This is a genomic window from Clostridium sp. 'White wine YQ' (assembly GCF_028728205.1).
Taxonomy (GTDB): Bacteria; Bacillota; Clostridia; order Clostridiales; family Clostridiaceae; genus Clostridium_T.
The window spans coordinates 173,015-230,685 of sequence record NZ_JAQYUU010000003.1; the positions used below are offsets into that span (position 1 = coordinate 173,015).

The 57,671-nt window shown below is 30.8% G+C and carries 52 protein-coding genes, 3 pseudogenes and 2 riboswitches (2 of these 57 running past the window's edge); of the genes and pseudogenes, 7 read left to right on the plus strand and 48 right to left on the minus strand.

Annotation, left to right across the window (positions count from 1 at the left end; translation table 11 throughout):
• The 12 genes from PTZ02_RS13060 to PTZ02_RS13115 form a co-directional block, all read right to left on the minus strand.
• On the minus strand, positions 1-294 hold the 5' portion of the coding sequence (locus PTZ02_RS13060; protein WP_274228240.1) for a B12-binding domain-containing radical SAM protein. It extends 1,467 nt beyond the left edge of the window; the window shows 294 of its 1,761 coding nt (coding positions 1-294); its start codon is at positions 292-294; the stop codon falls past the left edge of the window.
• Positions 295-306: 12 nt separating this feature from the next.
• A complete protein-coding gene (locus PTZ02_RS13065) occupies positions 307-1,578 on the minus strand; it encodes an MFS transporter (protein WP_274228241.1) in 1,272 nt (423 codons plus the stop codon).
• Between the two features lie 93 nt (positions 1,579-1,671).
• Positions 1,672-1,815, minus strand: coding sequence for a hypothetical protein (locus tag PTZ02_RS13070; protein ID WP_274228242.1), 144 nt, complete (start codon positions 1,813-1,815; stop codon positions 1,672-1,674).
• A 247-nt stretch (positions 1,816-2,062) separates the two neighbouring features.
• Positions 2,063-3,391 (minus strand): helix-turn-helix domain-containing protein, encoded by a 1,329-nt coding sequence (locus tag PTZ02_RS13075; RefSeq protein ID WP_274228243.1) that lies wholly within the window; start codon positions 3,389-3,391, stop codon positions 2,063-2,065.
• A 141-nt stretch (positions 3,392-3,532) separates the two neighbouring features.
• Positions 3,533-5,728, minus strand: coding sequence for a DNA topoisomerase III (locus PTZ02_RS13080; protein WP_274228244.1), 2,196 nt, complete (start codon positions 5,726-5,728; stop codon positions 3,533-3,535).
• Between the two features lie 183 nt (positions 5,729-5,911).
• The gene (locus PTZ02_RS13085) at positions 5,912-6,649 is read right to left on the minus strand and encodes a hypothetical protein (RefSeq protein ID WP_274228245.1); all 738 of its coding nucleotides are present in this window, start codon (positions 6,647-6,649) and stop codon (positions 5,912-5,914) included.
• A gap of 192 nt (positions 6,650-6,841) precedes the next feature.
• Positions 6,842-10,036: a DEAD/DEAH box helicase gene (locus tag PTZ02_RS13090; RefSeq protein ID WP_274228246.1), complete on the minus strand. Its 3,195-nt coding sequence runs from the start codon at positions 10,034-10,036 to the stop codon at positions 6,842-6,844.
• Between the two features lie 144 nt (positions 10,037-10,180).
• The gene (locus PTZ02_RS13095) at positions 10,181-10,915 is read right to left on the minus strand and encodes a hypothetical protein (protein WP_274228247.1); all 735 of its coding nucleotides are present in this window, start codon (positions 10,913-10,915) and stop codon (positions 10,181-10,183) included.
• A 5-nt stretch (positions 10,916-10,920) separates the two neighbouring features.
• Positions 10,921-11,619, minus strand: a complete 699-nt coding sequence (locus PTZ02_RS13100) for an ABC transporter ATP-binding protein (protein WP_274228248.1) — start codon at positions 11,617-11,619, stop codon at positions 10,921-10,923.
• A 13-nt stretch (positions 11,620-11,632) separates the two neighbouring features.
• Positions 11,633-12,004 (minus strand): GntR family transcriptional regulator, encoded by a 372-nt coding sequence (locus tag PTZ02_RS13105; protein ID WP_274228249.1) that lies wholly within the window; start codon positions 12,002-12,004, stop codon positions 11,633-11,635.
• A gap of 184 nt (positions 12,005-12,188) precedes the next feature.
• Positions 12,189-12,992: a sugar-phosphatase gene (gene yidA / locus PTZ02_RS13110; RefSeq protein ID WP_274228250.1), complete on the minus strand. Its 804-nt coding sequence runs from the start codon at positions 12,990-12,992 to the stop codon at positions 12,189-12,191.
• An 18-nt stretch (positions 12,993-13,010) separates the two neighbouring features.
• The gene (locus PTZ02_RS13115; protein ID WP_274228251.1) at positions 13,011-13,826 is read right to left on the minus strand and encodes a Cof-type HAD-IIB family hydrolase; all 816 of its coding nucleotides are present in this window, start codon (positions 13,824-13,826) and stop codon (positions 13,011-13,013) included.
• Positions 13,827-14,219: 393 nt separating this feature from the next.
• Here PTZ02_RS13115 and PTZ02_RS13120 point away from each other — a divergent pair, with 393 nt between their 5' ends.
• Positions 14,220-15,803 (plus strand): ABC-F family ATP-binding cassette domain-containing protein, encoded by a 1,584-nt coding sequence (locus PTZ02_RS13120; protein ID WP_274228252.1) that lies wholly within the window; start codon positions 14,220-14,222, stop codon positions 15,801-15,803.
• Positions 15,804-16,069: 266 nt separating this feature from the next.
• On the opposite strand, the gene PTZ02_RS13125 is transcribed toward PTZ02_RS13120, so the two are convergent.
• The 11 genes and pseudogenes from PTZ02_RS13125 to PTZ02_RS13170 all read right to left on the minus strand — a co-directional run bounded on the left by PTZ02_RS13125 (position 16,070) and on the right by PTZ02_RS13170 (position 26,724).
• Positions 16,070-16,873, minus strand: a complete 804-nt coding sequence (locus PTZ02_RS13125) for an SDR family oxidoreductase (protein WP_443112621.1) — start codon at positions 16,871-16,873, stop codon at positions 16,070-16,072.
• A 45-nt stretch (positions 16,874-16,918) separates the two neighbouring features.
• On the minus strand, positions 16,919-17,284 hold the full coding sequence (locus PTZ02_RS13130; RefSeq protein ID WP_274228254.1) for a PTS glucitol/sorbitol transporter subunit IIA: 366 nt from the start codon (positions 17,282-17,284) through the stop codon (positions 16,919-16,921).
• A gap of 24 nt (positions 17,285-17,308) precedes the next feature.
• Positions 17,309-17,731: a PTS sorbitol transporter subunit IIB gene (locus PTZ02_RS19705; RefSeq protein ID WP_443112622.1), complete on the minus strand. Its 423-nt coding sequence runs from the start codon at positions 17,729-17,731 to the stop codon at positions 17,309-17,311.
• 39 nt (positions 17,732-17,770) lie between these two features.
• Positions 17,771-18,262 (minus strand): annotated as a pseudogene (locus PTZ02_RS19710) (PTS glucitol/sorbitol transporter subunit IIB); the annotation flags it as partial.
• Positions 18,263-18,287: 25 nt separating this feature from the next.
• Positions 18,288-18,836 (minus strand): PTS glucitol/sorbitol transporter subunit IIC, encoded by a 549-nt coding sequence (srlA, locus tag PTZ02_RS13140; protein WP_274228255.1) that lies wholly within the window; start codon positions 18,834-18,836, stop codon positions 18,288-18,290.
• A 26-nt stretch (positions 18,837-18,862) separates the two neighbouring features.
• Positions 18,863-19,288: a transcriptional regulator GutM gene (locus PTZ02_RS13145; RefSeq protein ID WP_274228256.1), complete on the minus strand. Its 426-nt coding sequence runs from the start codon at positions 19,286-19,288 to the stop codon at positions 18,863-18,865.
• Positions 19,288-21,255, minus strand: coding sequence for a BglG family transcription antiterminator (locus PTZ02_RS13150; protein WP_274228257.1), 1,968 nt, complete (start codon positions 21,253-21,255; stop codon positions 19,288-19,290). The genes PTZ02_RS13145 and PTZ02_RS13150 overlap by 1 nt, the downstream gene beginning before the upstream one ends.
• 239 nt (positions 21,256-21,494) lie before the next feature.
• A complete protein-coding gene (locus PTZ02_RS13155; RefSeq protein ID WP_274228258.1) occupies positions 21,495-22,208 on the minus strand; it encodes a lysophospholipid acyltransferase family protein in 714 nt (237 codons plus the stop codon).
• Positions 22,209-22,325: 117 nt separating this feature from the next.
• Positions 22,326-24,503, minus strand: coding sequence for an ABC transporter ATP-binding protein (locus tag PTZ02_RS13160; protein ID WP_274228259.1), 2,178 nt, complete (start codon positions 24,501-24,503; stop codon positions 22,326-22,328).
• The gene (locus PTZ02_RS13165; RefSeq protein WP_274228260.1) at positions 24,500-26,227 is read right to left on the minus strand and encodes an ABC transporter ATP-binding protein; all 1,728 of its coding nucleotides are present in this window, start codon (positions 26,225-26,227) and stop codon (positions 24,500-24,502) included. The genes PTZ02_RS13160 and PTZ02_RS13165 overlap by 4 nt, the downstream gene beginning before the upstream one ends.
• 29 nt (positions 26,228-26,256) lie before the next feature.
• Positions 26,257-26,724: a MarR family winged helix-turn-helix transcriptional regulator gene (locus tag PTZ02_RS13170; protein ID WP_274228261.1), complete on the minus strand. Its 468-nt coding sequence runs from the start codon at positions 26,722-26,724 to the stop codon at positions 26,257-26,259.
• Between the two features lie 418 nt (positions 26,725-27,142).
• Between PTZ02_RS13170 and PTZ02_RS13175 the strand changes: the two genes are divergently transcribed.
• Together PTZ02_RS13175 and proC are read left to right on the plus strand one after the other, a co-directional pair.
• The gene (locus PTZ02_RS13175) at positions 27,143-27,913 is read left to right on the plus strand and encodes a DODA-type extradiol aromatic ring-opening family dioxygenase (protein WP_274228262.1); all 771 of its coding nucleotides are present in this window, start codon (positions 27,143-27,145) and stop codon (positions 27,911-27,913) included.
• An 85-nt stretch (positions 27,914-27,998) separates the two neighbouring features.
• Positions 27,999-28,814: a pyrroline-5-carboxylate reductase gene (gene proC / locus PTZ02_RS13180; protein ID WP_274228263.1), complete on the plus strand. Its 816-nt coding sequence runs from the start codon at positions 27,999-28,001 to the stop codon at positions 28,812-28,814.
• A gap of 151 nt (positions 28,815-28,965) precedes the next feature.
• Here proC and PTZ02_RS13185 read toward each other — a convergent pair whose 3' ends face one another.
• The 8 genes and pseudogenes from PTZ02_RS13185 to PTZ02_RS13220 all read right to left on the minus strand — a co-directional run bounded on the left by PTZ02_RS13185 (position 28,966) and on the right by PTZ02_RS13220 (position 35,721).
• Complete coding sequence (locus PTZ02_RS13185) at positions 28,966-29,925, minus strand: IS1/IS1595 family N-terminal zinc-binding domain-containing protein (protein WP_274228264.1); 960 nt, start codon at positions 29,923-29,925, stop codon at positions 28,966-28,968.
• Positions 29,926-30,135: 210 nt separating this feature from the next.
• Positions 30,136-30,597 carry a 6,7-dimethyl-8-ribityllumazine synthase gene (gene ribH / locus PTZ02_RS13190; RefSeq protein WP_274228265.1) on the minus strand — a complete coding sequence of 154 codons (462 nt, stop codon included), beginning with the start codon at positions 30,595-30,597 and terminating at the stop codon, positions 30,136-30,138.
• A gap of 21 nt (positions 30,598-30,618) precedes the next feature.
• A pseudogene (gene ribB, locus PTZ02_RS13195) lies at positions 30,619-31,224 on the minus strand (3,4-dihydroxy-2-butanone-4-phosphate synthase); the annotation flags it as partial.
• A gap of 17 nt (positions 31,225-31,241) precedes the next feature.
• Complete coding sequence (locus tag PTZ02_RS13200; protein WP_274228465.1) at positions 31,242-31,895, minus strand: riboflavin synthase; 654 nt, start codon at positions 31,893-31,895, stop codon at positions 31,242-31,244.
• A 17-nt stretch (positions 31,896-31,912) separates the two neighbouring features.
• On the minus strand, positions 31,913-32,995 hold the full coding sequence (ribD, locus tag PTZ02_RS13205) for a bifunctional diaminohydroxyphosphoribosylaminopyrimidine deaminase/5-amino-6-(5-phosphoribosylamino)uracil reductase RibD (protein ID WP_274228266.1): 1,083 nt from the start codon (positions 32,993-32,995) through the stop codon (positions 31,913-31,915).
• A gap of 232 nt (positions 32,996-33,227) precedes the next feature.
• Positions 33,228-33,342, minus strand: a riboswitch (FMN riboswitch).
• A 51-nt stretch (positions 33,343-33,393) separates the two neighbouring features.
• Positions 33,394-34,149 carry a DUF438 domain-containing protein gene (locus PTZ02_RS13210; protein ID WP_274228267.1) on the minus strand — a complete coding sequence of 252 codons (756 nt, stop codon included), beginning with the start codon at positions 34,147-34,149 and terminating at the stop codon, positions 33,394-33,396.
• A gap of 14 nt (positions 34,150-34,163) precedes the next feature.
• Positions 34,164-34,862 carry an iron-sulfur cluster repair di-iron protein gene (gene ric / locus PTZ02_RS13215; RefSeq protein WP_274228268.1) on the minus strand — a complete coding sequence of 233 codons (699 nt, stop codon included), beginning with the start codon at positions 34,860-34,862 and terminating at the stop codon, positions 34,164-34,166.
• Positions 34,863-35,007: 145 nt separating this feature from the next.
• Positions 35,008-35,721 carry a Crp/Fnr family transcriptional regulator gene (locus PTZ02_RS13220; protein ID WP_274228269.1) on the minus strand — a complete coding sequence of 238 codons (714 nt, stop codon included), beginning with the start codon at positions 35,719-35,721 and terminating at the stop codon, positions 35,008-35,010.
• A gap of 88 nt (positions 35,722-35,809) precedes the next feature.
• On the opposite strand from PTZ02_RS13220, the gene PTZ02_RS13225 reads away from it, so the two are divergent.
• Positions 35,810-36,871, plus strand: coding sequence for a lactonase family protein (locus tag PTZ02_RS13225; protein WP_274228270.1), 1,062 nt, complete (start codon positions 35,810-35,812; stop codon positions 36,869-36,871).
• A 130-nt stretch (positions 36,872-37,001) separates the two neighbouring features.
• Positions 37,002-37,529: a nitroreductase family protein gene (locus tag PTZ02_RS13230; RefSeq protein ID WP_274228271.1), complete on the plus strand. Its 528-nt coding sequence runs from the start codon at positions 37,002-37,004 to the stop codon at positions 37,527-37,529.
• Positions 37,530-37,572: 43 nt separating this feature from the next.
• On the opposite strand, the gene PTZ02_RS13235 is transcribed toward PTZ02_RS13230, so the two are convergent.
• The 14 genes and pseudogenes from PTZ02_RS13235 to PTZ02_RS13300 form a co-directional block, all read right to left on the minus strand.
• Complete coding sequence (locus PTZ02_RS13235; protein WP_274228272.1) at positions 37,573-39,150, minus strand: MutS-related protein; 1,578 nt, start codon at positions 39,148-39,150, stop codon at positions 37,573-37,575.
• 73 nt (positions 39,151-39,223) lie between these two features.
• Positions 39,224-39,979: a cobalt-precorrin-6A reductase gene (locus PTZ02_RS13240; RefSeq protein ID WP_274228273.1), complete on the minus strand. Its 756-nt coding sequence runs from the start codon at positions 39,977-39,979 to the stop codon at positions 39,224-39,226.
• A 2-nt stretch (positions 39,980-39,981) separates the two neighbouring features.
• Complete coding sequence (gene cobJ / locus PTZ02_RS13245) at positions 39,982-40,704, minus strand: precorrin-3B C(17)-methyltransferase (RefSeq protein WP_274228274.1); 723 nt, start codon at positions 40,702-40,704, stop codon at positions 39,982-39,984.
• Between the two features lies 1 nt (position 40,705).
• Positions 40,706-41,674 carry a cobalt-precorrin 5A hydrolase gene (cbiG, locus tag PTZ02_RS13250; RefSeq protein WP_274228275.1) on the minus strand — a complete coding sequence of 323 codons (969 nt, stop codon included), beginning with the start codon at positions 41,672-41,674 and terminating at the stop codon, positions 40,706-40,708.
• Between the two features lie 3 nt (positions 41,675-41,677).
• Positions 41,678-42,430, minus strand: a complete 753-nt coding sequence (gene cobM, locus PTZ02_RS13255) for a precorrin-4 C(11)-methyltransferase (RefSeq protein WP_274228276.1) — start codon at positions 42,428-42,430, stop codon at positions 41,678-41,680.
• Positions 42,431-42,441: 11 nt separating this feature from the next.
• Positions 42,442-43,104, minus strand: coding sequence for a cobalt-factor II C(20)-methyltransferase (locus tag PTZ02_RS13260; protein ID WP_274228277.1), 663 nt, complete (start codon positions 43,102-43,104; stop codon positions 42,442-42,444).
• Entirely contained in the window at positions 43,097-43,669 is a 573-nt protein-coding gene (cbiT, locus tag PTZ02_RS13265) for a precorrin-6Y C5,15-methyltransferase (decarboxylating) subunit CbiT (protein ID WP_274228278.1), read from the minus strand. The genes PTZ02_RS13260 and cbiT overlap by 8 nt, the downstream gene beginning before the upstream one ends.
• The gene (cbiE, locus tag PTZ02_RS13270) at positions 43,666-44,268 is read right to left on the minus strand and encodes a precorrin-6y C5,15-methyltransferase (decarboxylating) subunit CbiE (RefSeq protein ID WP_274228279.1); all 603 of its coding nucleotides are present in this window, start codon (positions 44,266-44,268) and stop codon (positions 43,666-43,668) included. The genes cbiT and cbiE overlap by 4 nt, the downstream gene beginning before the upstream one ends.
• Entirely contained in the window at positions 44,261-45,355 is a 1,095-nt protein-coding gene (gene cbiD / locus PTZ02_RS13275) for a cobalt-precorrin-5B (C(1))-methyltransferase CbiD (protein ID WP_274228280.1), read from the minus strand. Before cbiD ends, cbiE begins: the two co-directional genes overlap by 8 nt.
• Positions 45,355-45,981 carry a precorrin-8X methylmutase gene (locus PTZ02_RS13280; RefSeq protein ID WP_274228281.1) on the minus strand — a complete coding sequence of 209 codons (627 nt, stop codon included), beginning with the start codon at positions 45,979-45,981 and terminating at the stop codon, positions 45,355-45,357. The genes cbiD and PTZ02_RS13280 overlap by 1 nt, the downstream gene beginning before the upstream one ends.
• A complete protein-coding gene (locus tag PTZ02_RS13285) occupies positions 45,968-47,299 on the minus strand; it encodes a cobyrinate a,c-diamide synthase (protein WP_274228282.1) in 1,332 nt (443 codons plus the stop codon). The genes PTZ02_RS13280 and PTZ02_RS13285 overlap by 14 nt, the downstream gene beginning before the upstream one ends.
• Positions 47,300-47,405: 106 nt before the next feature.
• The gene (locus PTZ02_RS13290; RefSeq protein ID WP_274228283.1) at positions 47,406-48,227 is read right to left on the minus strand and encodes a sirohydrochlorin cobaltochelatase; all 822 of its coding nucleotides are present in this window, start codon (positions 48,225-48,227) and stop codon (positions 47,406-47,408) included.
• A gap of 350 nt (positions 48,228-48,577) precedes the next feature.
• Positions 48,578-48,760, minus strand: a riboswitch (cobalamin riboswitch).
• A 101-nt stretch (positions 48,761-48,861) separates the two neighbouring features.
• Positions 48,862-49,908, minus strand: coding sequence for an amidase domain-containing protein (locus PTZ02_RS13295; protein ID WP_443112623.1), 1,047 nt, complete (start codon positions 49,906-49,908; stop codon positions 48,862-48,864).
• Positions 49,894-50,799, minus strand: a pseudogene (locus tag PTZ02_RS13300) (M15 family metallopeptidase); the annotation flags it as partial. The pseudogene PTZ02_RS13300 and the gene PTZ02_RS13295, both read right to left, overlap by 15 nt.
• 328 nt (positions 50,800-51,127) lie before the next feature.
• On the opposite strand from PTZ02_RS13300, the gene PTZ02_RS13305 reads away from it, so the two are divergent.
• On the plus strand, positions 51,128-52,309 hold the full coding sequence (locus PTZ02_RS13305) for a M20 metallopeptidase family protein (RefSeq protein ID WP_274228284.1): 1,182 nt from the start codon (positions 51,128-51,130) through the stop codon (positions 52,307-52,309).
• Positions 52,310-52,400: 91 nt separating this feature from the next.
• Here the strand turns inward: PTZ02_RS13305 and PTZ02_RS13310 are convergent, their stop codons facing one another.
• Together PTZ02_RS13310 and PTZ02_RS13315 are read right to left on the minus strand one after the other, a co-directional pair.
• Positions 52,401-53,048, minus strand: a complete 648-nt coding sequence (locus tag PTZ02_RS13310; protein WP_274228285.1) for a DUF5105 domain-containing protein — start codon at positions 53,046-53,048, stop codon at positions 52,401-52,403.
• 162 nt (positions 53,049-53,210) lie between these two features.
• Positions 53,211-53,858, minus strand: coding sequence for a DUF5105 domain-containing protein (locus PTZ02_RS13315; RefSeq protein ID WP_274228286.1), 648 nt, complete (start codon positions 53,856-53,858; stop codon positions 53,211-53,213).
• Between the two features lie 192 nt (positions 53,859-54,050).
• Here PTZ02_RS13315 and PTZ02_RS13320 point away from each other — a divergent pair, with 192 nt between their 5' ends.
• Positions 54,051-55,835 (plus strand): GGDEF domain-containing protein, encoded by a 1,785-nt coding sequence (locus tag PTZ02_RS13320; protein ID WP_274228287.1) that lies wholly within the window; start codon positions 54,051-54,053, stop codon positions 55,833-55,835.
• 47 nt (positions 55,836-55,882) lie between these two features.
• On the opposite strand, the gene PTZ02_RS13325 is transcribed toward PTZ02_RS13320, so the two are convergent.
• Positions 55,883-57,671: the 3' portion of an APC family permease gene (locus tag PTZ02_RS13325; protein ID WP_274228288.1), read on the minus strand. It continues 56 nt past the right edge of the window; only the last 1,789 of its 1,845 coding nucleotides appear in the window; the start codon falls outside the window, past its right edge; its stop codon occupies positions 55,883-55,885.

Consider the following 57,671-nt stretch of genomic DNA (forward strand, 5'->3'; position numbering starts at 1 on the left):
AAAATTTTTGAGTTCCTTTGCTATCTCCAAAGTTAAGTAATAAGAACTACACATAGTGTAAAACCCAACTATATCAGGATTAGTCTCAATAATATACTTTAACATTTCGGTAGTATCCTTTTTAAAATCACCACTATTTCTAACTTTTCCTATCGTAATTAGATAATCAAAATCTATTATTTGTACGTTGTATCCGTCTCTTTTTAATATTGTAGCAAGACTAAATAATCCATTTGAAAAATTATTTTTTTTAACCATTTCATTATAAGAATTGATTAATGTAATATTTTTCATATCTTTCCCCTCTTATATTTCATTTAATTTTGTTATTTGACCATTTAAGTATTGTAGGCTGAAAATAACAATTGTTAAACCCCCGAATAGTATGAATATCTCCCCTACCCCAATATAGTTCGAAATCATTCCCACAACACACGATGTTATTGGTATTGCTGATAGTACTATTGCATTAAAAATAGCCGACACCCTAGTTAAATACTCTTTCTGAACCTTCTTATACATTGCAATTTGAATAGGGAAATTAATAAATATTATCCCTAAGCCCATTAAAAATGTTTCGATGCTTAATACTATTTCTATAATGTTTGAATTTAACATTTTATTGAGAACTAATAGACAGTAATTTACTCCTAAAATTACACCACCAGATATAAATATCATTCTTCCACCTAGCTTAGATTTTACTTTGGGAACAAATATAACGCCAATTGTCATCGCTAATATTAGTGGTACATTCATAAATGACATTGCTTCCGGACCCTTTAATAACACTCTTTCTACAAATGGAGCTTGAAGTGCATTATATGGTACAATTAATGCATTTATAAGTGCCCCAAAAACACATATATTTAATACAAGTTTATCCTTTAAGAGATATGAAAATCCTTCTTTCAAATCTCTTTTATATGAACCTCCGGTTAATTTTTCCCGAGCAATTTTTTCTGAGATATTCAGACTAAACATAAGTATTCCACATAGTACGAATGTAATTGCATCGATAATAATTGCTGCTTCTACGTTTAAAGTAGCTATAATTATAGGAGCCACCGCTAATCCTATTAACTCTGCAGCTTTACTACTTGATGCATTTAAAGCTACCCCTTGCTCTAAATTGTCATTTTTCAAAATTAATGGAATAATTGTGGTTGCTGCAGGCCCTCTACATGCTTCAAAGGTTGAATTTAAAAATGTTATTACATACAAGTGCCAAACTTCAATTCTTTGAGTTATAAAGAGAAATGCAATTAGAATTGTACACACCGCACGACCTAAGTCACAGATTGCAACTATGAATTTCTTCGAATAATAGTTTGATATAACCCCTGATGCTACTCCAAAAATAATATTAGGCAATCCATTAAATGCAAATAGCGTTGCTACTAGTACAGTTGATCCAGTAAACTTGTAGACTATCCATGCAAATGCTATTGTATCTATACCGTCACCAAATCTAGATATTGCAGTTCCTAGCATTTGCTTTAAGTAATTTTTATCCTTTATCAGTTCTATATTTATCAAATTCTTTTTATTGTTTTTTATAACTTTTCCCTCTTCCAAAGTTGCTCCTCCTTGCGTATTTTTAGATTTATATTTTCACTTATCTAAAATGTGAAAATTGAATCTCAGAGCTTATTTTTTTATTTGGTACAATTAACGAGGAAATGGATCTATAGACAATCCTTGTGCATTATTAGCTTCCTTAAGTTCATAACTACTGAATGTACTAAATACATTCAATGATGAAATAATTATTAATCCAATAATTAAAAATCTAGTTCTCAATACTTTTTTCATACTCATTTCTCCCTACTAAATCATCTATATTTTTGGTAAAGTTTTTTTCTTTACCTTATTATAACAACCTGTAAAAAAATAGTAAAGATATTTTCTTTACTATTTTAAATAAACCATTTTTCATTTTTACTTATTAATCTAATCTTTACCCTTCTTTTCTATCAAGTTTATTAAATATCGACATTTTTTTATGTAAATAATATTTGTTTACCGCATGTTTCTCTATAATAAAAAACGAGGTGATTAATCACCTCGTTTTTAAACTTAAAACAAATTCAGTTATTTGGTTTATCGTATCAAAATCTTTTATTGAATTATAGTATTTTATAAATTTCAATGTTAATATACATTCCACATTCAATAAATCTAAAGACATAACTTCTAAAAATTGATTTTTTAATTCATCAATTTCCTCAGCTATTTCCATATTAATATAAACTTCTAATAGTTCCTCAAAAGAATTTAATAATATCTGATCATTTTTAGATACCCTACTATATTTTATGCCTTTATCAAGATATTTTATAGCTATATTGTCATCTCCAGCCCTTCTCGCCGCTATTCCAATATCATAATATATATACTCTGAATAAGGTCTATGGGATAACTCCTCATATCTTTTCATCAACCCTAATGATTTATTCAAATACATTTTTATATTTTTTCTATCATTAATATTTATATAGGTTTCTAGCAAATTACATAACGTAACCATTTGAAACTCCAAAGCATTTAAATCTAATAGATCTAGTAATTGTTTATATTTTTTTATAGCTTCATTAAATTTATTAAGCTCTCTAAGGCAATTACCATGTATAGTCATGCACTCAAATTTCCGCTTAACACTTTTGTTTATTTCATCCGAAAAGTTCTTTTCTAACACGGAGAGCTCACTTAACACCTTTTCACGGTTGTTCATATTTTTATAGCTCAACAAGTTGTTAAACATAATATTATAAGCTAATTCTTTTGATATACTATCTTTATTAGCAATTGCTAAATTATTGTTGTAAATACTTTCATCATATCTTTTTAATCTTATACAACAATTACTTAATGTTAAAAGCAACCTACAATATTCTTCTTTCGAAAGCAAGCTATAGCTATTTTCATATGCTTTTATATAGTAAGTATATGCTGCTTCATAATCATTACTTTCATAATATTTATCTCCTAACAGCTTATATAAAGAATATTTTTTGAACTTGTCATTAAACCGTATTAGCAAGTCCTCCATTTTTAAGATATGTTGTTCATAATTTTCTTTTATGAAATCACTTTCCTCGTTTGTAATCTTTAAAATAAACTCCTGAAAAACAAGTTCCAATTGTTTTTCTACTGTATCCTCGAAAAAATCCGGCAACACATTAAAATCAATTTTTTTATTCTTACAAATATGATTAATATTTTCCGAAAGTATTTTTGCTGTTGGTTCCGTTATACTCGCCTTATCATTTTCCATCATACTAATCAGATTACGCGTAATCTGATTGCCAGCCAATTCATGCTGCTTTATCCCGAGTTTTTCTCTTAACTCTTTTAACTTCATTCCCGGTGTTACTATTTCAAGATTCATTATCTAAGCACCTCTTTATATTGGTAAATTAAAACCCCTTAAGTAAAAGATTATCATTTACCTTTGTTATATTCAATATAATTTTTCATAAATTATTATAAAAGCCAGTAATGTATGTTCACATTACTGGCTTCTAGAATTTTATTTTTCCTTATTAAACAATGCCATTAAGTCTCCAAATGGATTATTAACTACTTCCTCTGCTTCTTTTTTCATTTTCTTCATATAATTTTGAACATCTCTTTTACTATTCTTATGTTCTTTATTATCAAATCTCTTATTAAATACAGATGCTTTTTCTCTAAAGTTACAAGTAGCACTTGCACATACATATATTTGTCCTTCACCCTGTCCCCTAAGTTCTAATCTCTTATGACATTCTGGGCATCTAGCATTAGTAAATTTACTTACATTTTCTCTATGTCCACACTCTCTGTCTTGGCAAACATTCATAACTCCATGCTTACCTTTAACTTCAAGCATGTACTTGCCACACTCAGGACACTTCTTTCCAGTAAGATTGTCATGTCTAAATTTATCACTGCTGCCTTTTACATCTTGAACTAATTCAGCTGCATACTTTCTCATTCTATCTATAAAATCATTAGGATTTTTCTTACCTTTACTTATTAGCTCTAACTCCATTTCCCATTCTGCAGTTAATAATGGAGATTTTAGTTCTGCAGGAACTAGTTCTATAAGCTGCTTACCTTTTGATGTTGGTATTATCTCCTTACCATTCTTCTCTATATAGAACATATTATATAACTTTTCTATAATATCAGCTCTAGTTGCAACAGTACCTATTCCACCAGTTTCACCCAAGGTTTTAGCATGTGCCTTATCTATAGCTACATACTTTTGTGGCTTCTCCATTGCTGATAGTAATGTACCTTCATTAAATCTTGCTGGAGGTTTAGTTTGTTGTTTTTTACTTTCTACTGATAGAATATTTATTTTGTCACCCTTCTTTAAGCTAGGTAATTCTTGGCTATCTCTCTCATCTTCATCCTCTGATAAATCATCAGCTCTATCATATACTTTTTTCCAACCTTTAGATTTTATAACATTTCCTTTTGCGACAAAAGTTTCTCCATTTATATCAGAAACTATTGTTGTTTGAATATACTCATAAGGTGGAAGCATTACAGCTAAGAATCTTTTTACTACTAGCTCATAAATATGTCTTTCTTCACTACTTAAAAGACCTATATTAACTTTTTCCTCTGTTGGAATTATTGCATGGTGATCACTAACCTTGCTATCATCAACAAAGCCTTTATGTGCATTTATCTTTCCTTTTAATATCTCTGTTGCTAATGCTCTATAATTTCCTATGGATATAGCCTTTAATCTATCCGGAAGCGTTGCTACTATATCGCTAGAAATATATCTTGAATCAGTTCTTGGATAAGTTAATATCTTATAGTTTTCATATAATCTTTGCATTATTGATAGAGTTTGCTTTGCTGAATATCCATATATTCTATTTCCATCCCTTTGAAGCTCTGTTAAATCATAAAGAGCTGGTGCGAATTGTTTCTTGGCACTTTCAGTAACATCTACGACATTAGCTTCTTTACCTTTTGTTGCTGCAAGGATTTTATTTACTCTATCTAAATCGAAGATATTGCTGTTATTATTTTTGTCCCTATAGCTTAATGCAAATCCCTTAGCCTTTGCATTAATTACATAATAATCCTTTGGTTTAAAATTCTTTATTTCTTCTTCACGATTTACTATCATTGCAAGGGTTGCTGATTGAACCCTTCCTGCTGTAAGCTGCGCATTATGTTTACAAGTAAGTGCTCTAGTTACATTTAACCCTACAACCCAGTCAGCCTCCGATCTACACTGTGCTGCCTTATATAAATTATCATATTGAGATGATGGTTTAAGATTTCTAAAACCATCTAATATAGCTTTATCTGTCTGAGATGAAATCCAAAGTCTCTTAGTTGGTTTATTTACCCTTGCCTTTTCAATAATCCATCTAGCAACTAGTTCTCCTTCTCTTCCTGCATCTGTAGCTATAACAATCTCACTTACATCTTTTCTATTTAACTGTTCTTTTACAGCATTAAATTGCTTTCCACTTTGCTTTATAACTACAAGTTTTAAATGTTTTGGAAGCATTGGTAAATCCTCTAACTTCCAAGCCTTATATTTATCATCATAAGCTTCTGGATCTGCTAATGTTACCAAATGCCCTAATGCCCAGGTTACTATATATTTATCTCCTTCTATAAATCCATTGCCTTTTCTACTACATTTTAAAACTCTGGCAAGTTCTCTTCCCACAGAAGGTTTTTCTGCTAAAACTAATATTTTACTCATATATTATTTCCTTTCACTTATCGTCTCTTTAAATAAGAGATTTTTAAAAACTCATTTTATTATACACTAAATAAATAAAAGAAATCTTCTTATATTGCTATAAATATAAGAAGAGTCTTAAAAATACTATATAATTAAATATTACTTAAATTCTAATATACAACCTTAATTTAATACTATATACTACTGCACTGGAATTTCCATTTTTGATATTGTATATCCTATATTCATTGTTCCTCCTGCCTTATCAAAAAATACTCCTACATGCTCTGAGAAAAAACCATTTGTTCTGTACTTTCCCCCTAGGGGACCTTGCTCTTCGGCTTTTATTGTGTCATTCACCCATTTATCTAAGTCATTCTTCTTAAAGTCATACTTTCCATCATACATTGCTAATATCATATCTTTTAGCATCTGATATTCTTCTAATTTAAATACTCTATCTATAGGAACTGTCACCAATATTTCAAGTTCCAATCCACCCTTTTTAGTCTCTGGACTTGTTCCCATATTGAAATTAATATTTTCATATTTATTCTGTGCGCCATCATTTATTTCTATTTTATTAGTCATAACCATATCAATTTCTCCAAAAGATGCATCTCTTTTATCTGGATGAAACTCGGCACTTGTATCCATGTTACTTGATACATTATATTTTGCAAATACCTGTTTAAATTTATCAATATGATCTCTTCCAAATTTATATAAATCTTCTTTAGTTTTTATTATTTCTGAAATATTTTGTCTGTCTAATTGTTTCTGTGATGTCCTTTGTCCTTGTCCATCAGCTGCATTCTCTACTTTTGCCGATGTGTCCTCTGTCTTTGTTTTATCATCACCTTTACTCTTATTTGAGCATCCTGCAATCCCTAGCATTAATATTCCCGCTATTATACCAGCCATTATTCTTTTACTCATTTTTACCCCTCTACCTTTATAGAATCTCTATACTCATTTTACCTTCAGCGCCCATAACTGTCAAAAATTATATTATTTCTAATATATTGTTATATACTTCTTGTTTTCTTAAGGATTATTCCTATAATTTACACAAAAATGGAGTATTGAATATATATTCAATACTCCATTTTTAGTCTTCATATTAAATGACTAACCAAACAGTTTCAATAATTCTTCTTCTTTTAATCCTTTTAATATTTCTCCAGAATCTAATCCATTTTCTAAAACCATGTTAATTAGTTCTTTCTTACTTTCTTGTAATTTTATAATCTTTTCTTCTACAGATCCTTTTGCTATAAGCTTTATTACTTCTACTACATTTTTTTGTCCAAATCTATGAGCTCTATCTGTAGCTTGATCTTCTACAGCAGGATTCCACCATGGATCGAAATGTATAACCACATCTGCTCCAGTTAGGTTAAGACCAGTTCCCCCTGCCTTTAGAGATATTAAAAAAACTTTAGTTTCATCCACGTTAAATGAATTAACCATTTTAATTCTATCCTGAGCCTTTGTAGCTCCATCCAAATAAAAATGTTCTATTTCATTTAATTTCATCAATTCACTTATCCTCTTTAGCATGGTTGTAAATTGTGAAAAAACTAGAACCTTATGTCCTTCCTCTATACTTTGATTAAGGATTTCTAAAAACGCCCCCAGCTTTCCGCTTTGCTCATTGTAGTTATCCACAACTAATGCAGGATCTAGGGATAACTGCCTTAATTTTGTAAGATAGGCCAACACTTTAATATTAACTCCTGATTTGCTAAGTTCTTCTCTAATTCTTTCCTTAGCATAATCTGCATAAGCTTTATATATTTTTTCTTGTTTTCTTTCCATATCTATTAAAATATTTTTTTCTATTTTATCAGGTAATTCTTGTATTACATCCCTTTTTAACCTTCTTAAAATAAATGGCTTTATAAATAAAGATAGGTTATTTATGCCCTCTTCCTGCTTTTCAAATATTCTCTTAAATTTCTTTTCGCCATATAAATATCCAGGCATTAAGAAATCAAATATTGACCATAACTCAACCAAAGAATTCTCTAATGGTGTACCAGTTAATGCAAACCGTCTTTTTGCATTTAAGCTTTTAACTGTTTCTGCATTTTGTGATGAGGAATTTTTAATATTCTGTGCCTCATCAATTATTAAATAATCTAGAGAAACTTTTTTATATAATTCTTCATCTCTTTTTAATACTCCATATGAAGTTATTAAAACATCTAATTTATCTAAGTTATTGATTGTTTTATTTCTTTGAGTTTGAGTTCCTGCCATAACTTCCACCTTTAAGGATGGTGCAAATTTATTAAATTCTTCTAACCAGTTATAAACTAAAGAAGTTGGTGCTACAATAAGTGTCTTTTTACCTTTATTAGACAATATAAAAGTAATCGCCTGAAGTGTCTTTCCAAGCCCCATCTCATCTCCTAATATACCACCAAAGCCTAGATAGTCTAAGGATTTCATCCAACTATACCCCATTTTTTGATACTCCCTTAATTCTCCTCTTAACTCTTTAGGAACATCAACTTTAAAGTTTTCTAATGAGTGAATTCTTTTCTTCATTTCATCTATGCATTCTAAGCCATTTATAAATGTCGCTCTCTCTTCATTAGCTAAGGACTCAATTACCAATGCCTTGTTTTTAGGTATATTTATTTCATTTTCTATTTCCTCTCCTGAAGTTACACTCTCAATAAACCTATGAAGCTTTTTTAACTCTTCGTTATCCAAATCAATAAAAGCTCCTCCTTTTATCTTATGATATTTTTTATTCCTATTTATTGAGTATATGATTTCTCTCGCATCCTCTGGAGAAAGCTCATCTATGTCATATTGAAAAGTAAAATAATCTCTTTCTTCTCTCATCAACGCATTTATCTTAATTTCTTTTACTACTTTTTCTTTTTTAACTCTATCTGAATAATATATATTTCCTAATGTTATAAGCTTCTGAACTCCATCTCTTAAAAAATAGAACTCCGCTGCTTCCCCACCTTTAAGCACAAATTTCCTTGCACCTATAGCAAAATTAAGCTTCTCTATTACCTCTAAAATTTCTTTTTCTTTATCTAATTCCCTTGTTATAAATTTATCACCAAAATCCTCTGGCTCATCTAATGGATTTATCATTTCTTCACCATATCTGAAGAGTACTTCTAAGGTTATATCTTTTTCTCTATCTAAATAAAAATCCACCTTAAGAGGCTCATTTATAAAACTCTCTCTCATATTTCTGTCTAAACTTATATCTGAAGTTACGCGTTCTATTATGGGAAGTAAATTACCTAATACTTGATTTTTAAACTTACTATTAATAACTTTCTCTTTCCCTAATTTCTCATATATACTTCCATACACTTCTACTTGTTCTTCTGATGGCAAATAAACCTTGGATCCATTTAAAAATACATCCTTTGTTTTATTTAATGAGATATATCCTTCTTCTTGTGTAAGAAATATATGATTTCCTTCTTCTCTTATACTATAGCTAATAGGTAAGTTTTCTTTTACAATTTTCACTTCTCCTATATCTTCAAATCCTATCTTAAGAAATATCTTATGATTTCCCATAATGGATAGGGTTTCCCTAAGCTTATCTATAGGTAGAGTCATCGCCTTACCTTTTATTATACTTTTATTATATAAAGAGAAGCTTCCTCTTAAAAAATCCTCCATAGCCATTTGAGTAATTAAATATTTTATAAGATTCTTATCTTCCTTACTAAAAGTATGCTTATTTCCCTGGAAAACAAATTCTTTACCAAATTCTACTGTTCCTTTATTTCTAAATGCCTCTAGAAATTCTCTTAGCCCTTTTACAACATACAACTTATTATTGCCTATTTTAAAATGTATGTTAAAGTACCATCCTTCAATTTCTACATATGTTTCAAGAGTTATTTTTTGCTTATATAGACCTTGCCTCTGCATCTTAAAGAAATCCATCAGCATCTTTTCTTCGTCTTCTACTCTTTTTGAACTATTGATTTCTGAAGTCCTTATGTTTTCTTGATCTTGATTTAATAGATATAGCAGCAAGGCATTTATATGTTTGCATCTATAATTTACTCTTCTTACTGAATTCTTTTCATAATCTGCACAACTACAATAAGTTTGCTCAAGTTCAGCATTTTTTTCACTTATTATCACCGAACTATAATAAGTATTAATAAGATCTTGGGATAACACATCGCCTTTTATTATGTAAAGTCCTTCATTTTGTTTGTACTCTCCGCTTAATATACAACCTTGATTATAAACATTTTTAGCTTTTGAAATATCTATATCTGAACATCTATCTAACACTTCATAAAGTGCACTTTTTATATTCATTATTACAACTCCTAAAGTAATTTCTAACAAGTGTTTTAACTATAAAACATATTATAATTATAGCCCATTTTTATAGAAGAATAAAATAAAGTACGCTAAAACCTATAAATGTCCTAACGCACCTTATTTTGTGAAATATTAATCTTAAACTATATCCAATTTATTCTCTAGTACTTTAGATATTTTAAAGAATACTAATACACCTAAGAGGCATTGTATTAAAATTATTGGAATATTTATTGTAACATAGAACATTTTATTTATAAGAAACATCATTGTTCCAGCTGGCCAAAAATTATGTGGATATATATAATTAATAAATAAGAATATTAACACTCCTACTAAACTTCCTATTACACCGAGTCCAGATGCTATAACATAATTACTAATTCTACTTCTTACAAATGTTGTAACAAACAAGATAATGAGATAAATTGCTACCGTATTTAAAAACAACAAAAAGATATTAAAAGTATCTACTACTCTTACATAAACAATCATTGTATCAACTTGTGAAGATAAAAACATGGTTATTACTCCCATAATACCAAAAAAAGCTTGAATTAGTATAAATCCAGTTATATGCGAAAGAAAAAATTTCTTTCCTGATATATTAGTTAAAAACATCAGCTTTCCTCTTGAACTAGTTAATTGCATTTGTAGTATTACTACACCAGCTATTAAATTAATATATAATAATAACTTTGTAAAATCACTAATTGGATTAAAAGCATATTCAAATCCTACTCTAAGTGGGTTAAACACTGGAATTACTCCATGATAAAACATTCCAATCAAACTTACTACTATAAATAAAAAGATCTCAAGTATATAAAATAACTTCAATTCTTTATATCCAAATTTCAATATATTTCTCATATCTCTTACCTCTTATAAATTTCCCTATAAATTTCTTCAAGAGAACTATTTCTTTCCTCTCTTAAAATTTCTGAATCTCCTTTTAAAAATATCTTTCGATCCTTAACAAACGCTACTTCATCAAATATCCTTTCAAGTTCTGCTACAAGATGTGTTGTTACTATCATAGAAGATTCTTCATTTAAATTATTTATTATAATATCAGTAACCTCTTCTCTATCTAAGGGGTCTATGCCAGATAAAGGCTCATCTAGTATAAAAAGCTTTGCATTTCTACTTAGTGCCAGAATAATAGCAAATTTTTCATATGTTCCCTTAGATAATGACTTTATTTTTTGAGCCCTATCTATTTTAAATCTATCCAATAGGCTATTTGCCTTTTCTTCATCAAAATCTCCAAAAAACTCTTTATAGAATTCAATTCCATCCTTGACCTTCATCCACCAACTAAATATATTTTTGTCTTGTAGCATAGAAACCCTACCCTTAGTCTCTACTCCTGCTACTTTTCCATCTATATATATTTCCCCTTCAGTTGGTTTCAAAAAACTTTGTATTAAATTAAGGAGTGTAGTTTTCCCACTACCATTTGGACCTAATATTCCTAATACCTTCCCCTTTTCTAATGTAAATTCAACTCCATCAAGTATAATTTTTCGACCAAAAGATTTCTTAACATTCTTAACCTCTAATAAAATCTCCACTGATTACTCCCCCTTAATATCTAGTATTAATAAAATCTATTACCTCAGTTTTGGTAAACCCTAATTCCTTCATGCTTTTTATAAAAGTATCTAATACCTCATGTGCACTTTCTTGTTCTAACTTTTTTAATATATTTACGTCTTCCGTAATATATTTTCCGAGTCCTCTTTGAGTGTATATTATTCCTTCTGTTTCAAGCTCTGAATAAACTCTTTGAATTGTATTAGGATTTACTTTAAGCTTGCTGGCTAACTCTCTTACAGACTCTAATCTATCGCCTTTTTTTAATTCTCCAGATAACACTCTTCTCTTTATATAATTCATTATTTGAAGATATATGGGTTCTTTATTATTAAGCTCAAAATCTATTTTAAACACCTCCATCGTAGGTTTACTAGTGTACTATTTAAATAGTACAGTCCAGCGACAATAAAATCAATCCTTAATATGTTTCATATTTTAAATTCAGCAGAGGTTTTCTTCATATTGCTACCCTTTTCTAAATATTACTAGTTATTCCAAGTATAAATATAGCTCAGAACATCACCATAATATTCTGAGCCTAAAATTAAAGCATAAATTTTTCTATTACATGAGCTACGCCATCCTCTTCATTTGTTGGAGCTATATACTTAGCTATTTCTTTTATTCCTTCTGTAGCATTTCCCATCGCTACTCCTAACCCTGCATATTCAATCATATGCTTGTCATTTTCTGCATCTCCAACGCAAATTACTTCATTTCTAGAAAGTCCTAAATAGTTAGCTAATGCCTCTATCCCCACACCCTTATTACTTTCTTTGTTCAAAAACTCTAGAAAAATATCTTCACTTCTTAATATTGTATATTTCTCATAAAATTCTGTTGGAATAAGAGATATTCCTTTAGTTAATATATCTGGTTCATCTATCATCATGAACTTAATGTATTCATCCTCATCTTCAACTAATCTAAAATCCATCACCTTTAAATCAAACTTATTTCTTAAAGCTTCAATCTCTGAATACTTGCTTATCTTAGGAGTTATCATGCCATATTTTTTTGAAAATCCATGAATATTTACCCCTATATCTTTACTCAACTTATATAAAATATCACCATCTCTAGCTTTTAAACAATGTGACATTATCACTTCTTTTGTTTTTGTATTTTGCACCAGTGAACCATTATAACTTAAAACATAATCCTCTTCAGATATTAAATCCAATGGTTCAAGATATTGATACAATCCCTCTATAGGTCTTCCAGACGCTAGTACTACCTTTATACCCTTTTCCTTAGCCTTTCTTATTGCATTTTTTGTTTTATCTGATATAGTTTTATCCTCTCTTAATAGAGTTCCATCCATATCAATAGCTATCAACTTGTACATAAACTTCTCCTTTAACTTTTACTGTTTATCTGATAATATAAATCTTTCAATTACATGTGCAACTCCATCTTCTTCATTTGTTGGAGCTATATAATCAGCTATTCTCTTAACATCATGAGAAGCATTTCCCATTGCGACTCCAAGTCCAGCAAATTCTATCATATGCATATCATTTTCAGCATCTCCAACTGAAATTATTTCTTCTCTTGTAATACCTAAATGATTTGCTAAATATTCTAATCCTTTGCCTTTATTACTATCTTTATTTAAAAATTCTAAAAATGATTTATCACTTTTTAAAACTGTATACTCTTCATATATGTTTTCAGGAATTAACTCAATACCTCTTGATAAGATTTCCGCATCTTCTGTCATTATTATCTTTGTAATTTCATCCTCTTCTTTTATTTCATAAAAGTCCATTTCAACTAAAGGTTTATTTATTTCATCACATTGTATTTGAATATATAAGTTATTTTTTGGTGCAACCAATCCATGATGTTTAGAAAATCCGTTAATATCTACCCCCATATCTAAGCTAAGCTTGTACAAAATATGTGCATCCTTTCCTGTTAATAGATTACTTACTATTTTTTCTTTAGTCCCAGTATTTTGTACTATCGCACCGTTATAACTTAAAACGAAATCTTCCTCTGATATTAAATCTAGTTCTTCTAAATAACTATTTATGGCTTCCATAGGTCTTCCAGATGCTAGAACTACTTTAATCCCACATTTTTTTGCCAGTCTTACTGCATTTTTTGTTCTGTCTGATATCGTTGTGTCATTTCTAAGAATTGTTCCATCCATATCTAAAGCTATCAACTTATACATTATTAAAGCCCTCCAGTATCATACTTTCTAGCTTTATTATTGCATACGCCACATACTCTACCAATAGATTTTCATATTTTGAAAATCTTTTATTTTTTATAAACTCATTTATTTATTATATATAATCCTTAATAAAATTTTTAACCATATACTTCACAATTAAATTTATCAACACTTTTCTTTAACAGATTGTATGGATTTAAAAACTTTCTATTTCCAAATAACCCTTTCACTTCATATCTATTTCCCTAATAGTTTCATTTATTTCTAAGCTTAACATTTTCATTCTAAGCTTTACCTGAAGTAGTGCTCCACTAATTTCTTCCCTAATAATAAAACTTATGTTACAATATTGAGGATAGTGTAAATTTATAAAAAAAGGAATGAGAAATATTGATTAATGTAACTAACGTAAGCTTAAGATATGGTGACAAAAAACTATTTGAAGATGTAAATATTAAATTCACTCCTGGTAACTGTTATGGAGTTATAGGGGCAAATGGTGCTGGTAAAAGTACATTTTTAAAGATTCTTTCTGGAGAAGTTCAACCAAATACAGGTGAAATTTCTATTCCAAAAGATATTAGAATGTCTGTACTTAAACAAGACCACTACCAGTATGATAATTATTCTGTTCTTGAAACAGTAATAATGGGAAATGAAAGACTATATGAAATAATGAAAGAAAAAGATGAAATATATGCAAAACCTGATTTCACTGATGAAGATGGTATTAAAGCTTCTGAGCTTGAAGGGGAATTTGCTGAACTTAATGGATGGGAAGCTGAATCTGACGCTTCATCCTTACTACAAGGTTTAGGCGTTCCTACAGAACTTCATGATAAGCAAGTTTCAGAATTATCTGGTGGAGAAAAAGTTAAAGTATTATTGGCTCAAGCTTTGTTTGGAAACCCTGGTATACTAATCCTTGACGAGCCTACTAACCATCTTGATATTAAATCTGTGAACTGGTTAGAAGAGTTTTTAATAAACTTCGAAGGAACTGTTATAGTCGTATCCCATGATAGACACTTCTTAAACAAAGTGTGTACAAACATGGCTGACGTTGACTTTGGTAAAATCAAATTATATGTTGGTAACTACGATTTCTGGTATGAATCAAGCCAACTTGCTTTACAAATGGCTAAAGACCAGAACAAGAAAAAAGAAGAAAAAATTAAAGATCTTCAAGACTTTATTGCTAGATTTAGTGCCAATGCTTCTAAATCAAAACAAGCAACTTCACGTAAAAAGTTATTAGATAAAATTACTTTAGACGATATCCAGCCTTCTAGCAGAAGATATCCTTTTGTTGGTTTCAAACCTGAAAGAGAAGTTGGTAATGATATTTTAAGAGCTGAAGGAATTACAAAAACAATTGATGGGGTTAAAGTTCTTGATAATGTTAGCTTCATAGTTAACAAAGAGGATAAAATCGCTTTTGTTGGAGAAGAAATAGCTATAACAACTCTATTTAAAATAATAATGGGTGAAATGGAACCTGATGCTGGAGAATTCAAATGGGGAGTTACTATTACCAAAGCTTATTTCCCAAAAGACAACTCTGATTTCTTCAACGATGTAGATTTAAATCTTGTAGATTGGCTTAGACAATACTCTGATGAAAAATCAGAAAGTTACTTAAGAGGATTCTTAGGTAGAATGTTATTCTCTGGAGATGAAGCTTTAAAAGAAGCTAAGGTTCTTTCTGGAGGAGAAAAAGTAAGATGTATGTTATCTAAAATGATGTTAACTAATGCTAATGTACTTGTTTTAGATCAACCTACTAACCACTTAGATCTTGAATCAATTACAGCTGTTAATAATGGATTAAGAGACTTTAAGAGCAATGTATTATTTACATCACATGACCATCAATTTATAGATACAATTGCTAATAGAATTATAGATGTTAAAGCTGATGGAACTATCGTTGATAAGCAAATGTCTTATGATGAATATCTTTCACTAAGCTAATAAATATTTAAGTGAAAAGAACAGGAACTTTTTTTATGGTTCCTGTTCTTTTTCTAGTAATTTTATTTAAGTTTTTGATATAATTAAGAGGGGATTGATTTGTTCTAATATTAGTTTGTAGTTATCAGAAATTTGCCAGTTTCTTTGCTAACTTTTTATAATTAATTTCGAACATTTTCTTTTCCCATTTTAAATCATTTTTATTTAAATAATCTAAAATCACTTTATGATCTACCTTTCCTCTAAGAATCATATCTTGTCCAACATTATCCTCTTGATTTCCCTCCTGATATATTAACAGTTGTACCTGTGATATATGCAGCTCTAGCTGATACTAAATAAGTAACTAGATCACCTATATCATCAAGTTTTCCTGCTCTTCCAAGTGGAATTACTTTGCTATAATCAGTGCTTAATTGTTCTGGTTTAACTCCTCTTGTATATGCTAATGCCTCATTATATGTCGGAGATGTAAGCCCTGTTGGTTCGTTAATTCCAGGTGCAACCCCAATTACTCTAATGTTATGTGGCCCGAGCTCTTTTGCCCAAGATCTAGTAAATCCATTTACAGCTCCCTTTGTTGCTGAATAACAGCTTTGTCCTGCAGAGCCTTCCATACCTGCCTCAGATGAAATATTTACTATAGTTCCTTTATCTTTCTTTATCATTTCTTTTACAACTGCTTGAGTACATAAGAATAATCCTTTTTGATTAACTGAAACCATAAAATCAAAATCTTTTTCATTTAATTCATATTCTGGCTTTTCACCTTTAAAATCCACTAATAGCCTTGGTAAGTTAACTCCTGCATTATTTACAAGTGCATCTATTTTGCCGTACTTTTCTACCACAGTCCTAACCATATTATCTACGCTGTTTTTTTGCGTGATATCACACTGCACATTAAATATCCCAGCTTCTCCTGATCCAGTCTCTACATTTAAATCACTAACTATTACTTGAGCTCCTACTTTATTAAGGCAACTTGCAATATGCTTTCCTATTCCCGAAGCTCCTCCAGTAACAATTACTACATTGCCTTTAATACCTAACCATGTTTCTTCATTCATCATAGATAATTCCTCCTTACCTTTCTTATTTCTGCTTATATTTCTTTAAACTCTCACTATTTCAATAATTGTTCCTACTTTCATGGAAGGAATTTCTTTGCTTTCAACAAATAGAGTACCCGCTATTTCAGCTTTATCTTCACCATTAAACTTATAAGTTATATGTCCTAGGTTTCTCATATTTTCATTTACAGCCTCACCTACTGAAGTTATATTAAACATTTTTCCATCAATCTTTAATACATCACCTTTTTTAATGTCTTTATAAAGTACATTTTCATTGTGGATAAAACAATAATCTTTAAGTTCTTCTGGGGCATCTCCTCTAAATGTTATAAACATATTATGTGCTAAAAATTCCTTGGCCTTTTGTCCTATTTCTGTTACAACTGTCTTATACACTAATTCCATATATTTTATTCCTTTCTAGTTACATTAAGATGAATATAGACCAAAGCTAGCTAGCCATGCTACTATTACGGTAGGTGCTCCTGTTAAAAATCTTGAATATAGTACTGAAGGAACCCCAACTTGTACCGTCTCCGGTTCTGCTTCAGCTAAACCTAATCCTACAGGAATAAAATCAGCTGCACATTGAGCATTTATTGCAAATAAAGCTGGTAATGCTAGATGTGGTGGTACGTTACCTTTTGCTATTTCAACTCCGATTAGAACTCCTATTATTTGAGCTATAACTGCTCCAGGTCCTAAAAATGGTGAAAGTAGTGGAAAAGAACATATAAGAGATAAAACTATTAATCCAAAAATACTTCCTGCAAGTGGAGTAAGTAATTTTGCAAACGCATTTCCTAACCCTGATGCATTAATAATACCTATTAAGGTTGCAACGAAAGCCATAAATGGTAGTATGGTGTGTAAAATTGTATCAATAGTGTCTCTTCCAGCCTGAAAGAATATGGCTGTTATCTTTCCTATTCCTATACCTATTCTTGCAACTAATCCATCGCTTTGCTCACTTATCTTTTTGTCAGTATCATAACTCATTTAAATTGCCTCCCTTTATACTATCTCTATATTTTTTTCCTTAACATCTGAAACATAAATATCTTCTTTTATATACATTGCTAGTGGACCACTTTTACCTGTCGCCATAATATTTACTGTAGGTATTTTCTTTTGAGGATATATTCCACATCTTAAAGTTCCACCACAATTTATTACAACACACGCTATTTCACTGTCCTTAACACCTGTCTTAAATCCATCTACAAGTTCACATCCACTTAGTTCTGCTATTTTAACAGCTTCTTTAGGCTTTGAACCACCAGTTATATAAACTACTTTATTTTTTGCTTCATTAGGCTCTACATATATTGGGCCTCCCCAACCTGCTGAACCTTTAGTTATTTTAAGTTTTTTATACTCCATCTCAATTCTCCTTTCATATACTTAATTAGGCTAAATCTACACTCTCGCTAAGTTGTACCCCTTGTTGTTTTTGAACAAATTTAGTGGTGAAATCTGTAACCCACCCTCTAAAGAAGTTAGTTACCATACCAACTAAAAGATATCTTACAGCCAAGTCTGTGGATGATAGTCCAAGCTTTGTTATCCCATCTGCAATTCCTAGGAATATAAATAATTCTCCTGGATTTATATGAGGGAATAATCCATTCATTGAGTGGCATGAAAATGATGCTGCTGCATAGTAACTAGGTTTATATTTTTCTGGTAAAAATTTTCCTAGAGATAGAGTCATAGGATTAGCGAAAATAAATGTCCCTATTACTGGTAGAACTAAATATCTTGTTATTGGGTTTGCTGCAGATTTTTGTGCTAATCTATCTATCCTTTCTGTTCCAATTAATTTTATAAGAGCATTCATTACTAGTAGTAAGGCAACTAATACTGGAACTATCCCAGTAACAAAGCTTACAAAAGTAGTTCCCCCTGCTCTAAATAGACCCATAAACTTGTCAGCATATTGTGCTAATGTTTGCATTTATAATTCCTCCTTGTTGATAATAATTAATTAAAATTTCCTTCTAAATGTTCTGTAGCTTCCTTTTCATTTATCTCCTCCTTTTTAAATTGATTGAAATTATCTATAGCATTTAAAATTGCTACCCTAGTTAATTTTCTATATTGGCTAATGTCATCTTGCGTTAACTTATTTATTTGTTTTCCTTCAAGTCCATTAAACTGCTTCATTTTAGCTAATACTGATATTCCTTGAATGATTTTGCAAGAGAAAATAGTATCTTCTTCATCTACATTTAATAAGATAATCGTTCCTGCTTGTAGATATCCTCTCTTTCTCCCTATTACCACTCTTCCTTTTCTTCTCATTTCTATATAATTTTCATTAAAGTTTTTAATTTGTATAAATCCTAAAGCAAAATTTAATAACCAGCATATTATTCCTATTAAAATTAATAAAACTACTTCGTTCATTAAAAATTCTCCTTTCTATTTAATTCTAAAAACTCTTTATAATTTCTAACCTTGCATAGTTCCTCTACAAACTTTTTATTTTGACATACTTTTAAAATTTCTTCATAAACCTTTATGACCATATCGGCATCGATATTCTCTTCATCTGGAACAATGAGCATTATTATTATTCTAACTTCATTGCCTCCCCAGAATATTGGTTTCTTTAGTATCCCCATAGAAATCAAGAACTTATCATTTCCATAATTTACAGTGTGAGGCAATCCCACATAGTTATCAAAGGCAGTTGGAGACTTTCTTTCTCTTTCTAATAATCTTTCTTTAAAGCCCTTATCAAGTTTTATAATCTTTGATAGCTTATCAACCATATATTCAATGTTATCTAAATAATTATCTTTATCTAATATAAATAATTGCTCTTCAGGTAAGTTTAAATGGATAAATGGTTTCCTAAGCTCACTATAATCATTTTTATATTTTTTGAAGGTGTATTTTTTCTCTATTTCTTTTATTATTTCTGAATCACTAAAAATCGCATTTAACTTTATCACTATAGGTTCAGCTTCATAGCTTAGGTTTACAGTAGTAAATACAATATCATATTGATTAAGTAATTCTGTAGACATCTCTGAGTCAGAAAATATATCTATCTTTTTTTCATTTCCTAAGAGTTTTCTTAATTTAATTTCTAGAAGTTTTGCTGTCCCGAGTCCAGTACCACATACAAGAGCTATATTCTTTATTGAAAAGTACTTACTGCTTCTTCTTTCAACGTAGCTTCCAAAGTGCAATGCTATATACCCCACTTCATCTTCGATAACCTTTACATCGTAATGATTTTCAATTGTCCTAGCTGCAATCTTTGCTAAGGCATATGGAAATGGATAATATTTTTTTATATCTTCAAGCAAAGGATTATTTATTGGTAGGTTGAACATTATTCTATTTATTGCGAAGTTTAAATGATATTCTAAACTTACTTTCATTTCTTCATCTTCATTTAAATCCAGACCCATTTCCTCATATATCTGATTAAATATACATTCAACCATTTTATTTATGTTCGGATTAATCTTTAGATAATTTTTATCCTCTCTTATTGGGGAATATCTTCCCATTAGTGGTAAGGTTAAGAATATAACTTCATTCTTCGGCATTTCTATATCTAACTCATTTGAAATCATTTCTGCAATCTTTTGTGCCATTATGAAATCATCACTATATACAAGCTTTTTGTGTTTCTCTTCTAATCTCTTAATATACTTCTGTTGCTTTATTCTAATAAATAGAACTATCGCAAAATTAATAATACTGTTTAGTCCTTCATCAGAAATCTTATACTTATTTTCATTAAATAGTTTTTTGAGCTTGGATTTTGTCTTATTGTACTCATCTTTGGATAGTACTTGTCCATTATCAAATCTAATAGCTTCTTCCTTAAATTCTTTATAAAAAAAGTATAAGAAAAATAATCTTTTGTTAATTTCATTACCTTGCAATGATATACCGTCATTTGTCTTTCCCTTTATTTGCAAGTTAAATTTTTTCATTATACTTGATATTTTTTTCATATCGTTTATTAATGTTGTTCTGCTTACATTTAATTCTTCAGCTAAATCATCAGTTTTAAAAGTGTTTTCCTCTCTTAAAAACTTTCTTACTAGATATTCAATGCGATCATTTGGAGTTACCAACCACTTAAAATTAACCTTATTATCTAGATATTTTTGTTGGGTTTCTAAAAATTTTAGCTTATCGTATAACTCAAGCTTATATCCCTTATCTTTATAATTTTCAATTTGAGCTACATTTCTATCAAGTACTTCATTTACTTGCTTAATGTAATTTCGTATAGTTCTTGTGCTAACTTCTAAGTTTTTTGCAAGCTCTTCTAAAGACAGGAACTCTTTTTCTTGTAAATTCATAATTAGAATCATTAATTTACTATCAATAGAAATTAGATTCATCTTGTCTTTTCTTCCCCCTTCTCCTTATATTTTTATATTAGAACTTTTTGATTAACTAATTAATACATACTTTTTCATAACTTTTGTGAAAAAGATATACTAATCAAAACTACTAATACTACATAATATAACTATTTTTAGAATTTTATTTCTATAAATAATTTACGATAAAATCAATAAAAGGCTGTGGTAAAGCGTTATTCTGCTCCATCTCAGCCTTTTTTAATGTATTTTTTATTTTATAATTTTTCTGCTATTATGCTCTTAACTCTTTTTGGTAATTCATCCATTTCTTCTTTAGTTAAATTTGCTGTTTCTATCATAGGATGGATAAAAAGTTCTACATCAGCAGGTCTTATCTTACTTCCATTTTGCTCCATTAACTTATAAGATCCTTTTATTGTAACTGGAACAATTGGAACTTTTGATTTAGTTGCTAACTTAAAACTTCCTGCCTTAAATTCACCTAACTTATCCCCCTTACTTCTAGTTCCTTCTGGGAAAATAACCATTGAAGTTCCTTTCTTAAGAAGTTTAATTCCCTCTACTATTGCCTCACCAGATTTTCTAACACTGCTTCTATCCATAAAAACACAGTCTATATACTTCATCCATATATGAACTATTGGAATCTTAGTTAATTCTATTTTAGCTATAAATCCTTTAGGTTTATCTATATATCCTATAAAAAGGGGAATATCAAAGTTTCCCTGATGATTGCTTATGAAAAGTACTCCCCTGTCTTTTGGCACATTTTCTTCTCCATGTACAGTTACCCTAGCACCACTATATTTTATTTGAGATAGAGCCCATTTTCTAACCACTTCATTTATTCCTTGGATTTCTTCTGGAGTTTTACCTCTCTCCACAGCACCTTTATACTTAATCATTTTAGGTATTGTTCCTATTAAGCTTAAAGCAAAATGTACAAACCATATTATTGTCCTAAACATAATCTTATCCTCCACCAAATATTGTCTAGTTATATTATATATCTATTTGTTACATAAGTTAAAGAAAAAACTGCTGGTTATTACCAGCAGCTTTCTATATTAGATAATGTTATATTCTTAAACAGCTTCCTCATCAAAAACTCCATTTGTAAACTGACTGTTATATAAATCAGCATAGAAACCATTTTGCTCTAGAAGTTCTTTGTGAGATCCTTGTTCTATTACTGTACCTTGATTCATAACAAGTATCAAATCTGCATCCTTAATTGTGGAAAGTCTATGTGCTATAACAAAGCTTGTTCTTCCCTTCATTAAGTTATTCATTGCCTTTTGAATATATACTTCTGTTCTTGTATCAACGCTACTTGTAGCTTCATCAAGAATTAGTATTGCAGGATCAGCTAATATTGCTCTAGCAATAGTAAGTAATTGTTTTTGTCCTTGAGATATATTTGACGCTTCTTCATTTAACTCTGTATCATATCCATGATCTAAAGTTCTAATAAAGTGGTCTGCGTGTGCAGCCTTAGCAGCTCTTATTATCTCTTCATCGGTTGCTCCCTTACGTCCATATGCTATATTTTCTTTTATTGAACCATTAAATGACCAAGTATCTTGTAATACCATACCAAATATATTACGTAGATTTTCACGTGTTAATTCTCTTATATCTACTCCATCAAGAGTAATCTTTCCACCATTAACTTCATAGAATCTCATAAGCAAGTTAACTAATGTTGTTTTTCCTGCTCCAGTTGGTCCAACAATTGCAATTGTTTGTCCAGGTTTAACATCTATATTCATGTTTTCAATAAGCTTAGTATCTTCTTTGTAACTAAAGTCAACATTTTCGAATTTAACTGCACCTGTCGGGTTATCTAATACTTTTGCATCTACTGGATCTGGAATTTCTTCTACTTCATCTAACATCTCAAATACACGTTCTGCTGCTGCAACTGTAGATTGTATAATGTTTGCAATATTTGCAGTTTGGTTTATTGGTTGAGAGAATTGTCTCATATATTGAATAAATGCTTGTATATCTCCAACTTCAATAGCTTTTTTAGTTGCTAGATATCCTCCAGTAACACAAACTACAACATATCCTAAGTTATTTACAAATCCCATTAGTGGCATTATTAAACCTGAGATAAATTGTGCTTTCCATCCAACTTTATATAATTCTTCATTTACATTGTTGAATTTTTCTAAAGAAGCTTTTTCTCTTCCGAATGCTTTTACTATATTGTGACCAGTATACATTTCTTCTATATGTCCATTTAGTTCACCTAAATGTTTTTGTTGAGCTGCAAAGTATTTTTGTGATTTACCAAGTATAGGTCTTATTACAAATATACTTACTGGTAGTACTGCTATAGCAATAAGTGTCATAAGTGGACTTATTGTAAGCATCATAATTATTATACCAACAATACTTACTACTGATGTAATAAGCTGAGTTAATGATTGTTGTAGGGTTGTACCTACAGTATCTAAATCGTTAGTAAATCTACTTAAAACTTCTCCCTTTGTTCTTCCATCAAAGTACTTAAGTGGTAACTTTTCAAGTTTATCATCTAAGTCTTTTCTCATGGCATAAACTGTATTTTGAGCTACTCCTGACATTACCCATCCTTGAATAAACATGAATAATGCACTAATTAAATAAAATCCTATTAATAGAGTAAGTATATTTCTAATATACTCAAAATCTATAGCTGGCTTATTATCTGAAAATATTGTTTTTACTGTATCTACATCTCCAGATTGTATAGCTGTATTAGCTTTCTTCAAATCATCATTTGAAATGTACTTTGATAAAATATCTTGTACTTTCTTTTGTTTTTCTTGCATGTCTGGTGTTTGTTGTGCTGCTAATGCTTTTTGCATTTCAGCCTGAGCTTGAGCTTGTATTTGTTTTGCTTGCTCTGGATGAGCTTTTATTTGCTCTTGGATTTTAGCTTTTTGCTGTTCAGTTTGTGTTTTAATTTGCTCAGTACTTTTCTCTACAGCATCTGTAACTGCAGTATATTCATACTTTGAGATTAATCCATCAAATAACTTTGTTGTTGCTTTACCCATTATCTTAGGACTTACTATCGTAAATACAGTACTTATTATAGCTACTATAAATACTGTTATCAAGCGAACCATTTGTGGTTTCAAATAACCTACTAATCTTTTTCCTGTACCTTTAAAGTCTTTAGCTTTTTCTCCACCCATTACAACGCCGCCCATTGGACCTCCGCCCATTGGACCTCTTCTCTTTGGTGCATTATTCTTCATTTCACTCATGATATCTCCTCCTCTGAAAGTTGTGAAGATACAATTTCATGGTATATTTCACAAGTACTTAGAAGCTCTTTATGAGTTCCTTTTCCTACTATCTTACCTTGATCTAATACTATAATTCTATCTGCATCCATAACTGTACTTACTCTTTGTGCAACTATTAATACTGTAGCATCTCCTGTTTCATGTTTAAGTGCTGCTCTTAATTTTGCATCAGTTTTAAAATCTAATGCTGAGAAGCTATCATCAAATATATATATTTCAGGCTTTCTTACTAAAGCTCTTGCTATAGCTAAACGTTGTTTTTGTCCTCCTGAGACATTGTTACCACCTTGAGCTATAATTGAATCATATCCATCATTCATATTAGAAACGAAATCTGCTGCTTGAGCTACTTCAGCTGCATGTCTAACTTCTTCATCTGTAGCATCATCTTTTCCGTATCTTATATTATCTGAAATTGTACCTGAAAATAGTACTGCTTTTTGTGGAACTATTCCTATTTTATTTCTTAAACTTTCTTGAGTAATATTTCTTATATCTACTCCATCTACAAAGATGTTTCCGCTTTCTATGTCATAAAAACGTGGAATCAAGTTAATTAATGCTGATTTTCCTGATCCTGTACTTCCTATTATAGCTGTAGTTTCACCAGGTTTTGCATCGAAAGATATACCATCTAAAACTGCCTCTTCTGCTCCAGGATATCTAAATACAACATCTTTAAATTCTACATGTCCATGTTCTTCATGGCTGTTATCTGGAACTTCTGGATCTAGTATTTCTGGTTTTAATTCTAATACTTCATTTATTCTTACTGCTGATGCAGAAGCTCTTGGTATTAAAATAAACATCATTGCAACCATTACTACTGAGAACATAATTTGCATTGAATATTGAATAAATGCCATTAAGTCTCCAACTTTCATTTCTCCTAAATCTATACGATTTGCTCCAAACCAAAGTATTCCTACTGCCATTACGTTAAATATTAACATCATCAATGGCATTAATACTGCCATTAATTTATTAACTTTTATTGCTGTATCAGTTAAGTCTCTATTTGCATCTTTAAATCTGTCTTTTTCAAAATCTGTTCTGTTAAATGCACGAATAACCCTTATACCTGAAAGACCTTCTCTAACTACAAGGTTTAATTTATCTACTTTCTTTTGCATACTCTTGAATAGTGGCATTCCTTTTACAGCTACAAAAATCATCATAGCTAATACTAATGGTATTGCTACTGCTATAACTCTTGAAAGATATACATCTTTTGAAAGAGCCATAATAAGTGCCCCTACAAACATAATTGGTGCCATTACAAGCATTCTTAATCCCATAACCATTACTGTTTGAACTTGAGTAATATCATTTGTGGTTCTAGTAATAAGTGAAGAAGTTGGTATCTTATTAAATTCATTAAGGGCAAATCCCTCAACATGTGTAAATACTTCTCTTCTTATATCTTTTGAAAATGCTAATGCAACCTTTGACGAATAAAGAGCCGCAAGCACTGAACATGCTGCACTTCCAAGTGCCACTAGCAGCATTATTCCACCTTCTTTAAGTATATAGTCTACATCGCTATTCACTATACCAGTATCAACTATACTTGACATTATATTTGGCAAATTTAATTCTGCCATCACTTGCAAAAATATAAGCACTAGTATTGCGCAAACTTGCAGTGAATATTTCTTTAAAAATCTTAATAACTTGATCATTTGCTTCATCTCCATTCATATAGTCTTGCTTAAAATTCTGAAAATCCCTGACTACATTCTTCTCCATTAATTTTCACTAGGTTATCTTTCATTTGCATCAATAATCTGCGAAATAATATTAGTTCTTCATCTGTGAAACCCTTAAAACAATCTTTTTTAATTTCATCATAGAACCTTTTAAGTTTTAAACTAAGCTCTTTTCCTTCTTTAGTAGTATATACTCTAAGAACTCTTTGATCTTGTTCATCACTCTTTCTCTCAATAAGTCCTGCTTTCTCAATCTTTTTAATCATCCCAGTAACGGTTGCAGGCTTAACATTTAAAGTCTTTGCAAGTTGATTTTGACTAATGCCTTCATTGTGACCTACTACCCCTAACAAATGTGCTTGCCCAGGATGTAATCCAATGGTTTCCAACAACTTATGAGCTCTATGAAAATTCAATTTTATTACTTGAGAAAAGATACCATATAATGAATCTCCATAATTTTCTTCCACTTAACTCACCTCCAATTAGTTAGGTGACTAACTATTTATAATATTAACACCCGAAATTTTTTTAGTCAACATCTTTATAAGATAAACTTATTAATAATCTATTAACAAAACCTTTTCACCTCTACAACTCAGCTATTCCTCTAGTATTTCAGTGTATCTCTATGGATTTCCAAATGCTTATTTCATGCGAATGTAAATATTTTCTTATAAAATTTTTATATACTTTTTCTTAAATATTTTAGTTAGGCAAGCAAATTAATTATACTTTATAATCATATTCATTTTCTTCAACTTTGTTCATAATTATAGCTAAAATGTTTTAGAAAATTTCTTTATATATTATTGCTTATTGATAATAATTATTATATAATAGTTAATAACTAAATATTAGTTAATTATTTAAAGGATGTGTTTTTTTATGATATCAAGTCTTTTTATTGCTCATGGAGCACCAAACATGATATACGATGATAATAAATATACTCAATATTTGAAAGATTATAGTAAATCCATACCTAAACCAAAAGGAGTTATTATTTTTTCGGCTCACTGGGAATCAAACACTCAACTTATTGGTACTTCCTCACCTTATTCCATGATATATGACTTTTATGGATTTGAAGATAAGCTCTATAATGAATACTATACTGCAAACTCAAATTTAGATTTAGCAAATAGGATTAAGAATTTGTTAGACTCTAGTAATATTAAGAGTAAGTTTGATAACAAAAGAGGAATAGATCATGGAGCTTGGTCTGTACTCAAATTAATGTATCCAACTATTGATATTCCTGTTGTAACTATGTCTGTTAATCCATATCTATCAAATTCCGATCAATATGATATTGGGAAAGCTCTAGAACCACTTAAAGAGGAAGGTATTCTTATAATAGGCAGTGGCGGTATTGTTCACAACTTAAGAGAGGTTGATTATTATAGTAATTCAGTTACTCCTTGGGCAAAGGAATTTAATAATTGGATTCAAAATACTATTTTAGATTGGAATACAGATAATCTCTTTAATTATGAAAACTTAGCTCCAAATGCTAATTTAGCTGTTCCTAGAAATGAGCATTTTATTCCTCTCTTAATTGCTATGGGAGCTGGAGATAATAATAAGGTGCCTGAACATCTAATTGGTGCTTACCAATTTGGAAACTTAGCCTTAGATATATGGAGATTTAATTAAATATATATCACTTAGTTTTTACTCCCTATACTATAAATCCCCTTTTATGATAAAATAATTTTATTAATCATAAGGGGGTTTATTTATGAACAAAAAAATAGGTTTTATAGGCTGTGGTAATATGGCAAAGGCGATTATTGGAGGTATTATATCTTCTAATTTTATATCTCCAAAAGATATTACTGCTTCAGCTCTTTCAGATAAAACATTACAATCTGTAAAAGAAACGTTTGGAATCAATGTTATAAGAGATAACAAAGCAGTTGCAATGTCTTCAGACATTATTGTTTTGGCTGTTAAACCACAATTCTTTAATGATGTAATTCCTGAGATAAAATCTTCAATTAATAAGAATGCTGTTATTGTTACTATTGCAGCAGGAATTACGATAAAATATCTTGAGGATAACTTAGGTAAGGATGCAAAAATTATAAGAATAATGCCAAATACGGCTGCTCTTGTTGGTGAAAGTTTAACTATGTTATGCAAAAATTCTCTTGTTTCTGAAAATGAATTTAACTACATAGTAGATATGTTCAATAAGGTTGGCAAAACAGAGATCGTGGATGAGCCAATGATTGATAAGGCTTTAGCTATAGGCGGTTCTTCTCCAGCTATGGTTTATATGTTTATAGAAGCTATGGCAGACGGGGCAGTTCTTCACGGTGTACCAAGAGAAAAAGCTTATAAAATTGCAGCTCAAGCAGTTTTAGGTTCTGCTAAAATGGTTTTAGAATCAGGGATTCATCCAGGTGCATTAAAAGACATGGTTTGTTCTCCTGCCGGTACCACTATTGAAGCTGTTTATTCTCTCGAAAGAAATGGTTTTAGAGGCGCTGTCATAGAAGCAATTGACCTATGTACTGAAAAAGCTATTAATATGTCTAATTCAAAAAAGTAAACATTAAAGTTCAGAGTCATAATTCCTGCTTGCTCTGAGCTTTTTTCTTTATTTAATATTTTTATTTATATGTACCTTATTTAATAATATCTCAAACCCTATACACTGTTAAAGAAAAGTGTTGAAATGAAAAACAGTTATATTTTAAATTTTATATTTGATTTATTCCATTAAATTTCACGAACTTGAAATCCAAGTTTATTAGTTTTCGGTTACCTCTTATACACGAATCTAATAAAACTTTACGAATGTCATATTTATCAATAATCATCCTAAACCAATTTATATAAAAACTAATATATTTAGTTGCAACACCCCTAAAATTTCTGATAAATTGCTTAAACAATACCCCTTGTCTTCTAACTAACCTAATATCCACATCCTTGACATTGTATTTAGAACTCCCATCCATGCAAATCTTCAAATTATTTTTCTTAGCAAAATTAACATAAAGCAAATTCCTACATACACCAATAATCTTAACCTTTTTCATCTTGCTTTCTAAATGCTTATCCAGTACTTCTCTGCTAATATACCCTTTTGATACTGCCTTTAAATATTTATTATCTAATAAATCCCTGCAGTTAAGAATTGATATAAAACTTCTTCTAAATATTTCATTATCAACTATATAGCTATCACTTAATACCTTGAAACTCTTACTTTTAGAGTGATTCCCTTTAAAATTTTCCTTCATTCTAAGTTCATCGATTTGAACAATCTTTGAAAACTCCTTATCTTTTATTCTATGTTCTACCGAACTTAAAATTTTGTGCCTCCACTGAAAACTTGTAACTAGGCTTATTTTTAACATCTTTGATATCTCTCTTAAGGTCATACCTTCGCTCATATAGTGGGTATATTCAGCCCACTGTTTAAGTTCCTTCTTACTATAACTTACTGGAGTTCCAGTCATCTCAGAAAAACTTTTGCCACAATCTTTGCAAATATATCTTTGTCTCAAAGCCTTTGTTTTCCCATTTTTGCTGATATCATTAGAGAAACATCTAGGGCATTTAACTTCTTTATTAATAAGAATGGTTGCTATACTATTTTCAAAATCAATATTTTCTGCTATATTCTCATTTAATTTGTTTCCAAGTAGCCCCATCATGCACTCCTCCAATTCTTTTATTAAATTCTTGACCATTATTGAAGTGTGTAATCAATGTTTTTTATATTGAGGCTTATTTATTTTCAGGACCTTTATACACATTTCAACACTTCTGTTTAACAGTCCGTATGGATTGGAGAAATGATATATATACAATATAAAAAGAGTACCAAAACCATAAATGTCTTAGTACTCCTCAAAAATCATTTAAAATTCTTTTATTAAATTTGCCATTTCTATTGCAGAAACAGCTGCATCATAACCTTTGTTTCCTGCTTTAGTTCCTGCTCTTTCTATTGCTTGCTCTATTGAGTCTGTTGTTAATATTCCAAACATTACTGGAATACCTGTATTTAAAGAAACATTAGCGATTCCTTTTGAAGCTTCTGCACACACATAATCAAAGTGTGGTGTTGCTCCTCTAATTACTGCTCCTAAACATAAAACAGCATCATATTTCTTACTTTCAGCCATTTTCTTTGCAATTAGTGGTGTTTCAAATGCCCCTGGAACCCATGCTATTTCAATATCTTCATCATTAGCACCATGTCTTTTTAAACCATCTAATGCTCCACTTAAAAGTTTTGAACCAATAAGTTCATTAAATCTTCCCACTACAATACCAAACTTCAGACCCTTTGCTACTAAATTACCTTCATAATTCTTCATAATTACATCCTCCTATAAATTGTTTTGTTTTCTATACGCTATTAGCGCTTCAATTGTAATTATCTTAAGTCCATGTTTTTCAACATATTTCATTAAGTCCCCTGTTCTCGCCATTGTTCCATCATCATTCATAATTTCACAAATTACCCCTGCTGGTTTTAACCCTGCTAGTCTTGGTAAATCTACAGCTGCTTCCGTATGTCCTGGTCTCTCTAAAACTCCTCCATTTTTAGCAACTAAGGGAAACACATGCCCTGGTCTTCTAAAATCCTCTGGTTTAGATGATTCATCAAGTAATTTAACTATTGTTTCTGCTCTTTCAAATGCTGATATACCAGTTGTTGTACTTATATGATCTACAGAAACCGTAAAGGCTGTTCCATGATTATCAGTATTATTCTCAACCATTGCATTAATATCTAACTTTTTAGTCAAACTTTCTTCTAATGGTGTACAAATAAGACCTCTTCCATAGGTAGCCATAAAATTAATATCCTCTGGCTTAGCTTTCTCGGCTGCCATTAAAAGGTCCCCTTCATTTTCCCTATCTTCATTATCAATTACTACTATAATTTTTCCTGCTTTAATATCTTCTATAGCTTCTTCTACAGTATTAAACTTAAACATCTTACCCCTCCACTATTCTAAAATCCATTTTCCATCAAAAACTCCATTGATATAGAGCTTTTTTTCTTTTCTTCTTTTCCTTTATTTATTCCTAAAAGTTTCTCAACGTATTTGCCTATTACATCACATTCCAAATTAACATAATGCCCTTTTTTCTTATTAAGAAGTGTTGTTTCCTCTCCTGTATGAGGTATTATAGAAACCTTGAAAACTTCATTATCAACATAAGCAACTGTTAAGCTTATTCCATCTATAGCTATCGAGCCTTTTTCCACGATATATTTAAGTATTTCTTTAGGCGCCTTTATGGTTACCCATACAGCATTTGACTCTTTCTCATTTGATGTAATGATTCCAACTCCATCAATGTGTCCACTAACAATATGTCCTCCTAACCTATCACTTGCCTTTAATGCTCTTTCAAGATTTACTTTCGATCCAGTTTTGCATTCACCAAGATTACTTCTCCTCATGGTTTCTGCCATAACATCTGAGTAATATCCATCACTCCAGAAATCAGTAACTGTTAAACAAACTCCGTTTGTACTGATGCTATCCCCCCTCTTGCTATCCTCAAGCACTTTTTTAGCCCTAATTTTTATTCTTGCTCCATCACCAGACTTCTCAATAGATTCTACAAATCCTATTTCTTCTACGATTCCTGTAAACAAAGTCATTAACCACCTTCCTATATATAACCTTCCACTAAAATATCTTCCCCAACAATTCTGGTTGTAACCTTATTTAATCTAAAACATTCCTCTATTTTATTAACGCCTTCTCCTTCTACTGAAGTTTTGGCATCCCTTCCTCCAATTATCTTAGGTGAAATATAATATTGCACCTTATCAACTATTCCCTCTTTTAATGCTGAGAAGTTTAAGGTTCCGCCACCCTCCAATAAAATTCCGTCAATGTTTTTCTTTCCAAGTTCAACAACTAAATCCTTAAGATTTACCTTTCCATCTTTCTCTGGCAAGATAATAACTTCTATGCCCTTATTTCTTAGAATATCAACTTTTTCTTTTGGAGCCTTTTGAGTTGTAGCTATAATACAATTTGAATCTTCATTTACCACTAAAACTTTTGAATCTAGTGGAATTCTCAGTCTACTATCAACTATAATTCTTTTTGGATTTCTTCCATTAGCCATTCTACAAGTTAAAAGAGGATTATCCATTATCACGGTGTCTACTCCGACCATTATTCCTGATAATGAGTTTCTAAGTTCTTGAACTTCTTCCCTAGCCTCTTCTCCTGTAATCCACTTTGACTCCCCTGTATGTGTTGCTATCTTGCCATCTAAACTTATGGCTGATTTTAATACAACAAATGGCTTTTTAGTTACTATGAACTTATTAAACACTTCATTTAGTTTTTTGCATTCTTCCTCTAGTATTCCTACTTCTACTTCTATCCCATGTTCTAATAACTTATTGATGCTTTTCCCTGCTACTAATGGATTAGGATCCTTTTGTCCTATAACAACTTTAGCAACTTTATTTTTTATTAATGCATCAACACATGGTGGAGTTTTACCATAGTGATGACAAGGCTCTAGTGTTACATAAACTGTAGAACCTTCCACACTCTCCACAGCACTGGATAATGCATTTACCTCTGCATGAGGTCCCCCATAAAATTCATGATATCCTTGCCCGATTATCTTATTATCTTTTACTATTATTGCACCTACCAAAGGATTAGGATTAACTTTACCTACTCCTTTTCTAGCTAACTCTAGTGCTTTTCTCATGTAAAACACATCCACTAAATCTCCTCCCTTTAAAGACCAATATCAAAATTATTTTTTCCTTTTTTAAATAAAAAAAACCTGAGTTATTAAAACTCAGGGCATTAAAATCAAATATTATCCACAGTGAATAAAAAAACTATAGTCTTTTTCCACAATAGATAAACAAAAAGCTCTGAAATTATAAAATTTCAGAGCTATACATTCAATTAATTTATATGGTAAACATAGATACTGCTTACTATACCTTAATAATCTTCTTTCATCCAGACTTTACTGTCGGCCTCGGAATCTCACCGAATCTGCTAAAATAGCTCGCGGGCTTTACCGCCGGTAGGGAATTTCACCCTGCCCTGAAGACCTATATATAATTTTATACTAAAAGCATATATTAACGTCATTAGCTTGTCAATTAATTAGTGACTAGGTGTAAATCCACAATATCCTATTTTATCACATCTATCTTTCATTTCCTCCCATTTGCTATCCTCTTTAATAGTTTCAAGCGCAGAAGGATATAGAATGTAATTTTCTTTAAATATATGATCTCTTAGATTAAATATAAGGTATTTTGCTGTTTCATCTAAATCTGACTTAAATGCTTCAAAATTTACATATTTAGCATTCTCTCCAAGAGATTTTATTCTTCTCTTTTTCTCTCTTAAATCCTCATGTTCCATTTTCATAATTCTTGTAGGACCAGTTACCCCTAAAGCTTCCATTTCAGGGAAAAGTACTTGTTCTTCTCTTTGATGATGATTCTCAGCATCTAATATATTATCAGCTAACTCAACTAGCTCTTTAGCTATATTACCTTCCTCATCATAATTATCCATCTTTTGAATCTTATTGTTTAATGCCTCAAGTCTCTTTAAGAGCTTTAAGATTTCTTCATGCTCTTCTATCATAGTATTTAAAACGTGTCCCTCAGTAATGCTTGTCTTGATCTTATCCAATTCATCCTTAAGAACTTCCATATGGACTTCACATAGGCCTCTTAATTCTTGAGGATTCATTCCTTCTTCTATAAGATTTTGTTCTGCTATAGATAATTCAACTGGACTTATTTCTTTAACTATATTTAATGCCTCTTGTCTAATTTCCTCAGTTGCTCCTTCTTGATTTAATTTCTTTAGTATTACTGATAAATTCTCTATTCTTTCCTTGTTCATTTTATTCTCCTCCACTATACCCTTTGAAACAATATACTGTTTTCTTTATAAATATGAATAAATAAATCTTTCTCTAAATCGTGTAACTTGTTATATACAAGTTTAAAAGTTGTGCATGCTCCTTCTGGTGCTTTAAAATCTCTAGTAACCTCTTCTAGTTCCTTTAGGATATCTCCTGCCCCATCATGCTCTGCTTCAGTCTCTTCTATATATTTCTTAACTTCTATTCTTAGATTTTCATCTTTAGCAATAAAATATCTTTCCATTAATGGGAATAGATTTTTCTCTTCTTTTATTAAATGCTCTTCTAATTCAACTTTTAAGCTTCCAAATAGCCTATGAACTTTAAGTAATTCTTCACTATGATGTTCAAAGTGAACTTTAAGTATTTTTAATAAAAGTTCATCTATTTCTTTAATACTTCTAAAAGTATACGCATGGTGTGTATTAACTACATTTTCAATTAGTTTAATTGAATCAACTTCTCTCCAGTCGATATATTCACTATTTGAATTTTTGAACTTTTCATATTCTTCATTTAACTTATCAACAAAAACATCAACATTTAATGCCTTTTCTCTTAATGCTGCTCCTAAACTATCATGTCCTCCACAACAATAATCTATCTTTATATCATTAAATATTTTTGTTGAGTCTGGGAAAATTGAAACTACCTCACCTAGCTTTAAATTTTCATTTATAACTCTACTCATAAATAATAACCTCCTGAATTTCTTCTCTTTATGAGTTAATATTAATCCAATTTTAAATTTTAAAATATGATTTAAATCACAAATAAAAAAAGATAAAAAATCAACCTCTTATTATTGAGTGGAAATTGATTTTTTATCCTATTATTTATTCAACATATTCAATTAATGCTTCCTTATCATTTACAACTATAATCTTATTTCCCTTAAGTGAAATTACCCCTGAGTCTTCTAACTTAGAAAGTTTTCTGCTTATAGTTTCCCTCGTTAACCCTGTGTAATTAGCCATTTCTTCTCTATTTATGGGAAGCTTTATTTGGCTTACTCCATCCTTTTCTTCCCCATACTTCTCTAAGAATTCTAAAAGCATATGAGCTATTCTTATTTCCGCATCATTCGTTGCCAGGTTTTGCGCTAGTTCCTCTGTTTCAGAAAGCTTTTTAGTAACTTCCTTTAATATCTTAAATGCAATAGCAGAATTTTTTTCTAATATCTTATCCATATCTTCTTTAGTCAATGTGCATATCTTAACTTTGCTAATAGCTATTACAGTAAATTTATATATATTCTCATCTGTAAATAGATTAAGTTCTCCAAAAAACTCACCTTCTGAAAGAATTCTTATAATCTGTTCTTTTCCATCCTTAGTTATTCTGGAAAGCTTAACTTTACCTTCATTTATAATAAATAATGTTTCAGAGCGTTCCCCTTCCTGACAAAGTATTTCACCATTTTTATATTCTTTATGTCCAGTCATATCCTTTATTTCTTTTAATTCATCTTCTGATAAAAATGAGAATATGGGAACCTTCTTTACACACAAATCGCTATGATTACAATTGCCACAATTACAAACTTTCATATGTTCACCTCTATTTAAATAAAGTTACTCTGTAAAATCAATATGATATAATATACTTACATTATATAATTAATAGGAGGCTATTACTATGGTAAAACATGAAGATAAAGTGAGAATTTATATTGGTACATATACTAAGACTGGTAGTAAGGGTATATATACACTTACTCTAGATAATTTAAATGGTAAACTAGAAGATTTAAAAGTTGCTGGGGAATTAGACAACCCTACCTACATTACTTTAGACAGTAAAAATAACAGACTTTTTGCTGTAACTAAAGAAGGGGATAATGGTGGTGTAGCTAGCTTTTCTATAAATAAAGAAACTGGAGAATTAACTTTTATAAATAGTCAGGTATCTCCTGGAGCTCCTGCTTGTCATGTTAGCATGAACAATGATAAGGATTACTTATTTTCAGCAAATTATCATACAGGAGAAGTTAGATCCTACTCTGTTAATGAAAGCGGAGTTCTTAGCGACCCAATTTCAGTAAAAATTCATGAAGGATCAGGCCCAAATAAAGATAGACAAGAAAAAGCTCATGTTCATTATGTTGAATTAACTCCAGATGAAAAGAATCTTTTTGCAGTAGACTTAGGTATTGATAAAGTTGTAAGCTATTCTGTTAATAATGGCTCATTAGTTTACGATTCTGAAAATACTATTGCTTTACCTGCTGGTGCAGGTCCTAGACACTTAACCTTCCATCCATCTATGAATTTTGCGTACTTATTATCAGAACTTTCATCAGAAGTTTTTGTACTAGAAAAATGTTCTGATGATAATTCTTATAAAATAAAGCAAAAAGTTTCAGCTCTACCAGATGATTTTGAAGGTGAAAGTATTGGAGCTGCAATTCATTTATCACCAGATGGAAAATTCCTTTATACTTCAAATAGAGGACATGACTCTATTGCAGTATTTTCTGTAGATACTCATTCTGGAGAAATCGAATTAAAAGCTACTACATCTGTTGCTGGAAAAGGTCCAAGAGACTTTGATTTAGATCCGACAGGCAAATTTGTAGTAGTTGCTAACCAGGATACAGATAACTTAACTTTATTTTCTAGAGATATTGTATCTGGATTATTAACTAAACTTGAGCAAGAAGTTTCAATTCCTACTCCAGTATGTGTTAAATTCCTATAATAATTGAATTAAATTCCTATGCTTCCCTTTTGTATACTAACTAACTAATAAGTGCATACTTCCAATATATTAATTTTGCTCTATAATAAATATTAAATGTAAAATTATAAACATTATTGGAGGTATTAAAATGAATGAAGTTTTGAAAGCAATTGAAGCAAGAAGAAGCATTCGTGCTTATAAGCCAGAACAAATTAAAGATGAGGAATTAAATGAGATATTAAGAGCTGGAAACCTTGCTCCTAGTGCAATGAATCAAAAGCCTTGGAACTTTACTGTAGTTCAAAATAAAGAACTTATAGGAAAACTAAATGATTTCTGTAAGAAAGCTATGCAAAGGGATAACAACAAAGATTTAGATCTTTTTTATAATGCACCTACACTTATAGTTGTTTCTAGTGATGCTAAAGCTATAGCTCCAGAAATAGATGGAGCCCTTGCCTTAGGTAATATGTTCTTAGCAGCAGAATCTCTAGGAATCGGTTCTTGCTGGATACATGCAGTAAAAGCTTTATATACTACTGAAGAAGGTAAAGAATTAATAAAAGAACTTAATTTACCTGAAGGATATTCAATAATAGGGTCAGGTGTTTTTGGATATAAGGTTGCACCTGCAAATACTCCAAGAAAAGAAGGAACTGTTAACATAATAAAATAAAGAATAAAAATCGCACTAAAAACTTAGTGCGATTTTTTTATACTTATATAAGTTTTCTTAATTCTTCTATGGTTTCATTTGCTTCTTTTGTTATCTCTTCGGGATAACCTATATATTCAAGAAGCTTAATAGCATTACTTTTAGTTCCTATTCCTCTCTTAATATGATAATCAAAAATTAATCCTTTTTCTTTACTAACATCATCTTCAAAATGATAGAAATTATATTTATCATCAAAAGATCTTGTTATTTCTATATCATGAGTAGAAATAAGACATAGTACTTTTGCTTTATGAAAGTAATTAAGCAACGCTCTAGATGCACTGATTCTCTCTAATGGATTAGTTCCTCTAAATATCTCATCTATAAAACAAACAACATTCTTGCCTTTTTCTTGTTCTTGAAGAATATTCAATATAGCCTTAGCCTCACCCAAATAATAACTTCTTCCCTCTAAAATATCTTCCTTAGGATTTAATGAGGTTATTATATGAAAAAGGTCTCCTTCATATCTTTTTGAGGTACAAGTATATAATGTTTGAGCAAAAAGACAATTTAACGAAACCATCTTTAGGAATGTTGATTTTCCTGACATATTACTTCCTGTTATTATTGCTCCCGTTTTATTAACTTCTATAGAGTTTGCAATTGGATTTTCTAATAATATATGATATCCTTCTTCAATTTTTATCTCTTTCTTCTTATTAAACTCAGGTTTAGAATAATACCTCAAATCCTCTCTTAAGGCAGCAATAGAGCAATAAGTATCTATTTCTCCTATTAATTTATATGCTTCATATAAATCTTCTCTATACTTAGGCAATATTTCAATAAACTTATAATATCCTCTTTCTTGAAGTAAGAAAAATAGAAATATTAAATCTAGTAGTGAATCTACCTCCTCACTTTTTGATATATAGAACATCTCTTTATTTATAGGCTTTATTCTTTCATAAATATCACAGGCCTTATCCCTAAATTCTCTAAATTCATAATCATCTATTTCCTTAACCTTTTTCAATGTACTTATAAGTTTAGCCAAGTAAGGTATATTCCAAAGTTCATATTTATTTTCCCTATGATAATGTATCTCTATATTTACAAGATAAACAACCAAAGCCAAAAATATAAATCTTAAATCTATCCAAATAGCTCCCAGTATACATAACGGAATAAGGCTCCCTATTATCATATATACTAATCTCTTAAGCTTACTTCCTTTTTTATCATCAAGTATAAAAGAAAGCACTTCCCTTTTCCCTTCTCTACCTAAATCAAAAAATAAGTAATTTAACTTATCTCTTAAGTTTTTATTCTCTTTTATTTCATCAACTATTTTATCTCTCTTTTCAAGCTCCTTAATATCAAAAATAGGATTTGTTAAAGTGTACATAAGCATTGCCTCGCCAGGAGAACTATTGGTTCTATCAACGGTCTTAAATACTTCCTCCATTGATAAATCATCGAAGCTTTGATCATTTATGTAATTTTCTTCTTTTTCTACACTTCTTATTATGTTGCAGTCTTCTTTTATCTTCTCAAGATTCCTCTTGGATTTATGACTTTTAGGCCAATAAGAGTTTATAAGTCCTATCATTTGCTGTTTATTAAATCCAAACATAAAAGTTCCTCCAAATATAAAATTACCATAACCTATTATAGCATACTTATAATAAATTATGGTAAATATGGTTTTATGATACATAGGTTATGAGCTCATTAATGTTGGTAAAGACTCTTTTATATTCTAGTTGTTTTCTACCTATAACTACTATTTTAACGTTCTCTTTTAATGCAGCTTCTACCTTTTGAACAGTTCCACCTTCTACTCCTGAGTCCTTCATTATTATAGCATCGCACTTATATTCCCTCAAAACAGCTCTATTAAACTCTTCTGAGAACACACCTTTCACTGCTATTATATCTTCAGGCTCAATTCCAAGATTACATAGTTCCTCCATGACTTTTAATGACGCAAGAACTCTGTGAATCATTCGATTTTCTATTTTTAAATCTAAAATTTTCTTTATATTTCTACTTCCTGTTGTATTTAATACATTGCCCTTTACGCTAGAAAGAGAGCTCTTAAGTTCACTATAATCCGATATTATATTAACTAATCTATTATCCCTATATTTATCTATTACGGAAGGTCTCTCATACCTTATATATTCAATGGATAGCTCTTTTGCTGCTTCCATCGCATTTATTGACACCTCTAACGCATAGGGATGGGAAGCATCGATTAGCTTTCTAACACCATACTCTTCAAGTTTATTTTTTAGTTCCTCTTTATTTAATGGTTTAGTATTTAAAAACTTATATTTATATCCCTTTAATAAATCTCCACCATAATTAGTAGCGGTAGATACAAATATATCTTCTGTGAATTTATTAAGTCCTTCTAATAATTCTTTTCCTTCTGAAGTGCCTACAATTAATCCTATCATTTTTACTTCTCCAATTTATATCCTCTCGGAGTTATAAAGAAACCATCTTTAATAAAACTTTTTGAGTTCCCTATGATTACTATAGAAAACATATTAACTTCTTCATCTGTAAAATCCTTAAGAGTAGTTATCCAATATTCTTGTCCCTCTCTTAATGCATTTTTTACAACCCCTACAGGAGTATTTTCTCCCCTGAATTCCTTTATTATTTCTATAGCTTCTTTTAAGTAATGAGGTCTTCCCTTTGATTTTGGATTATATAGTGAAATAACAAAATCTCCTTCAGCTGCGAGCTTAACTCTCTTTTTTATATCTTCATAATCTGTCATTAAATCAGAAAGAGAGATATTACAATTATCATGCATAAGTGGTGCACCTAGTACTGATGCAGCTGCAGAGGATGCAGTTATTCCTGGTATGATCTCTACTTCTTCATTATTTCTAAGCTCTAATATAAGCCCAGCCATTCCGTATATTCCTGAATCTCCAGTACTTATTAATGCAACATTCTTCTCTTTAGAAAGCTTAAGAGCTTCTCTACATCTTTCTTCCTCACCCTTCATACCATTAGAATAAACTTCTTTATCCTTTACTAAAGGTTTTATCATTTCTATGTACTTATTATATCCAACTATTATATCTGAATTTTCAACCACCTCTTTTGCTCTAAGAGACATGTGTTCAATTCCTCCAGGACCTATTCCTACTATATAAAGCTTTCCCATGCTATTCTATCCTTTCTCCAATGCAAAGTGTCATCCCTTCCTTTGCAATTCTATTTACTAATATCTCTCCACCACTCAAGTAAACACATGGCTCTGCCACGGAACTTACCCCTATTGATTTCTTTACAAACTCACTGCCTTTAAATAAATGCTCAACATTTTCTATACTCTCTCTCCCATGAATATCTATTGGAACTTCAAGCTCCTTTGCTAAGTTTAAAATAGCTTTTTCTTCACTTTTTAAATCTACAGTGCTAATCTTATCTACTGCTTTTAGTAAATATCCATGCTCAATTAATGCTTCCTTTATAAAGGCTCTTAATTTATCCGTTGACGTATCCTTCTTACACCCAATGCCTAGTATTATATTTTTTCTTATAAGTACAAGAGCATCTTCATTCAATATTTTATTTGTAACAACAACTTTTGCTTTTGCTTCTATATCTTCCTCTACATATCCTTCTGGAATTTCTATCTTGCCTAACGTATCTACAAATCCTATCTTTTCACCTTCTGTAAGCAAACTAGAAATTTCTTTTGCTTTCTTCATATCATTAATTAGTAGATAATTTTCTTTTGCTATAATATCTGGTGCTTTTACTCCTAATGCGTCTGTAGCTGTTGTTATTACTGGAGTTGCATTAATTACTTCTGAAACCTTAAGTGCTAATTCGTTTCCGCCTCCTAAATGTCCACTTAATAGACTTATAGAAAACTTTCCAACAGCATCCACCACAACTACTCCTGGGTCCACTGTTTTTCCTTTTAAATATGGAGCAATTGCCCTTAACGCTATTCCCGTAGAAGATATAAATATAATGCCCCTAGCATTTTCCATTGCTTCCCTTGCAACATTACTTAATCCATCTCTTACGATAGTTTCTTTAGTAATTATCCTTCCCCCTAGTTTTCCTGATATATTCTCAGCTACTTTATCTCCTAGCTTTGATAAACTTAGAATATATAGCATTTTCTATACTCCCTTTCTAAACTCGTGGGTAAAATGCTTATCGTAAAGTAAGGATTTTTCATACTCACAATCAATAAATTCCCCTACTAATATTTGAGCAGTTTTCTTTATTCCAGCTTCTTTTACTTTTTGTGAAATATCATCTAAGGTTCCTATTATTATTCTTTCATCTTCCCAAGTAGCCTTTTCTATAACTGCGATAGGTATTGTCCCTGTACCATATCCTTTTTTTAGCTTATCAACTACTTTATCAATCATTGATATTGATAAAAATAAAGCCATAGATGCCTTATGAGCTGCTAATCCTTCTAAGTCTTCCTTCTCAGGCACTGGAGTTCTTCCTTCTACTCTAGTTAAAATTACTGTTTGACTTACACTTGGAAGGGTGAATTCTTTTTTAATAGCTGCCGCAGCTGCTGTAAATGAACTTACCCCAGGAATAACTTCATAGTCTATTGAAAGCTTATCAAGCTCATCCATCTGTTCCTTTATTGCTCCATAGATTGACGGGTCTCCAGTATGAAGTCTAACTATTGTTTTTCCTTCAAAGTGTTTTTCCTTAATAACATTAATAACATCCTCAAGTGTCATATTTGCTGAATTATATATTTCACATTCTCTTCTGCAAAACTCTAAATGCTTTGCGTTTACTAAAGACCCTGCATATATTACTACATCGCATTTAGTTAATATATCTCTTCCTTTTACAGTTATCAAATCTACATCCCCAGGACCTGCTCCAATAAAATAAAGCATAAATAACCCTCCTATCTACTTGCTAATATCAATGACATATATTCACACTCTTTAAATATCTCCTCTTTATCATATATTATGGCCTCTCCTTCTCTACCAGCTCTTCTTACCATAACATATTCAAAACCTTTTTCTTCAAGAGTCTCAATTACTTCTCTTTCCTTTTTGTATACCTTCATTACAACAACATACTTTTCATCTCTTATCTCATGAACTTTTCCAGCTGGAATAACTAAAAGAGCTTCATTTCCCATAACAACTGGTCTGTCTGTCAACGATGCTGCAGCACAAAATGAAGTTATTCCTGGAATTGTTTCTACTGTAAAACCATTATTCTGTATATATTTAAGAAGATGTACGTATGTTGAATATACTAATGGATCTCCTATAGTTAAAAAACTTACAGTTTTGCCCTCTTCTAATTCTCTTTTTATAGCCTCATATATCTCTTGTACTTTCGATTTAGTATCTTTTTTTCCCATAGGGAAATGTGCAATTATTACCTTAGTATCCTTACTTATATAATCCTTAGCTGTTTCATACGCTATACTTACTCCGCCATCTTCTGAAGTTGGGGCAACTATAACATCCGAAGCTTCTATTGCCTTAACTGCTTTTAGTGTTAATAATTCTGGATCTCCAGGTCCCATTCCTATTCCATATAATTTATTCATTTGTAATTTCCTTTCTTCCGCTAACTATAAATATTCCATTATTGCTTGTTAACATATAACTTCCTTTTACATTCTTGCTTATATTAACCTGTGTTATCTCAATATTATAATTTAAAGCTTTTAGCACCTCACATGCTTTATAACAATTATCTATGGTAATAAAATTTAAAACTATTTTTCCTAATTTCTTAAGTTTTTTATGAGAAGCTGAAATTATTTCTTCTAAGTTTCCTCCACTTCCACCTATAAAAATCCCATCAAAGCTATCATCCGGGAAATTATTTAAGGTGTGTAATGCTTCCCCTAATATAACTTCAAGATTATCACAATTAAATTTATTCTTATTCTCTAATATAAGATTAAAAGCATCTTGCTCTTTTTCAATTGCAATTACACTTTTGCATATCTTACTCATTTGAACTGACACAGACCCAGTTCCTGCCCCTACATCAAGTACTTTCGAAGAGGTACTAAGCTCTAATTTCGAAATAGATAAAATTCTTACTTCTTCTTTCGTCATAGGAACTTTTCCTCTTATAAACTCTTCGTCTTTTATATATATCATTTTCTCTCCACCACCAATACGCTTAAACTACTAAAACTTTTATTCATTATTTCTACTGGTATCCCAATAGTTATTTTCTCATCTTCATAGGATAAGTTTTCTCCAACATAAATTGTAGCTTCTATATTTTCTTCAAAGATATCCTTTGCCAATTTACTAGGAGTATTTTTATTATCTGTAAGCCATATAGTAAGTTTCGATGATTTTATCTCCTCAATAAATTCTCCTTCTCTACCATGCAATGAAGATAATTTTGCCCCATTCCAAGGCAAAGACAATTTACTCATTAAATATTGAAATGAACTTAAGCCTGGGACCACATTTATTTCTTCTAGTAAGTTTTCTTTCAAATAGTTTAGCACTCCATAAAAAGTTGGATCTCCAGAAGCTACTATGGCAATATTTTTATCCACATTGTCTTTGATTATATCCACAATATCTGCAAGTTTTTGCACTTTTTTCTTAGGATTATCAACAAAATCTATTGAATCTATAGCTCTACTAAAACCTACTATTAGTGAACTATCCTCTAAAACTTCCACTGCTTTAAATATCATATACTCTTTATTTCCAGGGCCTAATCCAACTAAATTAATCATGGTTCTCCTTTTCACTTGCAAATAAAAGATTTGGTTCTTTTCCTCCCCAATATAAGACTACTTCAACTGCTATTTCATTACCAGTATATTGCTCCATTTTATTCTTAGCCTTTATTCCTATATTCTCATATACTTTATGATACTCCTTAGGAATGATTTTCACAGCACCTTCTGTGGTTTTTTCATTATATACCCTAGTAACTAAATCTAAGGGACATCCCATTAAGGCTAATTCTAAAGCCAGTATTTCTAATCTCATATCACATACCTTTGAATGGGTATTAAATACTCCTCCTGCAACTTTTCCAAGCTTTCCAATATGCCCTATAATAGTAACTTTTCTAACCCCATTATATTTGGCTGCATCTAATGCACTACCTACATAGTTTGATATAGTAACCATCTTGTTTTTGTCATATCCTAGTGTCTCCCCATATCTTTCTCCCATATTTCCAAACACAAATATTATGTCTTTATAATAGGCAGATTTAGCCCTCATTTCTATTTCAATGGTTTCCTTAAGTGCTTCTTCTGACATTGGGTAAACTATACCGGAGGTTCCTAGTATACTTATTCCACCTACTATATTAAGCCTCGGGTTAAAAGTCTTTTTTGCAACTTCTTCTCCCTTTGGTACGTAAATAGTTATCTCAACTCCATTGTTTTCTGGAAGTACGCTTAACACTTCTCTTTTTATCATTTCTCTAGGAACTGGATTTATAGCAGGCTCACCTTTTTTCACGTAAAGTCCTTCTCCCATAACTACTCCTACACCTTTTCCACCCTTAAGAATATAGCCACTTGGAATCTTCTTTGCCTTTGCCCATATATCAAGTCCATGGGTTACATCTGGGTCATCTCCACCATCCTTTATTATGGAGCAGCATATATAATCTTCCCCTTCTTCGATGGAATCAATCTGCAGATTAAGCTTTATTCCACTTGGTGTATCAATTTCTACATAATCTAGTTTTTTTCCCCCATACAGCATCATAGTTGATGCCTTAGCTGCCGCTGTTGCACAAGAACCAGTAGTATATCCACACCTAAGCTTTTTTCCACCTGCATTTACATACATATCAAGCATTATTCTCTCTCCACTAAAAGGTACATTAAAGCATTAACTATAGCTGCTGCTACATTGCTTCCTCCCTTTCTACCCCTTATTGTTATCATAGGAATATCAAGTTTTTCAATTTCTTCCTTTGACTCTTTTGCTCCCACAAAACCAACAGGAGCTCCTATAATAAATTTAGGACTTGCTTTTCTTTCTTCATATAACTCTTTTAAAATAAATAATGCAGTTGGTGCATTCCCAAACACAAAGAATTCTACGCCTTCTTCTACCGCTTTGCTAACTGCAGCCATAGATCTTGTAGTCTTTTCTTCTTTTGCCTTCTTAGCTACTTCATCTAATGAAACATATGTTATAACTTCGCATCCAAGATCTTTTAGTGCTTTTTTATTTATTCCTGCCGCAACCATATTAGTATCAGTATATATCTTTACTCCACTTTTAAGTAATCTCTTAGCTTCTTCTATAGCACCTTCTCTTATATAAGCTAAATCTTTATATTCAAAATCTGCTGTAGTATGTATAACTCTTTTTACAATTGAAAGCTCTTCCCTGTTGAAGCTATGCTCACCCATTTCTTTTCCTATTATTTCAAAACTCTTTAGTTCGATTTCCATTGGATTCTTAACGTACTGCATTTTTTCTCTCCTTACAACTAATTATAATCTCTTTTATAAAATCTAAATTAGAGAAAAAGTGAACATGTCCATATGCCCCAAGAGTATTATTTTTTATATATCCACATGTCCACTCTTTTAATCCCCCATTAAAGGTTCTTTTGCTAAGTTTATACACAGTTTTATTACTACATTCAACCTTAGATTTATGAAACTCATGAGAATTTATTGATAAGTTTCTTTTAATTAATTGATTCTCCGAAATATCTATATGATTATATCCAAAATTATTTAATGTTTTAGTCATATAGGCTTCTCCATCAAAAAAACCTACCATTTTCTCACCCTCAATGGACTTCATTAAATACATCATGCCTCCACACTCAGCATAGCATGGTGTACCTTTTTCTAGCTCATTCCTTATGCTGCTTAAAAAACTAATATTTTTAGAAAGTTCATTACTGAAAACTTCTGGATATCCTCCCCCTAAATATATCAAATCTAAATCATCTGGAACTTTCTCATCATTTAGAGGGGAAAAATATATAACTTCTCCGGCCTCTTCCAGAAGTTCTATATTCTCTTTATAGTAAAAAGAAAAGGCTACATCCTTTGCAATTCCTATTCTAAGTCCAAGCGGACTTAAATGATATCTATCTTTAAATTTATCTGTTTCTTTCATTATTTCTAAGATTGAATTTACATCTACATTTTCTTCTATAAGATTAGATACAACATCAATCTTATCTTGCAAATCTGTAATCTCTTGACTTTGTACAAGTCCTAAATGTCTAGATCCCAGAATAATTCTATCATCTTTGGGCAGGTACCCTAAAACCTTTATATTTAATGTTTCTTCAATTAATTGCTTAAGGAATATATAATAAGATTTGTTTATATTATTTAATACTATTCCTGCAAATTCACAGTCCGAAAAATCAATTATTCCTTTTAGCTCTGCTATAAAAGTAAGACTTGAAGCTTTAGGAGAGATTACAAGAATTATCGGAAGACCTAAAATTTTTGAGACATGGGCTGTTGAGGCTTCAAGAGTTGTTCCGATTCCATCATATACACCCATAACCCCTTCAACAATTCCTATATCCTCATTATTTCTGCTATAAACCGCTTTAAGTCCATCTTCTCCCTGTAAAAAGAAATCTAAATTTCTAGAAGGTTTTCCTGTTATTTTTTCATGAAAGGCACCATCAATATAGTCTGGCCCTACTTTATACCCTGCTATATCATAACCTCTTCTTTTCAATAGATTCATTAACCCGATTGTAAATGTTGTTTTGCCTCCCCCTGATGAATTTGATGCAATAACTACAGATTTCATATAAAAACTCCTTCAAGCTACAGGGTTTTAAGTTCAACTATTAACTTATTAATGCCTGAACTCAAACAAGAATAAGTAAAGTTTCCTATCAAAAACCCTATACTTACTAACCTTTTAAATTTTCTCCAAAACCTTGGAATCTACCACTTAGGGCATCTTCTAAATGTTTCATATATATATTTCTAACTTCTTTATATTCACCTAACCCAACATTGAACTCTTCAACTTCTATGCCTTCACGTTTAAGTGTAGAGGCCCAAGAATCTTCTTCACTTGAGAAAATATCATTTCTTGCATGATCTCCTACTACAAGTAAAAATGGTGCCAATACAACCCTTTGTATATTTTTATCCTTCAAATACTTTATAGCATTCTCTAATGATGGATAAGCTTCAATGGTTGCGATTATTATGTTCCCATGGTCTAAATCTCTAAGCCTATTCTGAAAACATCCATAACAAGAGTTGCCTGGGTGATGAGTTCCATGCCCAGCTAATACAACAATCTTATCCTTAGGTAGGTTATTCGAAATTGCACAAACTAAGTCATCATAATCTAAGTTAACTTCATCAGACTGAAAATATATCAACGGGCGTCCTAATCTTAAACTAGTAAACTTATCCTTATAAATAATTGTTACCTTTTTTATGTAGTCAAATTCTTGTCCAGGTATTATGTGCAGAGGCTGTATAGTTACCTCTTCATATCCTTCATTTAATAGAGACTCCAATGCTTCCTCTGGCGTAAAAATACTCATATCATGTTCTTTTTTTAGTTTTTTAATAATCTTATGGGAAGTAAAGGCTCTAATTACTTTATACTCTTTTCCATATCTTTCTTCAACTTCTCTCTCCATTGGAACTATATTTTTTTCTAATGCATCTAAGTAAGATGTTCCAAAACTTAAAACTATAATTGCTTTTTTCATAATAAACTCCCTTTAAATAAAAAATAAAACCTTCTGAATAATGTCAGAAGGCTATGAAAAATAATCAAGGTAATCTTAAAATCACTTTGTCCATTTAGCCACCCTCTCCATCGCTCGTAGAGATGAATTTTTATCGTGAGACTTGATTAATACTTGTTTAAAAATTGCGGTTTCTGGCAATTTTTACGGCATGTATTAATCTCAAGTCGAACAAAAATTCTAAAGAAGTTTTAACTGTGAGACTTAATTCATACTTGTTAGAAAATTGTGGTTTCTAACAATTTTCTGGCACATATGAATTTTAGTCGAACTAAAACTTCGAAGAATTTTTAGTGAAACATAAAAACCCTATTAGTGCAAAAACTTAGGCAGGTATTCTGGCTCAAGTGTCATAATCTTAGCTTATCTTCCCAGTTTCCCAGTGACTCTATAACTAAGACTCTTCTTTTACAGCGGCGGGACCGCACAGGAATTTCACCTGTTTCCCTATTATACTAATTCCCTTATGGGACATTTAAAGGCTTTATTTAAATAAATATATTTCACCTATTAGTCACCTATGTTTTATCAATATTTACTTTGTATGAAGATTATAGCATTGTAGTATAACTCTGTCTACAAAGAATACTTATTATTAATAATGTACTCTTACTAACCAAAACTTTATTTTTTTATCACTCCAACCTAGATCCCAAGGAACATTATTTCTATCAGTATTGTGGCAAGTAACTAATGTATACCCCTTTGAATCCACTCCTGATACTACTGAAATATGTGTGATGTCTCCTTTTTTCTCATATGCCACAAAATCTCCAGGCAACAACTTATATGATGCTTTATAAACTTTTTCATAGCTTCCATGTGCAATAACTGAAGCTCTTCCGCTATGTATCATATATGAGGTAAACTTATCCGCATTTACCCATGGGCCTGTAGCACTTCCTTTATTATAATTCCAAGTAGAATTCTTTTTGAATTTACCTCCTTCATGGAGTACTTGTGATGCAAAGTTTGCACAATCTCCTCCTTCTGGATTAAAATCTCTATAATTCTTATTATACTTAAATCCATACTCAGGTAGTGAGGCAGCTCCGCAATAAGCATCTGCATATTGCATTGCTCCCTTTCTTCGTTCATTTATGTCAGAAATATCCCTAGTTTCCTGGGAAATAATATGTTGTTTTATACTTTCTGCTTTTATATTGTCTAAACTGAGAGAATCAGCAAATGGATCTGTATACCACTCCTTAGTTATTACCCATTCCCCTTCTTGTTTAGTAAGTTGCAAGGAATGATATGTACCTATTCTAGAACTATTAACAATGTCCGGAAGATTTTCATATATATATTTATATTCTGTGTTACACATTATGTTAAAGGAATATTTATCATTTCCTCCTCTACTTCTTCTTATAATTACCTTTGGTATTATTTCAGTAAATTTAACTCCTTGCTTTTCTGCCCAATTATTTAAATATTTCACTTTTCTTTCTTCATATTCATAGGCCCATTTTCCATACTTGCTATTGGTATCATATAGTGATTCTATTAGTTCTAAGTTTTTATCCAAGATAGCCTTATTTCTATTGATAAATATGTCTTGAACAAACTCTACCAATTCCTTATCTTCTGCTTCTGAAAGAGTTGTTTGTTCTTTATTATCTTCTAGCCTATCTTCAATTAATTCAATAGCTTTCTTTACTTCCTCATTGTCTACAGGCGCTCCTTTATACCAGCTTCCATCATTTTCTTTCCAGTTTCCAAAATATTTCGCTTTTATTATTATTTCTGGTCTATACTCAAAGTGAAGAATATCAAAATGTCCCCATTTTCCTCCCCAAACAAAGTTATTCTTTTCAAAAACCTGAACTAAATCCTTTGAATATGATTTAATTCTTTCCTCTGCCTTTTTTTCAGTACTCCACTTCCAATAATCTCTAGGATCACTTTTAAGATCTATTGCTATTCCAAAAGAATGTGGACTTAATCTTCCAGTACCTGAGATAACTCTATAGTTATAGGTTCCGCTAGCTGGGTAAAGACAACTAGATATACTGGGGTTTGTCTTTGCTAATGGTATCAATTCTTTTAATGATGTTTCTAATGCTACTCTAGCTCCATTTTTATCATTAAACCTATAACCTGCAAATCCATATTGTAATGGCTTTAGATTTTTCTCGATCTCTCCTTTTGATGACCCATATACTTCATGTAATAAGTCATAATTTCTGCCTCTTCCAGGATCAAAATCCTTCTTCATCACCGTTGTAGTAAATTCTAATGGATATATTTGTTCCAACATATCTTGAAGATCTGGGTTATCTAACTTCTCTTCATGTCCTTTTTTTCTCATGTCATCATATAATATCTTTTTACCAGACTTCATTATGACAAAAGTTTTATTTCCATCTGTAGTAACATCTTTTATATACCCTGGATAAGCTAACATAAGTGTTAATATATCTTGTTTCATTTTGCTTTTGTATTCTTCACTAATGATTTCTTGTGACATAACCGGTATTTGAATATTTAGCAATATACACACTAAAATCATTGATATCCATTTTTTCATCCTTAGTCACCTCATCTAGTAGCTTTAAATTTTTTTATAACTATATACTGTCCAAAGAAATAGCATACTATGTACTAAGAGTTTTAATAGTGAAACTTAATTTATAAGTGCTATAAAATTGCAGTTTCTAGCAATTTTATAGTGATTATAAATTTTTAGTTGAACATTAAAACTCGGTAGAGTTAAAGTATTGAATTTTTCTTCTGGATATTTTCTAATAGCTATAAATTCTAGTTGAACATCAAAACTCAAAAAAATTTTTACTTACAAAATTCTTAAACTATAGTATAATTTTCTGAAATAATTCATTTTGAAGGAGGGCATGAGTATGGATCCTATAAAACTTTCTAAAGAAATTCATGATGATATTATCCACTGGAGAAGGGAACTTCATAAAATTCCTGGAACAGGCTTAGATATAGAAGAAACTTATAATTTCGTTTGTAATGAATTAACAAAAATGAATATTGAATTTATCACTCTTAGCAAGACTGGAATATGCGCACTAATTAATGGCGAGAATCCTGGTCCTACTATTGCCATTAGAGCTGATATGGATGGATTACCTATAAAAGAAGAAACAGGTTTAAAATTCGCTTCAAATAATAATTGTATGCATGCTTGTGGACATGATGCCCACACTTCAATGCTACTTGGAACAGCAAAGATTTTATCTAAATATAAATCTATACTAAATGGTAATGTTAAGTTAATTTTTCAACCTGCAGAAGAAATCTCAGCTGGTGCAAAACCTATGATCGCTGAAGGAGTTCTAGAAAATCCAAAGGTAGACAGAGTTTTAGGATTACACATCGGTGGATTTTTCCCTGAGGTAAAGGCTGGCATGATTGGTGTGAGAACTGGATATACAACTTCTGCAGTTGATAAGTTATCCGTAACAATTAACGGAAAAGGTGGACATGGTGCCTTACCACATCTTTGTGTAGATCCAATATCAATTGGCGCTGAAATGATTTCTGCTCTTCAAAGAATAGTCAGCAGGGAGATAAATCCTCTTCATCCAGTAGTTATTACAATTGGTTCTATTGAAGGTGGTTCTACTTGGAACATCATTCCTGAATCTGTACACTTTCAAGGCACAATTCGAACAATCTTTCCAGAGGATAGAGAACTAGTTGAGAAAAGAGTTATCGAAATCTGTAATGGAATAGTTTCTACTAATGGAGCATCTGCAGAAGTAGTTTATGATAAAATTTGTCCTTCTGTTAATAATAATTCAGAAGTAACTAAAAGCTTTATGAAATCAGCTCTTAAAATTGTTGGAGAAGAAAACCTAGTATACTTAAAAGAACCTACTATGGTTTCTGAAGATATGGCTTACTATCTTCAAAATGTCCCTGGAACATTCTTTTTCCTTGGCTCAAATAACCCTGAAAAAGGAATAATCTATCCACATCATCATCCTAAATTTGATGTAGATGAAGATGTTCTTTGGATAGGTCCAGCAATATTTGTTCAAGCTGTATTAGATTATAATTCAAACTTATAATGTTATCTACAACCTTAAAATATTATAAATTCCTAAAGAATAATAAAACTAATAAGGTCATGGAGATTATAACTTTTCCATGACCTTATTATTATTTATAAATTATCAAGTTGTTTTTTATAAAGTTTTCAAGGGTTCCTTCATTTACTTCTTTCCATTCACCTTTTTCAACCTTCAATTCAATAGTCACCTTTTTAGCTTCATCAGATATTTTTGGATTCTCGAAGTACTTACATAATTTATCTATAATTATTTCTGTAGCTTTCTTTTCCAATGTAGCTTGGTCAGTATATTGTGAAGCCAATTGCATAATTTCATCTTGAGATATTAGCTTTTCTGGACTAAAATCACTTTGCTCTATTACCATTGGATTTATTGACATTTCGACCTTAGCACTCTTACTATCAGATTCTACTGTTTTTATGTCATATTTGATTTGTGACATACCTTTCCTTATTGATGTAACCATTTTGTTTAGGCTTTCTTTATCTACACCACTTGTGTCATTTTCTACAACCTTACTATATTGACTCTCCATTTGATCCTTAAATTTCTTCACTTCATCGCTAGATATCCCTAGTTTTGCTGCGTCTCCTTCAGTATTCTTTACTGCTAAATCCATGTAAAATGTTAAGTATTGATCTGGTGTAACTGCTGGCTTTTTACTACATGCAGACACTAGAGCCATTGACATTATTATGGCCATTGCTGCCGAGAAAAATTTAATATATTTTCTCATATTATCCCCCCTTTTTTCATACATATCATCATATGAGGGTGGGAGATGATTGGTTACTAGAAAATATAAATTTTTAATAATTTCTTTGATGTCCTTTATAGTTAATTATGTATATAAATGATACAAGCCATGGAAATCATCTTCATTTCCATGGCTTTATATTTATTTCGTTATGTACAAACTATTTTCTATGAAGTTTCCAAGCTCTCCTTCATTTACTTCCTTCCATTCACCCTTTTCAACTTTTAGTTGAACTGTAATTGTTTTAGCTTCATCTGATATTTTAGGATTTTCAAAATATTTGCATACCTTATCTAAAGCTAAATCCTGAGCTTTTTTTTCTAAAGTTGCTTCATCTGTATATTCTTTAGCTAACTGTTTTATTTCATCCTGAGTTATTAACTTCTCTGGAGTTAAATCTGCTTCATCTATTACAACAGGATAAACTGTCATTTCAACCTTAGCACTCTTATTATCAGATTCAACAGTTTTAATATTATATTTAACCTTAGCTATTCCCTTCTTTGCTGATTCTACTAGCTTATTAGAACTTTCCTTGTCTAAACCACTTGAATCACTTGCTGCAATACTTTCATATTGCTTATCAATTTCATCAGTTAACTTCTTAACTTCGGAATCTGATATTCCTAATTTCTTAGCATCACCAACTTGGTTTTTTACAGCTAAATCCAAGAAAAAAGTTAAGTATTGATCTGGTGTAACTGCTGGTTTTTTACTACATCCTGCTATTAAAGCCATTGACATTACTACTGCAACAGATGCGGCAAAAATTCTAAAATATTTTTTCATGTTGTTATCCCCCTTAGTTTAAATACCAAAGCAATTATACCATAAGGAGACCTCTTCTTTCAATTTTTTACACAAATCTCACTTTCTACAACCTCATTAACATTAATTTAACACTACGCTTTTCTTATGTTAACACTACTATGCTATATTGGTTTTGCTTAATTAATTGTTATAAAGAAAGAGGCGTATCGAATGATAAATAATTCTACAAACTTAATTACTTCTGATATCTCTAAAGAATTCAACTCAATTCTGGATATGGATTCTATAATAACTCATTATCAGCCAATTGTATCGCTAGTAAATGGTGAAGTACTTGGCTATGAAGCCTTAACTAGAGGCCCTGAAAATTCTGTTTTGCGGAATCCTGAAAAGTTATTTGATACTGCTCATATGCTAAATAAAAGTTTAGAACTTGAACTTTTATGTAGAACTAAGGCTCTTAGAAATTCTAAGTCTCTTTCTAAGGATAAACTATTATTCATAAATGTTGATCCTAATATATTTAAGGATGAAAGCTTTAAAAAAGGACTAACCAAAGAAATCCTTAATGGTGAAAATATATCAACAGAAAATATAATCTTTGAAATAACTGAAAAGACTTGTATAGAAGATTATAAGATTTTTAAAAAAGCTTTATTTAACTATCTTGATCAAGGCTATAAAATTGCAATAGATGATATGGGTTCAGGTTATTCAGGTTTAAAGATGCTTTCTGAAACTAGACCGCATTACGTAAAAATAGATATGGATTTAGTAAGAAATATAAATGAAGATCTGTTCAAACAGTCATTAATAGAATGTTTTGTGAAGTTAGCACAAATTACTAATATGAAACTTATCGCAGAAGGTATTGAAACTCAAGAAGAATTACAAACCTTAATTTCTCTAGGCGTTTATGCTGGCCAAGGGTATTTCCTAGGACTTCCTTCCCCTAAAATATTGGATATTGATTTAAAAATAAAAAACTATATTAGTGAATCGAACAGAATGAAAGCTTCAACTTTTAGTGGAATACCTAACAACTACATTGGAGAGATTGTAAGAATAGATAAACCTTTTTCTCCAAATACTCTTTGTAAAGATTTAAAATCATATTTAGATTCAAATGAAATTACCGGTGCTGCAATTGTAAAAGATTCTATTCCCCTTGGTCTCGTTATGAAAAATTCATTAGATTCATTTTTGGCCACCCAATTTGGAGTTGCTGTATTTTCAAAAAGACCTGTCTCTTTAGTTATGGATACTAATCCCTTAATAGTTGACTATTTTACGCCTGTGGGGGAAGTATCTAGAATAGCTATGGCTAGAAAAAATGATACAATCTATGATTACATTATTGTAACTAAGAATTCAAGGTATTATGGTGTTGTTACTATTCAATCTCTACTTAATTTCACTACAAAAATAGAATACAATTATGCCCGGCAACTCAACCCTCTCACTGCTCTCCCAGGTAATGGGGTAATTGAAAAAGTTATTTCTGACTTTATCTTATCCAACTCATGTTGCTGCATGCTTTATTTTGATTTAGATAATTTTAAAATATATAATGATACTTATGGTTTTGAAAATGGCGACAAAATAATAAAGTTTACTGCACGCTTAATTGAAGATGAAGCATATAAGTTATCTCCTCAAGGTCCATTTGTTGGTCATATTGGGGGTGATGACTTTGTGTGCATTGTTCAGCAACCTTATGAAGACTGTACTTCACTTTGCAAGAGAATAATAGAAAGATTTGATAAGGAAATACTTGATTTCTTTAATGATGAACATAAGTCAGATGGATATATTGAATCACTTGATAGAAAAGGCCATCATGAGCGTTTCGCTTTAACTTCCCTATCGATAGCTGGGTTATATGGAAGAATAGGATCTTTAAACAATCCTGAAGATGTAGGCGTGTATGTGGCATCTCTGAAGAAAAAGGTGAAGAAAATTAAAGGAAGTTGCTTTTTAATTAATAAATTATAAAAAAACTGATAGTTGTAGTTATCAACTATCAGTTTTATATTAATACTCTATCTTTTTTTATAATCTTTAATTATAAATGGAACAGTTATTGTTGCTATATTCTTATTCTTTAGTAATGATCTCTTTAAGAATATTGCTGTTTGATTATGAAGAATATTTCCCCACCATTTTTCAGAAGTAAACTGTGGAACAACAACCGTAACTATATCATCTTCACGTGTACAAAACTCATCTGAATTAATAAAGTTTACTAGTGGCTCAACTACATCTCTATATTCGGACTTCTTAATTACTAGCGGTATTCCCATATCATATTTTTCCCATTTTGCTTTTAACTTTTCAGTAACTTCATCATCTATAGAAATATGGAATGCTGTAATATCCTTTGATAAGCATTTAGCATAACTTATTGTTTTAATTACTGCCTCATTTAGTGTTGCCACTGGTACTATAAATCTTCTAGCTTCATTTTTACTAAACTCTGGGAAGTAATTGTTATCTAAGCTTAATTGTTCAGCAACTTTCTTGTAATGTCTATTTATTCTCTTCATTATAACTACGCCAACCGGAACCAAAATAAACACTACCCAAGCTCCATGTAAGAACTTATTCACTGATATTACTATTGCAGTACCTAAAGTTATTAATGCACCAAAACCATTTATAAATGCCTTAAGTCTCCAACCTGCTTGTTTACTTCTTATCCACTTCATTACCATACCTGACTGTGATAATGTAAATGATACAAAAACTCCTACTGCATATAAAGGCAATAAATAGTGATTTTCTCCCCTAAATATTACTACAAGTATTGATGCTGCAATAGAAAGCAATATTATACCATTAGAAAAGCTTAATCTTGAGCCTCTCTGTGCAAATTGTCTAGGTGCATATCCATCTCTTGCTATAAAAGATAATAGCAATGGAAAATCAGAAAATGCTGTATTTGCTGCCATAGTAAGTATTAATGTCGTTGCTATTTGCATAAGGAAAAATAAAAATGTATTTTGGCCAAATACTTGTCCCGCTATTTGTGATATAACTGTTTTATCTAAACTTGGTGCTGCATGATAAACACTTGCAAGTAAAGACATTCCTCCAAATAGTATAACTACTATTCCAAATAGTAGATACAAAACTTGTTTTGCATGCTTCGTTGCTGGGGCTTTAAAGTTAGGTACCCCATCACTTACAGCTTCTAATCCCGTTAATGCTGTACATCCAGCCGAAAAAGCTTTTAGAAATAAAAGTATAGTTAAATCTCCAATTTGATTAGAAAGAACTACAGTTTGTGCGGGTTCTATACCTAATATAAAATACTTATATAATCCTACTACGATCATTAAAATTGCTGTAAATAAAAACAAATATGTAGGCACACTAAAGAATCTAGCAGAATCTCTAATTCCTCTTAAGTTTCCTATTGCCATAAGTATTATAATGCATACAGCAAGTTCTATCTTATAATCTAAAAGCCATGGAATTGCTGATGTGATTGCTGCAACTCCGGCAGTTGTACTTACTGCAACTGTTAGCACATAATCTACCGTAAGTGAAGCACCTGCTACTAGACTAGGTACTACTCCTAAGTTCTCCCTAGAAACTATGTATGAACCTCCTCCATTTGGATAGCTCTCTATAGTTTGTCTATATGAAAAAACTAATATACATAATAAGGCTATTATCGCTAATGATACCATTCCTAAATATTTAAAAGACCCTATTCCCATGATAGGCACAAGGACCCATAGTATTTCTTCACATGCATAAGCTACTGATGAAATAGCATCTGATGATAATACAGGCAATCCATTAATTACCGAAAATTTTTCGTGA

What these genes read in the sequence shown, in the direction of transcription:
- PTZ02_RS13125 (WP_443112621.1), bottom strand. Translation starts at nt 16,873, where the DNA reads ATGAATGAAGAAACATGGTTAGGTATTAAAGGCAATGTAGTAATTGTT.
- PTZ02_RS13260 (WP_274228277.1), bottom strand. Translation starts at nt 43,104, where the DNA reads ATGAATAAATTATATGGAATAGGAATGGGACCTGGAGATCCAGAATTA.
- PTZ02_RS13285 (WP_274228282.1), bottom strand. Translation starts at nt 47,299, where the DNA reads ATGAAATCTGTAGTTATTGCATCAAATTCATCAGGGGGAGGCAAAACA.
- PTZ02_RS13160 (WP_274228259.1), bottom strand. Translation starts at nt 24,503, where the DNA reads ATGAGTGAAATGAAGAATAATGCACCAAAGAGAAGAGGTCCAATGGGC.
- cbiE (WP_274228279.1), bottom strand. Translation starts at nt 44,268, where the DNA reads ATGATTAATTTAGTTGGATTAGGCCCTGGAAATAAAGAGTATATGATA.
- PTZ02_RS13165 (WP_274228260.1), bottom strand. Translation starts at nt 26,227, where the DNA reads ATGATCAAGTTATTAAGATTTTTAAAGAAATATTCACTGCAAGTTTGC.
- PTZ02_RS13115 (WP_274228251.1), bottom strand. Translation starts at nt 13,826, where the DNA reads ATGTATAAGTTGATAGCTTTAGATATGGATGGAACAATTCTTAGAAAT.
- ribH (WP_274228265.1), bottom strand. Translation starts at nt 30,597, where the DNA reads ATGAAGAATTATGAAGGTAATTTAGTAGCAAAGGGTCTGAAGTTTGGT.
- PTZ02_RS13150 (WP_274228257.1), bottom strand. Translation starts at nt 21,255, where the DNA reads ATGAATCTAATTTCTATTGATAGTAAATTAATGATTCTAATTATGAAT.
- PTZ02_RS13225 (WP_274228270.1), top strand. Translation starts at nt 35,810, where the DNA reads ATGGTAAAACATGAAGATAAAGTGAGAATTTATATTGGTACATATACT.
- srlA (WP_274228255.1), bottom strand. Translation starts at nt 18,836, where the DNA reads ATGCAAACATTAGCACAATATGCTGACAAGTTTATGGGTCTATTTAGA.
- PTZ02_RS13175 (WP_274228262.1), top strand. Translation starts at nt 27,143, where the DNA reads ATGATATCAAGTCTTTTTATTGCTCATGGAGCACCAAACATGATATAC.
- PTZ02_RS13310 (WP_274228285.1), bottom strand. Translation starts at nt 53,048, where the DNA reads ATGAGAAAATATATTAAATTTTTCTCGGCAGCAATGGCCATAATAATG.
- PTZ02_RS13185 (WP_274228264.1), bottom strand. Translation starts at nt 29,925, where the DNA reads ATGGGGCTACTTGGAAACAAATTAAATGAGAATATAGCAGAAAATATT.
- PTZ02_RS13090 (WP_274228246.1), bottom strand. Translation starts at nt 10,036, where the DNA reads ATGAATATAAAAAGTGCACTTTATGAAGTGTTAGATAGATGTTCAGAT.
- PTZ02_RS13095 (WP_274228247.1), bottom strand. Translation starts at nt 10,915, where the DNA reads ATGAGAAATATATTGAAATTTGGATATAAAGAATTGAAGTTATTTTAT.
- PTZ02_RS13305 (WP_274228284.1), top strand. Translation starts at nt 51,128, where the DNA reads ATGGATCCTATAAAACTTTCTAAAGAAATTCATGATGATATTATCCAC.
- PTZ02_RS13080 (WP_274228244.1), bottom strand. Translation starts at nt 5,728, where the DNA reads ATGAGTAAAATATTAGTTTTAGCAGAAAAACCTTCTGTGGGAAGAGAA.
- PTZ02_RS13130 (WP_274228254.1), bottom strand. Translation starts at nt 17,284, where the DNA reads ATGGAATTAGTGTATAAGACAGTTGTAACAGAAATAGGACAAAAGGCC.
- ric (WP_274228268.1), bottom strand. Translation starts at nt 34,862, where the DNA reads ATGAGTAGAGTTATAAATGAAAATTTAAAGCTAGGTGAGGTAGTTTCA.
- yidA (WP_274228250.1), bottom strand. Translation starts at nt 12,992, where the DNA reads ATGTACAAGTTGATAGCTATTGATATGGATGGAACTCTATTAAGAGAG.
- PTZ02_RS13220 (WP_274228269.1), bottom strand. Translation starts at nt 35,721, where the DNA reads ATGAAAGTTTGTAATTGTGGCAATTGTAATCATAGCGATTTGTGTGTA.
- PTZ02_RS13075 (WP_274228243.1), bottom strand. Translation starts at nt 3,391, where the DNA reads ATGAATCTTGAAATAGTAACACCGGGAATGAAGTTAAAAGAGTTAAGA.
- PTZ02_RS13235 (WP_274228272.1), bottom strand. Translation starts at nt 39,150, where the DNA reads ATGTTTGGATTTAATAAACAGCAAATGATAGGACTTATAAACTCTTAT.
- PTZ02_RS13230 (WP_274228271.1), top strand. Translation starts at nt 37,002, where the DNA reads ATGAATGAAGTTTTGAAAGCAATTGAAGCAAGAAGAAGCATTCGTGCT.
- PTZ02_RS13280 (WP_274228281.1), bottom strand. Translation starts at nt 45,981, where the DNA reads ATGCAGTACGTTAAGAATCCAATGGAAATCGAACTAAAGAGTTTTGAA.
- PTZ02_RS19705 (WP_443112622.1), bottom strand. Translation starts at nt 17,731, where the DNA reads ATGGCTTTCGTTGCAACCTTAATAGGTATTATTAATGCATCAGGGTTA.
- cbiT (WP_274228278.1), bottom strand. Translation starts at nt 43,669, where the DNA reads ATGATATATATAAAAGACGAAGAGTTTATAAGAGGAAAAGTTCCTATG.
- cobM (WP_274228276.1), bottom strand. Translation starts at nt 42,430, where the DNA reads ATGCTTTATTTTATTGGAGCAGGTCCTGGGGATGTAGATTTGATAACT.
- PTZ02_RS13155 (WP_274228258.1), bottom strand. Translation starts at nt 22,208, where the DNA reads ATGTTTAGGACAATAATATGGTTTGTACATTTTGCTTTAAGCTTAATA.
- PTZ02_RS13085 (WP_274228245.1), bottom strand. Translation starts at nt 6,649, where the DNA reads ATGAGTAAAAGAATAATGGCTGGTATAATAGCGGGAATATTAATGCTA.
- PTZ02_RS13105 (WP_274228249.1), bottom strand. Translation starts at nt 12,004, where the DNA reads ATGGAGGTGTTTAAAATAGATTTTGAGCTTAATAATAAAGAACCCATA.
- PTZ02_RS13210 (WP_274228267.1), bottom strand. Translation starts at nt 34,149, where the DNA reads ATGAACAAGGAAAGAATAGAGAATTTATCAGTAATACTAAAGAAATTA.
- PTZ02_RS13145 (WP_274228256.1), bottom strand. Translation starts at nt 19,288, where the DNA reads ATGAACGAAGTAGTTTTATTAATTTTAATAGGAATAATATGCTGGTTA.
- cobJ (WP_274228274.1), bottom strand. Translation starts at nt 40,704, where the DNA reads ATGGGAAAGCTTTATATAGTAGGAATAGGTCCTGGAGGAATTGAACAC.
- proC (WP_274228263.1), top strand. Translation starts at nt 27,999, where the DNA reads ATGAACAAAAAAATAGGTTTTATAGGCTGTGGTAATATGGCAAAGGCG.
- PTZ02_RS13315 (WP_274228286.1), bottom strand. Translation starts at nt 53,858, where the DNA reads ATGAAAAAATATTTTAGAATTTTTGCCGCATCTGTTGCAGTAGTAATG.
- PTZ02_RS13070 (WP_274228242.1), bottom strand. Translation starts at nt 1,815, where the DNA reads ATGAAAAAAGTATTGAGAACTAGATTTTTAATTATTGGATTAATAATT.
- cbiG (WP_274228275.1), bottom strand. Translation starts at nt 41,674, where the DNA reads ATGCTATATATTCTAAGTTTATCAAAGCTAGGAGATAAAGTAGCTGAG.
- PTZ02_RS13320 (WP_274228287.1), top strand. Translation starts at nt 54,051, where the DNA reads ATGATAAATAATTCTACAAACTTAATTACTTCTGATATCTCTAAAGAA.
- PTZ02_RS13290 (WP_274228283.1), bottom strand. Translation starts at nt 48,227, where the DNA reads ATGAAAAAAGCAATTATAGTTTTAAGTTTTGGAACATCTTACTTAGAT.
- PTZ02_RS13240 (WP_274228273.1), bottom strand. Translation starts at nt 39,979, where the DNA reads ATGATAGGATTAATTGTAGGCACTTCAGAAGGAAAAGAATTATTAGAA.
- cbiD (WP_274228280.1), bottom strand. Translation starts at nt 45,355, where the DNA reads ATGCTTGATATGTATGTAAATGCAGGTGGAAAAAAGCTTAGGTGTGGA.